Raw genomic sequence first — 57,671 nt, forward strand, 5'->3', positions numbered from 1 at the left:
AATTTTCGCTAATCACCAAATTTACAAATAGTTATAATTCATCGAACTCACGTTATATTATCACTTTCTTCTCTATCTCCTCTTTTTTTCAACGAAACTCCGAAATCCTCTATTGAATAATTATCATTACCAAAATCCCACCGATAGGCCACCTGCATGCCATTCAAATCCATCCGATAGACCTCGCGCTGGAAGGGACGGAAAAAGTACAAACCGTCCCCAAACTGATAAAATGCACGCGGAAATAAAAACATTGTACTGGGATTCCCATGCCAATATTCCCGCACACACTGTAGCGAATCCTTCGAAATCACACTAATCCCGCATTCCTCATCGGTTATCGGAAGCGTCCACGTCACAAAATAATCACCATAGTCCATCAAGGCCTGATAGTTTGACTTTCCCGGCAATTGCAGGCGTTCAAGAAAGCGGCCTTCGGCATCGTAAACAAACATCTCCCAGAAAGGTGACAACAGGCAGATGTTGCCGTTCCGCGAATCGTGTGCGACATCGTATACTTCCCGATATTCACCCACTCCTTCTCCCCGTCTGCCCACTTGTCTGACAAAACGCCCCTCCTCGTCGAAAAGGAACAAGGCATAGCGCTTGTGGTCGAACACTTCATAACGTCCGTTGACACATAACACCTTATCCGGAAAAACAAGCAGGCAGGAATCATTGGTTTCCAAAGGAATCACTTCCAAACGACCGAACAAATCCTTCATGGAAACCTCCTGCTGCTCCAATGAAACACGCAAAACGGGACAATCGTCATACGTTTTTTTGTCCAAACATGAACAAAAAAGCAACAGACAAAAACCTATACTTATTATATTTTTCATGTCATACAATTTTAATACATTTTTAGCAAGTTGATTCACAATCCGTTTGTTACCAATCCTCCCGTGAACCAACCTGCCTCATTTTACCGGTTTGTACTATGTCGTTACACTCCCTGATACTTTAACGCCAAGGTTCAGCAAGTGCAATAACAATTCTGATCGCCATTAAAATGACAATTACCCCAATTATCAAATTTATAATAGCATCTGCCTACTCCATCGCTGCACGTGCGCGAACAAGTAATGGTCACCTCCGGCAATTCATAACGCGCCAGTGCCTCCACATTCTCCAGCATCACGTCCGACATCATTTCCTTTGTCTGATTGGCATAAACACCATAACCTGCCATTGCGGCAACGGCTGCTACAAGGGCAACCTTCATCATATTCTTACGCATATTCATTACGTTTTAGATGGTTTACATTGATGGGATTTGTCTCACAAGCGCACCCCAGCGGGTGCCGGAAAGATACAAATCTCCTGAAAATCTTTCCGGGACAGCAGCAAACGTATTGCCACAAACATTTTTTATTCAGACCTTTGTTGTACAATCCTTATTCCTTCTCTTTTCTATCATCATTTCCTCTCTTCCGCCTCGCCCGTCACCGTCAGCTTCAGCTGTTCATCCTCCGCATTGCAGCGCACCGTCACCTCCTTGCGGAAATATCCCGGATTGTCCGCCTTGTAGGTCACACGCAATACCAGGTTCTCGCCCGGACGGGCCGGTTTCGCGTCGTACTCCACCTGCGTGCAGCCGCATGAGGCATAGGTGTCGAAAATCACCAGCGGATGCCGCCCCGTATTCCTCAGGACAAACTCCGCCGTCTGCTCCTCCTGCCAGTCAAAACGGCCCATGTCCGCTTCCGTACGGTCGGCCTCCACCGTAGTCTGTGCGCGAGGCGTTTCCTCCTCCCGGCTGGTTGTTTCTCCACGGATGATTTTCAGGTAGAGTTCCCTGATCTTCGGGTTGCGGACGGGATTGCCGACGGCCAGCACGCGATTGTCCTTGTCGAGTAGAAACGTCTGGAAAGTGGGGTCGGCAGGGAAATGATTCAATCGGTTCAGGCGCTTATCCCTGTCGATGCATACCGGATGCGTAAATCCCTCCATCCGAAGCGTACCCACAATATCCCGCATCTTTTCGGGAGAAAAGAAGAACAGAAAATCCACACCGGAGAATCCGCCATCTTCCATCAGCTCCTTCCAGCGGTCCAATTGCAACTTACAACTGAGGCAACCCACGGAATCCACGTAAGTCAATATCTTGTAATCCGCTTGCATCGGAAAATCAACCGTATCACGGGCCAACACCGTGAAAACCGGATTATCCGGAATTTGTATTTCCCGGTTCATCCAGTCTTGTAACAAATCGGTGTATTGTTTCTTCTGAGGATTCACGCAGGAGGACAAATAAAAAAAGCACAACAATACGTTCCAATAAGTAATTCGCATAGAAAGTTTCTTTCATCAAATATTTAAATTAAAAGATACTAATGTATCTTCGGGATCTCGAACAATACAATACCCGACTCCTTCTTTTTCATCAACAGCCAAACAAGTAATACGTTTACCTGACTTTAATAATTTCACTGGATTCCCTTCCCAATCCAAAACCATGACATTCCGATGTTTCCGATTTTCCTCATCCTGTACCAATATATATAGATATTTCTTACCTGCTACAATATCAACTGCCGCCAAATCCGAGCCTTCTCGCAAAGAGGCTGTAACACGCTTACCTTTCTGATAATCATATTCATATCGTCCCAATTGTTTCCGAAATTTCAATTCAGGCAAATTTGTTCCTATCCGCCCATAATCATAAATCTCCAATACAAAATAAGAGCATGAAGCAAATAGATGTCTTTCAGGATTAACTACAAAACGACTTTGGTGGAACATGGCTTTTGCTTCTACTGGAAAAGATTTCTCTTCCTCCCAAAAATCAGGATAATCCCCAAACTCCGTCACACTATCCAAGTGATTCGTATTTGCCAAAGCATATCTTTTTGCAAAAAAACCCGAAAAAGCCATATGATTCGGAGATAAAGGAACAAAACAATCCGCCTCCCCTTTCACACGACCATCTTGAACAAGTGGTACTACTCCATTTTCACCAATCGCAGAAAGCGGCGTATGGCTTAATATATGAAGAGGGCGACTCAGTACCCACAAATTATCGCCATCCGTTTGAAGTTCCAAAGGAGAAATCAAGTCATTAGGACCATCTCCTACTGAAACCAAATATCCCATCTTTTGATTTGTTTTCAAATTGTAAACATACACCAAAGAATCACCATGAAAATCATTAATCAATAACAGACTGTCCACTTTCAGCAATTGCATGGTTGAACCCAACAAATCTGGAAAAGCTATTTGTTCAAATGAGATTTTTTCCTCTATATCAATATCATATCCTATTGTATCTTCAACGGTACCAGATTTTCTATTGGTACACTGCACAAAAAACAAAATACATAGGAAAAAGAATGTCACATTTTTCATACATACAAATTTTTATACGTGATAAACAAAAGCGGGAAGCAATATCACAAATTTTATTTAACATTTAAAACAACACCTATCATTTTCCAAAGAAGGGAAAGAACTGAAATTTACCATCAGGAACTCAGTATCTTTCCCTCTTTTTCTATAACATGCTAAATGTCATCAGGTCCATTCTCGTCATAGTATGTAGTAGAACCTAGTGGATCATGTATCCATGCACAAAGATGTCTACCTCCAGGGCATTCTGTAGGACTAACTTCCCCTGTCGCCAGTGCCTCCACATTCTCCAACATCACGTCCGACATCATTTCCTTTGTCTGATGGGCATAAACACCATAACCTGCCATTGCGGCAACGGCTGCTACAAGGGCAACCTTCATCATATTCTTACGCATATTCATTACGTTTTAGATGGTTTACATTGATGGGATTTGTCTCACAAGCGCACCCCAGCGGGTGCCGGAAAGATACAAATCTCCTGAAAATCTTTCCGGGACAGCAGCAAACGTATTGCCGCAAACATTTTTTATTCGTATCTTTGAATAAGATAGGATGCGGCTCGGCATAGCCAAACTGTAAAAACTTTGCTTTTCGTTTGTCTCAGCTCTCGCCTTTCACTATCTTTGTCTTCAGACCTCCTTTCCGGGATGAGTTACGGAGCGGACGGCTTACAACATGCAACTATAAGATTGCCGCCCGCTCCTCTTCATTCCTTTATTTATATTACCTCTATATTCGTCTCTCCTTGCATACGACCAAGATACTATGCTAATAATCATTAAGTGTCGCTACTATATATACTTTCACAGGACTACTGGGGCAATCTACAGAACCATATCCAAAACAAGCAGGGGTTCCATCCCATTCATCAAATGACAAAGCTTCCAAATTCTCCAGCATCAGGCTGTCCAAACGTTCACGTTTTAAATTCATTCGAATGGAAACGGCTGCCGCTGCCAACATCAGAACCACAAATAAGATTTTCGTTTTCATATTTTCATTTTTTAATTAGCTCTGTAAAGATAGCAGAAAACGAAGATGCATTCAAATTTCAAGGCTGACAAAAACTGACAATCCAGAAAAACAGGTAAAGTCAGTTTTCGTCAGCCTGCGGACAGCACATCATTCAACCGGATTTTCTTCGATGGAATGGGGAATTATGAACCGATAGGCAAAATTTTCGTGTTCGATGGTACAGATTGAAATTTGGGACAAACAATGACGCAGCCTTTTAATGTTCTGATGCAATTTGTCCAAGGTGCCGGTTCCATCCGGCCACAACAAACGCAGGATCTCATCGTTGGGCAACCTGTGCTCCTTCGCATCCAGGAATCCTTGCAGCAATTTGGCAGACAAAGGCATCAGTTTTACAACGCTATCACCCTTTTTCAGCAGTCGAGAACCAGCCTCGAAATACACTCCTTCTTCCAGCTGACAGACAGGCGGACGGCTCTCGCAAACGACAGTCACAGAAATGGCTTTCTCTACGACCACAATCTTTTCTCTGACAAAAAGACGACGGCAAAGCCGATATATACAACCATGCACTAAAAACAGCAGAATGCACAAAGCGACCACGGCACCCAATGCAACTCTATCTCGCCAGGAAAGCATCATCCGCCAAGGGGTATGAAGATAGCCGGTAGCCCCCACCTCGCACCTGAGCCCCAAATAGAACGTGGTCAGGCTGTCCAGTCCTGAAACAGAAAGCGAATCGGCGGAATAGGCATACGAATCACGCTCCCACCAGTCGGTCACGGAGATACGGGTTTCTGCCGTTCCGGGGAATCCCATGGCTTCCAGCCGGCGGTTCCAGGAACGGTTCAACGAATCGGCATCCAGCGGAGATACGTGCAGCAGGTACGAACAAATTCCCTGCATCACAGACGAAGGTTCCACACGATTGGCATGCTTCGCATAGGGAATCCAAAAATCTTTTCGGCCATATTCACTTTCCAACTGCACCCGCACCGGTTCCTCATTGTGACCGGCAGAGTCGGCCGGCAGATTGTAGTTTCCAGAAAAATTCATATACACTCCCCCCGTATCCCTTTTCTGTATTTCCTCCATCAAAGCCGTACGAAAAGCCTCGCGTGCCAGCGGCCGCCACACTGACAGCCGCTTCTGACACAGCTGCCGGCCGGTAATCCCAGCCGCCAGCAAACCTATCAGCACACAGACTCCCAACCCTATCCAGTCGTCCTTCTCCATACACAGTTCTGTAAAGTGGCGTGTTTACGCCGCCTCTCCTTTCTTCTTCCGCCTTCCCGATCTCTTCTTCCGCGCCGGCAGCCACTTCCGCTTCAGGCTGAACACGGGCAAGTAGAAGAAGATACCAATCACGGACATCACCAGTCCGCCGATGGTGCCGGCCGCCAGCGGATACCAGAACGGGGCCTTCTCACCCACCATGAACGGCACGAAACCGAGGATAGTGGACACTACGGTCAGGAAGATGGGAATGATCTTCACGTTCCAGGCCTTGGTATAGGCACGCAGGGGCGAAAGGCGGGGGAAGGCGCGCCGGATGGCATTGTACTCGTTCAGGATGTAGATGCTGGCATTTACCGTGATGCCGCACAGCAGGACGAACGAGGCAAAACCGCCCTGGTCGAAGTTCAGCCCGAAGAGATAGAATGTGAGGAACACGCCGATGTAGGAAATGGGAATCACGAAGATGATGGCCAACGGCTGCTTCAGCGAGTCGAACAGGATGGCGGAGATGAAGAAGATGATGGAGATGACGATGAGCAGCAACAGATACTGCTTGTAGTCCTTCTTGCCCCAGTTCCAATAGGCATTCTCGTCCTCTACGGTATAGCCCATGGGGAGGCGGCGGCTCATCTCCTCCACATCCTTTTCGAGCAGCTTGCGGCCCTGCTCGGACGAGCCGATGTACTCATACTGCAGGCAGAGGCGGTACTGCTGGTTCTCCTTGGCCACCTGCTTCGGTGTCTGCCCCTTGGCCAGCACAGCCAGGTCGGACAGCTTATACTCCTTTCCGTTGACGGTAAATGGTACCGCCATCAGGCTCCACACGTCGTAGTCGCCGCTCTGGGTGGAGTTGAGACGCAGGTATTCCAGGTTGTTCTCATAAACCACGCTGCCCGCCACCTGGTTCCGCATGAAGACGGGACGCAGCACGGCAAAGAGGTCGTAGGCCGTCAGGCCCTCTTCGGCCATGCGGCGCTTGTCGAACTCGAGGAAGAACTCCGTGTAGTCGTCCTTCCACCACGAGAATTCCGAGTTGACGGTCACCTCCTTGATGCGGCGGTGGGTCAGCAACAGTTTCTTCATCTCCTCCGCCCAGTGGCTCAGCTCGTCGTAGTTGTAGCCGTACATCTTCACACGGAAGCTGCCGGCCGACTCGCGCACGTCGTTGCTGAATCCTTGGTCCTGAAGGCCGTAGACGCTCCAGCTGCCACCGCCCAGCGTGATGGACTTGCTGATGACGTCGGCCTTCAGCGTATAAGGAAAGCCCGTGTGGGCATACTCCTTCTTGAAGTAGACCTGGATGGCCGCACGGCGGGCGTTGTAGATCGACGTATGGAACTGGCGTATCTCCTTGAACCCGCTGAGGAAAGTCTCCATCCGCTTGATGAGCACATTCATCTGCTCCAGCGTGCTGCCGTTGGGCAGGGTGGCGTTGATGTAGAGCACCACCTCGCTCTCGTCGCGGTTGAAGTAACTGCCGTTGTATACCTTGTCCACAAACAGGCGCAAGGAACCGCCCAGCGCCTTGTCCACCACCGGCTTCACCTTCTCCTTATAGGTGGAACTGCCAAAAATATCGTTGTACCACTCTGCCCAGCGGCCCTTCTCCTCCGCCTTCTCGATCCGCTCGGGCAACATGAACACCGGCAGGCCGAAGCCGAGCAACAGCACTACGCACACAGCTACACGATGGCGGCACAGCCACACGATGAGCCAGCGGTAGAAACGGGTGAAGCGCACCGTCAGCCGCTTCATCCACAGCCGGGGATGGGCAGGCCTGCCGCGGCGGAGCCCTATCTTCTCGATCATAGGCGGCACGAAGAACAGGGCCACGAAGAGCGACACGCCCAGGTTGATGATGACCACGGCGGCAAAGTCCTGCAGGTTCAGGCGGATTTTCTCGTCGAGGAAGAAGATGATGACCAGTGCCCCCATGGTGGTGAGCGTGGCCGCCAGTACAGACATGAAGGCCTTCAGGTTGCGGCGGCGCAGAATGTGGTCGGTCATGACGATGATGTTGTCGATGACCAGATTCAGCGAGATGGTGATGCCCGCCAGCGAATAGAGCTGTATCTCCAGCCCCAGCATGTAGTAGAGGATGAAGGCCACGGCAATGTTCACGGCCAGACCGGTGACGATGAGGAAGAGGTAGCGCAGGTTGCGCGTGATGAGTGCCACGAACAACAGCAGGATGAGCACCGTCAGCCCCGTGCGGAAGTAGATGGTGTCCAGCTCCTTGCTGATATACTCGGTGGCATCGTAGCTGGTATGGATTTCAAAGCCTTCGGGCATGGCGGCACGCACCTCGTCCATCACCTTCCGGACGTCCTCGGCCAGCGTAAGCTGGTTGGCCGTCTCTACCGCGGTAACCGACAGATAGACGGAATTGAGTCCGTTGATGCGGTAGTACGACGTAGGCTCTTCCTCGACCCGCACTACCTTGACCAGCTTGTCCAGCGGCACGGTTTCGCCGGCCTGCGTGCGGACAAAGATCTCGGAAGGCACAAACTCGTCCGCCTCCCCGTCCGTGGCCCTCACCACCCGTATCCACTCTTTCTGCCCGCCGGAGTCGAACTCGCAGATACCCAGAAACTCGCGGCTGTACTGCTCGCTGATGGCGGTCTGGATGTCCTGCACGCCGATGCCCAGGGCCGTGAGGCGGTCGTTGTCATAGGTGATGCGCCACTCCATAGGGGTGGCACCGCTCAGTTCCACCTTGTAGACACCCTTCAGAGCCGCCAACAGCGGCTTGATTTTCTCCTCGCCATACTGCTGTATCACGATGGGCGTAGCGGGTGCGTTCAGGGTGAAGGTCATAAAGGGACGCGAGGCCTGCGCGTCCGACCGCTGGGCCGAGATGGTGGGATAGCTCACCCCGTCGGGCAGCTGCGACCACAACTGGCGGATCAGCGTGGACACCTCGAAGCGAGTGGCGTCCATGTCGGCATGCTTGTCCAGCTCAATGCGCAGGCTGCCGCTGCCGTTGTCCGATGTGGAATAGATGTTCTTGATGCCGACAACACGCGACAGCATGCCCTCGAGCTTGCTCGTCACTTCCGACTCGATGACGCGCGACGAATTGCCGGGCATCGAGAAAGATACCGTCAGACCGGGCATCGTGGTCGACGGCGACAGTTTGACAGGCAGCAGGGGCATCAGGGCCAGTCCCACCAGCGACAGGCAGACAAAGGTCACGATGAGTGTGAACGACGACCACGTCCTGGATTCTCCGGTTTTCTTCTTCATCCGCTATTCCTCCCCGCAGTATTTATAGATACGAATTGAAGTCGAAACGGTCGGAAAGCGAGAAGCCCGACTCGAAGTCGTGCAGCGTCAGCTTCCGTATCTTGTAGTAGCTGAGCCAATAGTTCTGCAGGGCCAGAATGTAGTTTTTCTGTGCCTCCTGCTGGCGGTTCAGGGCCAGGGTCAGGCTGCTGATGTCGGCCTTGCCGATGATGAAGCGGCGGCGCGTCTGGTCGTAGGCCAGTTCGGCCAGGTCGAGCGCCTCCTCGGCACTGGCTATCAGTTCCTGCTGCACGTTGAAGTCGCTTACCGTCATCAGCACGTCTTCCTCCAGGCTGATTTCCTCCTGGCGGGCGGCGATACGCACCACGTTCAGGTTGTTCCGGGCCATGTTGTACTTGCCCTTGCGCACGCCCCAGTCCACCAGCGGAATGGAAATCGAGAAGGCCACCAGATCCTGTTGCAGCAGGTTCCGGTAGGCGGCCACCAGATTGTCGGCCACCTGGTTGAAGCCCACACTGGCGTTGAAGCTGGCGTTGAACATCGACTCCTTCCGTGTGCGGTCCACCTGCTGCTCCGCCTCCAGCACATTCTGACGTTGCTCCAGGTAAGTGGGGTTGTTCTCCTTGGCCAGTGCCAGCGCACGGTCGGCCGACACCTCCATGAATTTCGGCCGCGACGGCAGGTCCAGCTCAATGTGGGTATTCTTGTCCAGATTCAGGTAGGTGGCCAGAGCCGACATGGCCCGTTTCAGCGAAATCTCGGCATTGCGCAGTGTGTTGCGTGCGTTCACCTTGTCCAGCTTCAGCGTCAGCAGGTCGGCCTGCGAGATGGCGGCAATCTTCTGCCGCTGCTGCCCGATGGCATACAGCGTGTCGGTCGTGGCCACGTTGTCCTCGGCCAGCTTGTAGTCGGCCTGCGCCATGGCCAGGCTGAAGAAATAGTTCACCGCCTCTTCGGACACGCTCTCGGTGTTGTAGAGGAACTGCCTTTTGGCTTTCTCGAACTTCAGCGGCTCAATCTTGCGGTCCCACTTGAAGGCATTGTAGCCCAGCAGGTCCTGCTGGTAACCGATGCGGATGGGCACCGTGGAGAACTGCGTTGACTTGCTGTCGCCGAAGTTACGCATATAGTCCAGTTCGGTATTCAGGTAGAACGTACCGCCCAGCAGGTCGAAGTTCTGCGACACACTCAGGCCCGCGTTGGCACTGAACATCTGCTGTTCGCGGTACACATCGACATCCTCCTGCGAGTCGTATCGCTGGGTGATGTAGCGGTAATACTGCGAGGGCGTCAGGTTCAGCGTCAGGCTCGGCAGGCGCGCCGCCTTGTAGGAACGGTATTCCCAGTAGCCGGACAGATACATGTTCTGGTAACGGAAGGCCGACAGCGAGCTGTCGTTGGCCATGGCAATGGTACGCTGGAGGCTGAGGCGCAGCGACCGCTGTGCCTGTACACCTGCCGCACAAAGGGCCAGCAGGAGACATATACTAATCTTTCGAAACATCATGCTTTCTATATATAAACCAATAAATCAAAGGGATGACAAACAGGCTGACCACCAGACCCACCATCATGGTGCCTATCATGGCGATGGACAGCGGACGCTGCAGCTCCGAACCCATGTCGGAGGTAAACAGCAGCGGAACCATGGCGAAGACCGTCGTGAGGGTGGTCATGATGATGGCTCTCAGACGGCGGTGGCCCGCCGTATGGATGGCCTCCAGCAGCGGCATGCCCTCGCGCCGCAGTTCGTTGATGCCGTCCAGCTTCAGGATGGAGTCGTTCACCACGATACCGCAGGACACGATGATGCCGATGGCCGACATCAGGTTCAGGCTGTGGCCCAGGGCCCAGAGCAGCACCAGTCCGAATGCGGTGTCAATGGGGATTTCGGCCAGCACGATCAGCGGCTGGAGGAAACTCTCGAACTGGGCACAGAGGATGAAGTACATCAGCAGGATGGAGATGAACAGGATGACGGTCAGCTCGCCCATCATCTTCTGGTTGGAGAAGAAACTGCCCGCAAAGCTCACGTCCCAGTTTTCCTCCCCGTTCACCACGTCCCTCACCTCTTCCACCAACCGGGAGGCGTCCTTCACGCCGTAGAAGCTGATGGGAATATACTCGCCGTTCCGCCCCGCCGTAATCTGCTTCAGGTCTTCGTCGGGCACCACCTTCACCAGCTCGCGCAGGGGGATGTAGTGTTTCTCGCCCGTCTTCGCGTCGGCCCGGGTCTCCACCAGCGTCTCGGCCAGCACACGGTTCACCGTCATCTCGCGCCCCGCAATGCCTATCGGCAGGTACTGCTGGTAGGAACGCAGCGTAGATACCTGGTTGTCCTGGAAGGCCGTGCGCAGCACGCGAGCCACCTCGTTGTAGTCCACGTTGTAGAGCAGCAGGCGGTCGCGGTCCACCACCAGGTTCATCTGGCTTCTGAAAGCCGTTCCCTCGGGAGCATATCCCGTGGCCCGGGCGATGTCGGCCTCCAGGGCCTTCAGCTCGCCGGGACGCGGCGTCACGCTCTTGTCGGCGGCCTGCAACTGCGCCACCACGTCGGCCTCGCCCGTCACAAACAGTTTCTCGAAGATGGTCATGGGCGGCGAGAAGGTCACCGTCGCCCCGGGATAGCGGGTGCGCATTTCCTCCTCGACCATCGCCTTCAGCGGCGCGATGCCCTCGGGCTTCTCCGTCTTGAAGTACAGTTCGGCTTCGGCGGCCGACAGTTCCTTGTCCGTGCCCAGCACATAGTCCTGCATGCCCACGTAGGCCGTATGCTCCACCACCAGACTGTCCGCCTTCCGCAGCAGGGCGTTCACGCGGCGGTTGTTCTCGTCCACATGGATGTTCTCGTTCCACTCCACGTCCACCACCAGCTCGTTCTGGTCAATCTCCGGCATGCGTTCCTTGTCTATCACCCAGAACATCAGCACGCACAGGGGCAGCGACAGCAGCGCGCCCGCCAGGCTGATGCCTTTGTGGGCAAACACCCAGTCGATGCCCGCGTCGTAGAACTTCACCAGCCACTCGTTATTCAGCAGGTTCTTGAAGCTGGCCGTAAACCAGTTCTTCTTGCGGATGCCCATCCGGTAGAACAGCACGTAGAGCACCGGTAGCAGCATGATGCCCGTAAAGTAGGACACCATCAGTCCCGAAGTGATGGAGAACGCCTCGTCCATGAAGATGGCGCCTGCGATGCCGCTCATGAACACCAGCGGCACAAACACCGCGATGGTCGTGAGCGAGGAACTGAGCATGGGCGTTATCATCTCCGACGTGCCCGCCACGGCCGCCCTCCGGAGCGAATAGCCCCGTTCGCGGTACTGCGACACGTTCTCGGTCACGATGATGGCGTTGTCTATCATCATACCCACGGCCAGTATCAGGCCCGAAAGCGAGATGACGTTGAGCGAAATGCGGCAGAGGTAGAAGAAGAAGAACGTGATGACCACCGACGTGATCATCGTGATGCCTATCACCAGCGGCGAGCGCACGTCGCCGATGAAGAACACCGCCACGACAAAGATGAACAGGAAGCCCAGCGTGAAGTTCTGCTGCAGGTTCGAGATGGTATAGTCCAGCAGCTCCGTCTGGTTGCGGCTGATGCTGAACTCGATGTCGGGATAGATACGGGCGAAGTAGTCGGTCGTCTCCTTCAGTTCCCGCTTCAGGTTGTCCATGTTCTCCTCGCTCTGCTTGATGATGGCCAGCGTCACGGCCCTCTTGCCTCCGGCCAGCGAACGTCCCATCTCGCCCCGGGTCACCAGTCTCACACTGCAGATATCCTTCAGCTGCATGACGCGCCCCCCGTGGTTGAAGTAGATGTTCTCCACGTCCTCGGGCGTGCGCAGCAGCGAGGCGATGCGGATGTTGTATTCATAGTAGCCGTCGCGCACCAGCATGCTCCCCGGCTCCACGTTGTTGGCCGACAGGATGCTTTCCAGGTCGGCAATGCCCATGTCGATGCTCTCCATGCGGTCCCTGTCGGGCACGATGCGCAGCATGCGCCCCGGCACGCCGGTCATGTCGGCCATGGCCACCTGCGGCAGCTGTTCGATGCGCCGTTTCACCACGTTCTCCGCCAGTTCGCACAGGTTCAGGAACGCCTGGTCGTGAGTGTCCGCATAGGGCACGTCGTCCTTCAGTGTCAGGTTCAGGTAGAACACGGGGATGTCCGTAGCACTGGCCTTGATGGCTTTGGGCCGCACGGCATCCTTGGGCAGGCTGTTCATGGCAGCGTCTATCTTCTCGTTCACCTCGATGAAAGCCAGGTCGGTGTTCGTCCCGAACTCGAAAGACAGGCGGATGATGCCCGACCCGTCGCGCGTCTCGCTCTTCAGTTCGCTCAGGCCCGACACCTGCATGAGCTGCCTCCGCACGGGTGCCACCATCGTGTTCTCCAGCTCGCGTGCCGAAGCGTTCTCGGCGCTCACCTGTATCGTAATCTGCGGGATGTCGATGTCCGGCAGCAGCGATATCGGAAGCGAGAAGTACGTCACCAGCCCGATGATGAAGCAAGCCGTAAAAGCCATCAGTACCGCAATCGGTCTATTTATCAGAAACTTTACCATAAAAATGAAGAATGAAGAAAAATGAGGAATGAAGAATGATGAATGAAAAATTAATTTTCAATTATCAATTCTCAATTATTAATTATTCTCAACCTTCACCGGTGCCTCGTGCGCCAGATTCACGTTTCCGGTTACAATCACCTGCGCCCCTTCTTCCATGCCGTCGCCCGTCACGGTGTATTCCGTCAGGTTTTCCAGTCCGGTCTGCACGTAGTTCCACATCGCCTTTCCGTTCTTCAGCGTGAATACCACCTGCTTGCCCGAGCGCATCACCACCGCCGTCTTGGGTATCACCAGCTGCCCCTGCACCGAACGCTTCACGCTGACGCGCACGTTCATGCCGTCGTACAGCCGGCTTCCGTCACGGCAGACGGCCTTCACCTTCACCATACCGTTCTCGTCGACCAGCGGGTTGATTTCGGACACACTGCCCGTCACGGCCGCCATCCCCGAAGCGTAGGGCGTGATGTCCACCCGGTCGCCCCGCCCTATCAGCGGCAGTTCGCTTTCCAGCACCGTGAACGACACCTCCATGCCTTCCGTGCCGATGACCCGGCAGAAAGCTCCCGACGCGTCGGGGCGGTTGAAGGCCTTGCCCGTCAGGTTGGCCACTACGCCGTTGAAGGGTGCCGTGAGCACCGCCTGTTCCAGCTCGTAGCGGGCCAGTTCGTAGTTGCTTCTGCTCTGTCCGTAGCCGCTCTTCACCTCGGCCAGCTTCTTCACCTCCTCCGGGATGTCCGCCATGCGTTCGATGGAGTACCCCTGACCTATCAACACGTCCTGCATCTCGAGTTCGGCCTGCCGGAGGCTGTTCTCGGCCTGCTCCAGCTTGTTCTTCAGCGTGAAGAGGTCCAATTCTGCCAGCTTCTGTCCGCGCCTGACGCAGTCGCCGTTCTTTACGTAGACGTGTGCCACCGGCTCCGATGTCACCCGGAAACTCAGGTCAGCCTGTTGCCGTGCCTCCACTTTCCCGTTGCTCACCAGCTCGTGGTCGAAGCTCTTCCGCTCCAGCGTCATCACCGTCACTGTGTTGTTTTCCTGAGGCAGCACTGTGGCCACCCCTTCTTCCTTGTCGGCAGCCTGTTCGCCGCTGCCCCCCGAGCATGCTGCCAGCAGCAGGGCCAGCCCCATGCACCACCGGGTATATTCCGGTTTCCGTTTTCTGTTTTTCATGATTCTCAATATGCTGTTATTCTCAATAGTTCGTAAAAGTATGCATTCCATCCCACACTGCCAAACATTTTATTATTTAATTTTCGTAGCATCACTTCAGTTGTTTCACCTCTTCCCTCATCTGCCGGATGGCCGTAGACATCACCTTCGGCTCCTTCGTCAGCACCACACGCTTCATCTCCTCCAGCTTGTCGGGATGCCGGTATTCGGGCAGGGCGTATAGCTTGGCCAGCAGGTAGTAGGGATAGATGCGGTTCGGCAGCCGGTGTACTGACCTCCGCAGCCACTGTTCCGCCCGTGCATAGTCGCCTTGCAAGCATGCATTCTTGCCGAGTATGTTCAGTATCATGGGGTCGTTGCTCCGCAGGGCCGCCTGCCGCAACAGTTTGTCGGCCTCCGCATACTTCCCCTGCCTGTGCAGACCGTGGCCATACTCAAAGAGAAAGCTGCCCCGTTCCTTCAGTAGGGGGAGCAGGGGGCGGTAGGCTTTCCCGGCCACGGCATAAGCCCCCGTCTGATACAGCATCCGTGCATGCACCCACTTCCGACAAGCCTGCTCCATCCGCAGGTCGCGCTCCAGCCTCATGCTTCCGTATAATCCCACCGCCAGGGCCACAGCAATCCATTCCCACCTATTCCCCCGCAAGAACGATGCCCCCAGCAAAACGACTCCCGTCACCGCCAAGGCCGGTATCCGCATCGGATAAGACGAGAAGGCAAACACCATCAGTGCCACAATGCCGCCACAAATGCCGTGACGCCCCAACCGTGTCCCCCGGTACAGGCAGAAGCCTGCCACTGCCAGCAGCAGTGCCAGCGCCGGCCACCCGTGTTCCACCGCCACCTGCAGATATTCATTGAAGGCATATTCCGGACTGCCCGCCACCCGTTCCTCCCACGGTTCGTAATCTTCTGTGGCAAAGTAAGCCTCCTGCGCCTCGCCGTAAGCGGCGGCAAAGTTACCAATGCCGTGTCCCGTCCAAGGGCGTTCCATAGCCGCACGTGCGCTCATCCGCCACAAGAACAGCCGTCCACGTGCCGAGTCCGGTTTCAGGGCGAACAGCAGTCCCGCCGCCAGTGCCAATACACAGAGCACCGTGCCTGTCACAACCAGCTTCTTCCAACAGCCGCCTTTCCACAACCGGCCATACACCGCGTGCCACAGCCCGGAAGCCCTTCCGCCAGCCGCCCATACCCACAGGCAACCCGCCGTTCCCGCCACCCAGGCCGAACGGCTCATGCCCGCAGGCAGCACACAGAGCACCAGCAGCCCCACCCCTCCGCTTATCCGGCGTTTCCAGCGCGCGTCTGCCGTGAAATACCCGTGCAGACACAACGGCAACACCATCGCCAGATAACCTGAATAGGGTCCCGGATTGAAGAAAGATCCGGTCAACGCATACAGCGAATGACCCGACATCGTAAATCCGAACACCTGCCTCAAACCCCACACCGCTTCCACTCCGCCCAATATCAGCAGTCCGTCCCTCACCACCTCCGCCGGTACAGGCAGACGGTCTTTCCATCCCCATGCCACCGCCGACAGGATGAGGGCGGAAGCCGCCAATGCCGCCCGGTCGAACCACACCCACTGGCTGACCGTCTCTCCCGAAGGCAAGTCGGCCGAAGTGACACATACCATGCCCAACGGCAGTGTCATGGCGCATAACAGTATCCATATACTGATGTGTTTCATTATACACTCGCTTTTCGTCCATCGCTCCGGACCTACCACTCAATCCGGTCATATTCCAGATATTCCCCTTTCTCTTCATTCAACAGGGGATTGTTCACGAACAACAGAAGCGCATCGGAAGTAGTGCTCCATCCGGTGAAGAGGTCATATCGCCCGGAAGGCAGTTCGCTTTCGCCCACCACAGAGAAACGGTTGTCAAACACGGTCAGGTAAAGTTTCTTCCTGGCCAGCATCTCTCCCAGGTTCTTGTTCGGGTCGAATTCCTGTCCGTCCACATGAAGGCGGATGTACATGTCCCGCCCGGGCAGGTACCTCACTTCATAGAAATGCGGATTTTCAACCCGATGTTTCTCGCAGTCCGCATACGTCTGCCAGTTGCATGCCTTCACCCGGTTTTGGGTGAAATTGCTGTTTGCCCCGAACACTCGTGTCTTTCCGCTTGCCCGGTCCATCACATACACATGAGACTCCACCGGATAGTTGTAAAGCACTTTATCCGGCATAAAGACCACATTGGGCTGCCCCATATATGGATATTCCCGGCTGCCCACGTTGGGTATCTCCGCAGGCAGTTCCAACGGATGGTTTATGGCAGGAAGGGTGTCCAAAAACACTTCGCGTATGCAGAAAGATTCGGGCGAAGCGGACTGGTCCTTTACACAGAAAAGCAATGAGCGCCTGCTTCCGTCATAGTACAGGTCGGCTGACGACATGGCATAGTTGTGTCCCATGACAATCATTTGTCCGTCAGCCAGTCCTTCCGTCAGCGAGACACTTCGCCGTATATTTCTATCACCATCGAGTAGCAAGGCCCTTTGTGATTCATCACATATCCAGATGGAGTCGGGCGAACATACATGCAGAGCTTGGAGACGCAACACGGCAGAGGGTCCCTCCTTTTTGAAAGGCAACTGCCTGAGCGTACCGTTACGCAAGTCATAGAGGTCCAATGCGTGCGCCCTGTAATTATAGGCATACAGCCAGTCGGTCGTGTCACGATAACAGACGGACAGATAATAGGACGGTAAATTCAGCACGTCTGTTTCCGGCACTTTTATGCCGGTTATTTTCAGCGTTTCAATCTCTCCATGCCTTTTTTCCGCCTGTTGCCTGCCTCCTGAAAGGCAGGAGGCAAGCAGAATACAACATGCGGACAGGCCGATGTACATCTTTTTTTTCATTTCAGCAATAAGATAAAAAACCACATTTTTCGTATTGATTGTTCGATGATGTTCGGCATTCATTCCACGGGGCATGAGCACAAGGAATTATTCGATAAGGAGTATCTGATTCTTCCCATGCTAATGCCTCAACATTTTCCAACATTACATCTGACATTTCATTACCTTTCGTTTGGTTTACATAAACTCCATAACCAGCAACAGTTACAATGGTTGCAAAGAAAGCAACCTTCTTAATTACTTTATTCATACTAATTACTTTTTTATACTTATATATAATTTTTAAATTGCAGGATTTGTTTTGCGCACATGTTATTCATGTGTCAGAAAGACACAAATCACATTAAAAATCCTTCCGAAATGGCTACAAACGTATTGTACCAAAAATATTTTTCTATTTTTACATTTACCTCCTTTTTATCGTTTCCTTATTCTATCTTTTTCCATACCCTGTCCCATCTCGTTTTCCCTGTCAGAGGGTCCGTCGAATTGCATATCCTGGCAGCCCGTCCCACAATGTACTCCTCGGGCAGCAGCCCCCAGTAGCGGGAGTCCTGCGAGTTCCATCCGTTGTCGCCCGCCACAAAGTAGTAGTTCTTCCTGAAACGGTAGGTACGCACCAGGCTGTCGCCCAGCAGGACACTGTCGTTCCTGTATACCAGCTTCTCCCCCTGTTCCCACTCAATCGGTTTCCTGTACAGTAGCACGTTCATCCGGTCCAGTGCCACTTCGCCACCCTTGCGGGGAATGTAAAGAGGACCGAAGTCCCGGATATTCCAGCCGGTCAGCGAGTCGAACGGGAAGGCCCGATAGGTGCCTTTCGGAAAATCCTCCGGAGCCGTGCGGCCTATCCGGAGCTGGCTTTCCACGTTGCCCAGAGGCCCGTCCACCCCGCTCACGCGGAACATTCCGCCGCAGATGGAGAGCGTGTCGCCCGGCAGACCGATACATCTCTTTATGTAATACTTCAGGATGTGCATCTCTATCCGGCTCCAGTCGTTGGGATGCGGGAAGTTGAATACCAGCACGTCGTTGCGCTTCACCTTCCGCAGGCCGGGCAGACGATAAATCGCAGTCTGTTCCTCGTCCAGCGTCTTGCCCACGTCGAACAGGCGAGCCCCCAACACCGGCTTCCACACCAGCACCCGGTCGCCTTCTTCCAGCGTAGGATACATCGACCGGCTCGGGATGCGGAACGTGGCATACAGGAAGACCAGCGCCAGCACATACAGCACAGCCAGCAGGATGAGCACCAGGCAGACATCCAGCAGCCGGTCCACTATTTTTCCTATTATCTTCTTCACGCTCATAACTTTCCGCTATACAAGAACCGTCCTCCCGCGACAATGCCCACCCGATGCCCGATGGCCCGCCGTAAAGGTGCATACCAGATCAGTGCCGGATCGGGCACGTTGTCGTAATACTTGGTCGTATCCGTCTCCACCGTGCACGGCAATACTTCGAACTGCTGTTTCTCCACATTCCAATATTGCAACAGACGCGGGTCGTCCTTGGCCGACTTCCACACCGTACATTCCACCTGCCTTCCCTTCTCGGGAACCAGAAAACGGAAGCCTCCGTCCCGCTCCGTCAGCAGGGGCGGGCAGATGAAACGCAGCGACGAACGCCCTTCGGCCGCAGCCACCATGAAGAAGTTCCTGCCCGCCACGTTGTCGAAGAAACAGCTGTCCCCCTCCCTGCGGCCCAGAGCCACCGGCACCCAGTCGAAGTAGTTGTACGTACACAGATACACCGGTCCGTCCGTTTTCCCGCCCGCCTTCACGGGAATACGGAGCGTGTATACCGGATTCTCCCCTTCCCGCGTCACGTCCTCCAGCAGCGGATTCTTCAGCCAGGTGACGTATCCGTCGTCGCCTTCAGCGGACAGCCGGGCCGGGTCCGGCTCGAAGTGCCGCCTGTACACCTTGGCGGGCTGCATGTACCAGCCGGTAGCCAGCCGGTGCGGATACTTGTCAGGCTGCATGTCGCCGGGGCTGAAGTCATGGAAACGCCCTTCGTACAACACCGCGCACCACACGTGCCCCCGGTCCATCCGCGTCCAGGTAGTCTGCTGGACGGCCACCGGAATGCCCGCCGCACGCATGGCGGCCACGGCACAATGGGCCAGCGCCTCGCACGTTCCGAGACCTGTCCGGAACGTCTCCTCCACCGTGGCCGGGAGCCGATTGTCCGTCTCGCCATACTTTATCTCCCCTTTCAGCCGTCCGTTCACGACCATGCACGCCTCGAAGGCGTTCTCCACCCCTGCCGAATCCAGCAGGGCCGTGTATCTCCCCATCAGTTCCGCCCGGAGCGAGGTAGGTTCCTCGTTCTCCGCCCGGTAGGGCAAGATGTAACGGCAGAAGTCTCCGAAGGAAACCTCCCGCGCCCACGGCTTCCGCCAGGCCTCGAAAGCCAGGTCGATGTTCCGTATCAGGTAGTCGGCCTTCACGTGCTCCACGTCATACTTCGGTCCGTGGCTGCCGCGTCCCCCTCCGTCCGTAAAGTTATAAGGCATGTTCTCTATCAGGAAGCGTGCCGCCTCCCGCTTCAGCGAGTCGCCCTCATAGTGGGCCAGCACCCGCTCCAGTTCCATACGGTTCTCCCCGGCACGTTCCAGGGCATAGGCAAGCCTCTTCCCGTCGTCCTTTGGCGAACAGGCAGAGAAGGCAGAAAGCAAAAGCAGCAGAAAGAAGTATTTCATCGGTTTCAGCATAGACAAACTGTATAAATAAAGAATCCGAAAATATAGGAGACAACCTGTTATTTCAGCGAATATCGGAAGATTAACGGATTGTCATCCTCTTTGATGGTGGATAAATCATTCCGCAACGCAGCCGCAGCATCATTTTCACTTTTTTCCATCAGTTTCCGCAAACCTGAGAGCATATGGACGGGATATATGAAGAACACTTCATCGTCTTCACCATATACCGGCAAATAATTGGGCAAAGGAATGTTGAATGACGAATTCATAATCATGTCATAATACACAATTTTATTCTCTTGCTTGCCCAGGGCATATACCCCGAACAGATTTGTTCTGAAAAGCATGTTGTTCTCGCCCTCCTTCAGGTCCGTTACCGTATATACGTATTCATGGTCCCGGCACAGCTTATTCAATTCCTTGCAGTCCAGCAAAGTGCCTGAGGGCTGTTCGGGAAAGGCCAGTTTACCCCAATCTACAGAAAATTCCGTCTTCACTCCACTGTCCGAAAGACTATAAATACGATTGTCAAAACGACGTGTATAGTAAATGGCATTTCCCGTTTTTGTCAAAGACATACCTCGGTTATTGCAATAAGGGGCGATTTCATCCATCGCAGGCAATAGGGTACGTACATCCTCTGTTTTCTTGTCAATCACAGTCAGTGAATATTCCTGTTGCCGGTTGTTCACGTAAGGCGAGTTGCTGATGTAGATATTTTTTTCATCCACCGCTATTCCATCGTAATATGCATCCAGGTGCATGCTTCTGTCGAAGGTACCGTCCAGATTATAAAAATGTATAGCAGAAGGCTGCACAAGCATCAGCAACTGATTGGCATCCGCATCTACTATCACATCCCGCAATGCCACATATTCGCCTGCGCCGTTTCCGATTCGTCCTATTGTATGCAAGAATTTACCCTCGCCGTCAAAGGCCAGAATACTGTTGATCTGTTTGTCAAGCACATAGTAGTTGCCTTTATACTTTACGATTTTTTCTATACGGCCCAACAAGAATTCTGAAGTCGATTCAAAAGAAAACAGCGAAAATTTTTCAAACAATGCCGTATCCGCTACAGATTTTACATGTCCGACATACGAGATACATTCTCCAGCTGGCATCTGTTGAATATCCTTTTTACAAGCATACAACGATAGGACTAAAGCTGAGCCCAACAGATATTTTGTAATAATATTCATAGGTCTTGGAATTTAATTATTGATATACGATATTACTGGTTAATCCCGAACTGCATTTAACAGCTCCTATTCCATGACATTCCGTCAACGTAGTATAAAGAAATGCCGTAATTAGTTTTATCCATTTCATTGTACATCTTTTTTCAATATCAGTTTTTTATGATAATGAGGAATGAGCAGGAATGCCGATACCCCTAACCTCAGGCAGTTCCCACTCATTCCTTTCTTATTATCATTTCCTTTCTTCCGCCTCGCCCGTCACTATCAGCTTCAGCAATTCCTGTTCCGCATTGCTGCGTACCAGCACCGACTTGCGGAAGTATCCCGGATTGTCCGCCTTGTAGGTCACCCGCACTACTAAGTTGTCGCCCGGCAAGACAGGTTTCCCGTCATACTCCGCCTGCGTGCAGCCGCACGAGGTGTGGGTGTCGAGAATCACCAGGGGACTATCACCCGTGTTCTTCAGGACGAACTCCGCCGTCTGCTCCTCCCGCCAGTCAAAGCGACCCATGTCCGCTTCCGTCCGGTCGACCTCCATTGTAGTCTGCGTACGGGACGTTTCCTCCTCCTGACTGACGTTCTCTCCCCGGATGATTTTCAGGTACAGTTCCTTGACCTTCGGGTTGTGGACGGGGTTACCGACAGCCAACACCCGGTTGTCTTTGTCAAGCAGGAGCGTTTGAAAAGTGGGGTCGGCAGGAAAATGATTCAACCGGTTCAAGCGGTTATCCCTGTCGATACACACCGGATGCGTAAACCCCTCGGCCCGAAGCGTGCCTACAATGTCTCGCATCTTTTCGGGAGAAAAGAAGAACAGAAAATCCACACCGGAGAATCCGCCATCTTCCATCAGCTCCTTCCAGCGGTCCAATTGCAACTTACAACTGAGGCAACCCACGGAATCCACGTAAGTCAATATCTTGTAATCCTCTTGCATCGGAAAATCAACCGTATCACGGGCCAGCACCGTGAAAACCGGATTATCCGGAATTTGTATTTCCCGATCCATCCATTCTTGTAACAAATCGGTGTATTGTTTCTTCCGGGATTCTGTACAAGAACACAAGATTAAAAACATAAGTATCCAAATAGGACAAGCAAACTTCATAAAATCAGAAGAATTCATTCAAATCCAGATAAGCAAATTGATATTCATCATTCAAACACATTATCAGACGGTTGTTATCTTTGTCATAACACAAATCCATAATTTTACGCCCCACATCCAATGTCTTCAAATAATCACCGTCCTTACTGAAAGCCAAAAGGACTGTAGGAGTCGCATCTTCTGAAAAATTATCGTTTCCCGAATAGGAAGCGATTATTTTGTCACGACAAAATACGACATTGCCATAATGACGCACTTTGTTGGACATCTTGCTGTTCCAAGCCGGCCCATAGACATTGCATTTCAAATTACCTTCCATATCACAAACAGTCATCAAATCATGATACAGATAGCATTCCACATATTCATTCAAATCTGGAGATACAGCCATACAGATGCGTTTCCGCTCAATATCCGGATGCTCATAAGGCATCGGCTCAAATGTGCCATCCGCCATATTCCAACGGGCTACACATTGTTCAAAAGAAGAACGCCCCGGAACGATAGTCAAAGCCAATGACAAGGTATCACTCATATAATAGTAACGGTCGGGAAACTGCTTCATCGTAATTTCAGCCTTGACCTTCGGTTGATAATCGGAACGGGACAACACACTGTCGAGTTCATAAGAAAAGATTTTCATCTTACCATGGTCCGTAACATAGAAAGTCCTATTTTTTTCATCAATACCAATATGCCCCATAACCGTAATTTCTCCCGGCCCTTGACCTATATTTGCAACACTCGTCAGATACTGGAAGGTGTTTTTATCAAAAATACGTACCAAACGGTCAGACGACTTATAATCCCCTATTATCAAATAGTCGCCCATTACAAAAAGACGGGCATACGAACCTATCAGAACGTCATCCATCCGAATCTCTTTTACTTTGGAATTCACATCGACTATGTTCTTACGTTTTCCTTGATATTTTTCTGTGATAGCTTCCGTAGAACATGACATACACAGAATAAGTAACAAGAAACCACTTAATACATGTTTCATAAGAAATTGCAATTTGAAAGTCTGTCCAAATTCTATCTCTACATTTTCAAATCATTTCCCAAAAGATTTTGCTTTCAATCGGAATGCAACGAAGTACATAGAATAGAAAGAGACAAAACACAATAGGAAATATACAAAAAAATAAAGAAAGATATTTGAACAGACTCAAGCACGGAAAAAGATTTGTAGCAAAAGTAATTATCAAATTCTCAGCAAAATTGATTTTCCTTGTTTACTATTTCATTTTCCTTACTCGTTTTTTACCACATTACTTATCATTACCACATTACTTATCATTCCAATCCTTTTCTTTGTAAGTTGGAAACCAATAATGGCAGAGGCAACCATCACCGTCAGAAAGACACCCATTAGGGCACATGGGGTCATATTCGTCGGTCGCCAACGCCTCCACATTCTCCAGCATCACGTCCGACATCATTTCTTTTGATTGATTGGCATAAACGCCATAACCTGCCATTGCGGCAACGGCTGCTACAAGAGCAACCTTCATAATATTCTTATACATATTTATTATTTTTTATAATTTATATTAATGGGATTTGTTTGTAAACGCACCTTATCGGGTGCCGGAAAGATACAAATCTCCTGAAAATCTTTCCGAGACAGCGACAAACGTATTGCCGCAAACAAATTAATTCGTATCTTCGCCAAAAAACTCCTTCTTTTAAGCTGGTTTATGGAATGAGCGGGGATGTCTCTCTCTAATATCCGGCATTTACCCCTCATTCCTTTTTTACTTGAAAATCTTATCGGCACTGTTCGACAATCCAGTCCACCTTCTCGCCGTTCGGGCAATCCAACGAACCATATCCTATACAGATTACTCCCTGCTCATATTCCCCATCGGCCAGTGCTTCCACATTTTCGAGAAGCAAGGGATCCGTCCCGCTGTCCTGAGACTGCACACTAAAACCATAAACAACTGCCGCAAGGGCCAATCCGGCCCACAAAAATTTTGTCTTTTTACTTTTCATTTCTGTAATTTTATTGATTAGCTGAACGAAGGTAGGCAAACAGCAGATAATAAACTGAAGAAATGACTCAAAATTCCTCAACGGACACCTCAAAAAATCTCAAAACGCTATTTATCAGAGTAATAGAAGAAAAGAAAATAACAATCAGGGCCTTATTCCAAAGAATCAGGAAAGGACAATTTGTACCCCTGTCCGTACCATTTTATCACTTCGCCAAGACTGGTCGACGGCGAAGAAACGTCCGGAAACAGCCGGAAACAGCATAACAACGCTTTTTGACCGTCACGTCAGGGTTCCGTCTTTCTTGGGCCTGCACAACTTATAGGCAGTACTCATGTCCTGAATATCCACTTCGCTACACGCGTGTAGCTCCCTGCGCAAACGGGAAATGACAGAATGGAGGGAATGGTCAGTACAATTGCCGTCAGGCCACAACCGTTCCATGATATCCGTTTTGGGCACCTGATTCTTCTCCGCTTGGGCAAACAAACGGAACAAGCAGGCCAGCTGGGGATTCAGTTTCCTGCTCCCCTTCTCTCCTTTCACCCAATTATTGTCCAGACGAAACGTCAAGCCCAGCACAACCAACTTTTCCCCCGGCAAGGATATCCAGGAAGGAAACAGTCTATGCCCGCAGATTCTGAGCACACGGGAAACCCATCGGGAATGGATAACAGCCATCACAAGACCTGCCGCAACAGAAAACCATAAAAACAGCAGCCCCCACTCGCCCGCGGTGAGCATGCGGTGCCACACATAACGGGCAAAGCCCGTGACCTCCACCTCGCTCCGCATCCCCAGGTAGCAGGAAAACAGGCTGTCCGCATCCGCCAGATGCGCCGTATCGCCGGCATAGGAAAACTTCTCCTTTTCGGAAAAATCGGTCACACCCACACGGAGCGACAAGCGGAAGCCGGAACCGGGCACCGACTTCTGCCATGCATGCAGCAAGGTATCGGCGCTCAAAGGCGAACGCAACAGGATGTAAGACTGCGCAATCCGATATTCCGGCAACGCTTCGAGGTTGTTCGACCGGCGATGAGGCGGTATCGCATACGCCCGCTTCCCTACCTCCGAAAACCTGAGCACCACCGTGTCCTTCACCGATTCCTCCCTGGACAACACCCGCTGCGGCCGGTTGGACCACATCGGCCGTTTCAGGTCCTCCCGCTTGACGAGTTCCTGTTCCAAGACCTCCGTACACGCCTGCCGGGCTGTCTTCTGAAAAGAAGACACATGGGCATCGTAATAATACTTGCCTGCCAAGAAGGCAGAAACAATCCCAAACAGAATGGCCATGCTTCCATTGATCAATTCAACAGTTTTCGTCCTTTTCATATTCCCCAAAATCATTTATTGTCGCAAAGATAATCAGAACATTTCATACAACACGGCGGAAAACGGTAAAAATCGAGCAGAAACGTTTGGAAAGTGGGGTCGGCAGGAAAATGGTTCAACCGGTTCAGGCTGTTATCCCTGTCGATACACACCAGATGTAATTCAATCGTTCAAATTTATATTTTTAACAACCCATTTCCCGTTTCTTTTTCCGTTTTCCCGTTCCAACAAGCCACGCTCTATCAGAAAGGGAGTCATCCGCTTGACGGTTCGGGGTGATTTGCCGATATGTATGGCTATTTCATTCTGAGTGGCTTCGGGATGGTCTTTAAGGAATTTCAGTAAGGCACTTTGGAGTGCTGCGACATGCAATGCCCGGTTATGCAACTCGTTTTTCTCACCAAACAACAAGTTCCTGAAAAACAGTTCCAAGAATGCTGTCGTGGCGGATATTCCTTTTGAATAATTGTTGTGTATGTTCCGTTGCAACTCCTTTAACTCCTGATTCGCGTATAAAATAAAATGCGAACAATATAAATTATTGCAGATTATATGATACGACCTCAAATACTTCCTCGTTTATATCTGTATCCCAGCCGTTTCGTATGATAAATATTTTGTGTGCACATTCATCTATATAGAATTGCCCCGACACATTATCAACGAAGCGATAGGACTTTATTAAATTACCATTCCAATCCGTTTGAACCAACATCTTTTCTGTTTTTTCCGCCATCGGATTAACAGCCACACGCAACAAATAACAATACTTTTCAGTAGGGAAACACCGGATAAAACCTGAATAGCCATTCTCCAATGCCAACATTCTAGTATTTTTATTCACATCAGGAATACATTTTTCAGAGAATTTGAATGTATTGATATGTCTTCCTTCCAAATCATAGACATGAATCAAATCAAAAAAATACATCCCTACTATAATACGATTTTGTTGCTCGTTCAAAGCGACTATTGGTGCAAAAGTATAGTTATAGTCGGATACGGATTCATTCAAGGTGAAGGGGCATTTCACTTCCAATATTTTTCCTGTGCGCCTATTGTAGACAAAGAACATTTTTCCGTCAATGGAATCAATCTTCCTGCCCGCAATATAATTTTCAGACAGATTCGTTTCACTGCTCGTAGAAATGGAATCCGGATACGGAATATATTCTTTCAAGACAATACTGTCAACGGCATTTTTTTCTATCTCCACTATTTTTTTCAGATTCCCTTCATCCAACAGGACTCTATCATTATCTGCTGATAAAATGAAATTAGGATTCATCAAATCATCAGCTCCATGCCCTACCGGTCCTAAAGACTTAATTTTTTGCTTTGTCTCAATATTATAAACATCGATGCATGTGTCCGCCTTCACGTAGATTACAAAAAGCAATGAATCAGCCAGTCTTACACTTGTCGGATATTTGTCATCGAATTTTAAAAGAGTTTCAGAAGATTGTAAAACGGTCGATTCCGACAAATCTACTAAATCAAAGTCATCAACAACAGATGTACACGAAACGACAAAAGCAAATAGAACGAAAGAAAGTATTATTTTCATATATTGTTATATTGATTAATCATGCGAATCAGGAGTTAAAGGAGTGGTAACTACAACATTCATCTGTCAATGGCCAGCCGGTACTCCATCACGGGGTTGTCGCTGTTGGCGTCCGTAGCCAGCAGCACACCCCGCTCCTCGTCAACCGCGATGCCGGAAACGGGACGGTCGAGCACGTAGCGGCACAGGGGTTCGCCCTTCAGACTGAACACATAGAGGTAGCGGCCGCCGTCGGGCAGCTCCTCACCCCGCTGCATGCTGAGGGCCATCTCCTTGAACGAAGTGCCCTGGAACACGGCATAGACGGCCTTGTCCGTCACCTGCAAGTCGGTGAAGCCCATGATGCCCGTGGGAATGCCGTAGCCCTGATGCACGCGGAACTGCGGCTCGCCACCGGGACCCACGAGCACCGTATGCGTGCTGTCGTTCAGATGCCACAGCTCGACCACCTCGCCCAGCTGGGTGACGGCAGCCAGCACGCCGTTGCGGGGATTGTAGTCGATGAAGCTGCGCCAGGCCTGGGCCAGGGCGGGACGGGCGTCGCGCAAGGCTCCTTCGTTAACCGTAGGGATGGAGCCGAAGCGGCGCAACAGCCGGCCGTCGCGCCCCACAATGCAGAAGCGGCTGTCGCCCGAATAGTCGGGGATGAAGAAGGAGGAAGTGCCCACCGGCACAAAGTCGAGCGCACGCAGCAGTTCCTTGTCCAGGCCGACGGAACTGCAACGCACAGGCGAAGCGTCCGACGGACCGAAAGCAAAGCGGGCCAGTTCGGACTTGTTGGAGTCGAGGGCATAGAGCGTGTCGCCCACCCAGCGGATGTTTTCCAGAGAAAGCTGTTCCTCGGGCCCCTCGCCGCGTCTGCCGAAGGAGGCCTGATGGCGGAAACCGGGAAGGCCGAAGGCATGGAGGAAACTGTCGCTGCCGTGGAGATCCATCACCACGGCACGCCCGGCGTGCACACGGATGCGGAAGGGATAACGGATGAGGGCCGTGTCGGCCGATACCGGGGTACCTTTCAGCTCTACCGTCTGCGGGAAGTCCTGGTAAGAGGAAAGGGTTTCACTCGGAGCGGGTACACCGCAAGAGGCAACCGCCGCCAGTGCGACGACACCGCACGTCCAACACACGGCCTTCGCCAGGAAGGCACCCATCGGGCCTTTGTGCGACTTGTCCGAAGCCGCGGCCGCATAGCCGGCGTTCCACGGACGGAACGGCCGGCAAGAAACTTGCTTTTCTGTTTTCATGGTCTTGTCTGTTCTTCTCTGTAATTGTTTCTCAATTCATACCTGCTTTACTTCCGATGCCGGCCTCTCTTTCCGGGCCGACCGGCAAGGTTACTGCAAAAATACGAAAAAATAAACAAACAAACCAATAAAAAGACATGACATTTTTTACAATCCGTACAGATGGTCACGCAACGGGGCTTCCGCCCTCCTGCCGCTTCATCTCCAGCAGCACACCGAACGTCAGCGGAAGGGCCAACAGGAAGGTGCAGAGGTCTGACACGGCCTGACACATCTCCACCCCCTGAAGCCCGAAGAAACGGGGCAGGATGAAGATGAACGGTACAAAGAACAGGCCCTGACGGGCAGACGAGAGGATGGTGGCACGCACGGGCTTGCGGATGGTCTGCAACATCATGTTACTGATGATGACGAACGTGCCCAGCGGATAGGTGACAAGCTGCCAGCGCAGGGCCGAAGCACCTGTGGCCACCACAGCGGGGTCGCCCTTACGGAACAGCTCCACCACCTCTTCGGCAAAGCCGAAACCCAAAACGGCACAACAGGTAAGGAAGACGAAGCCCACGCGGACGCAGAACCAGAAGCCCCGACGCACACGGCTGTAGAGGCCTGCACCGTAACAGAAACCGCAAAGGGGCTGGAAGCCCTGCCCGAAACCGATCAGGAAGGAGTTGATGAACATGCCGATGCGCGACACGATGGACATGCCTGCAATGGCGGCGTCGCCATAGGCTCCGGCAGCCAGATTGAGCAGGATGGTGGAGAGGCTGGCCAGTCCCTGACGGGCAAGCGAGGGCGTGCCGCCGCCGACAATCTCCCTGATGAAGGCCCGCGAAGGCGTGAAGTTGCGGTAGCGGATGGGAATGTTGCCGCCCTTCGTGGCCATGTAGAGCAGCAGCGTGAAGCTGCACACCTGGCTGACAACTGTGGCCAGCGCGGCACCTGCCACGCCCATATCGCAGACGAAGATGAACAGCGGGTCGAGGGCTACGTTGAGGACGGCTCCGCTCACAATGCCCACCATGGCATAGGCGGCGTTCCCCTGGAAACGCATCTGATTGTTCAGCACCAGCGACGAAGCCATGAAGGGCGTACCTGTGAGGATGATGCCCAGGTAGCGTTCCGTGTAAGGCAGGATGGTGGGCGTGGAGCCCAATGCCAGCGACAACGGCGTGAGGAACACCAGCCCCAGCACCGCCAGCACGCAGCCCGTAAAGAAAGCCATGAAGAAGCCCGTGGCCGCCATCTTCTCCGCATTGGCCGCGTCACGGGCACCCAGACGGCGCGAAATGTAGTTGCCCGACCCGTGACCGAAGAAGAAACCGACTGCCTGGATGATGGACATCAGCGAGAACACGATGCCCACCGCCGCCGTGGACTGCGTATCGATTTTGCCGACAAAATACGTGTCGGCCATGTTGTAGAAGGCCGTCACCAGCATACTGATGATGGTAGGGACGGCCAGGCGGGTAATGACGCCCGCGATGGGGGCAGTAGTCAGCTGCTCGTAGTTTTCTTTGGCTGTGTGATGGTGTATCAGCATGGCATCAATATTGTTTTATCCGTTGGGAAGCAAGTCCGTGTCCCGAATGACGTCCAGCAGCTCGCCGATGCTGCGGACGGCAGCCGTGGTACCGTCCGCACGGTGGAGCACGAAAGTGCCGTCGCCCCGCAGGTCGCCTGTCTCGATACAGACGGCAGACTCCACATTGCGCCCGGCCAGGATGCCGTTGCGCTGCAGGGCCTTGCGCACCATGGCATAGCGCTGTCCGTGTCCGGCCAAGCGGATTTGCGAAGTGTATTCGTTGTCCACGCGGAAGAGGCCCGTCTCCAGGTCGAACACAATGCCCTTGCGGGCGAAGAAACGGCTCAGGCTGCCGTCCAGCGACAGGTCTTCGGGCGTGCCGATGGTCACCCCGCTCGCCTTGTCCATCAGCCAGATCTTGTCGGCTATCTGGAGGGCCAGCTCCAGGTCGTGGGTAGAGAGGAAGATAGTCTTGCCCGTGCGCCGGCTCAGGCGGTGGAGCAGCTGCATCATCTCCACCTTGCTGGGAAAGTCGAGAAAGGCCGTCGGCTCGTCCAGGTAGATGACGGGCGTCTCCTGCGCCAGGGCCTTGGCTATCATCACCTTCTGGCGCTCGCCGTCGCTCAGGGTGTCCACCATGCGGTCGGCCAGGTGTGCGATGCCCACCAGGGCGATGGAACGGGCCACCACCTCCTTGTCTGCCTTCGACAGGGTTCCCCAGAAGCCGGTGTAGGGGCTGCGTCCCAGACCCACCAGCTCCGTGGCGGTCATGTTGCGGATGTCGCATTTCTCCGTCAGCACCACGCTCAGCACGCGCGACAGCTGCTTGTCCGTGTAGGCGTCAATCTCCTTGCCCTGCACGTAGATGTTTCCGTCCAGCTTGGGCTGGAAGGCCGAGAGCGTGCGCAGCAGGGTGGACTTCCCCACTCCGTTGGCTCCCAAAAGGCAGGTCAGCTCACCGCCGCAGATGTCGGCCGAGATGCCTGCCGCCACCGTCTTCACGCTGTGCTTCGAGGCATAGCCGATGGAGAGGTTTTCGATATGGATGGTTGGTTGGTTCAAGCGGTCTTTTGTTTTATAGGGTTCATATTCGGTTATTCGTCTATCTCACTCTTCCTGCGTCTGAACAGCACCGAGGCCACGACCGGCGCACCGATGAGCGCCGTCACCGAGTTCACCGGCAGGGCACCTTCGAAGCCCGGCATGCGGGCGATGAGGTTGCATACCAGAGCCAGGGCGGCACCCGTCAGCAGCGTGGCAGGCATCAGCACACGGTGGTCCGACGAACGGAAGATGGCGCGGCACAGATGGGGCACGGCCAGACCCAGGAACATGATGGGGCCGCAGTAGGCCGTCACAATGGCCACCAGCACGCCCGAGCAGAGAATGACCAGCAGGCGGGCCCGCCGGATGTTCAGTCCCAGGTTGCGCGCATAGCCGTTGCCCAGCAACAGCAGGTTCATGGTCTTGATGAGCAGGAACGACAGCGGCAGCAGCACGGCCATGATGCCCACGAACAGCAGCATCTGGTCGCCCGATACGCGGGCGAAGCTGCCCAGCCCCCAGATGACGTAGGCGCGGATATCCTCTTCGACGCTGAAGAACTTCAGCACACCGATGACGGCGTTGGCCACGTAGCCTATCATGACGCCGATGATGAGCAACGTCACGTTGCCGCGCACCTTCATCGACACGTAGACGATGAGCGCCATCACCGACATGGCGCCCACAATGGCGGCCAGCGACAATGCCACTTCGCCCAGATAGCCCAGACGGCTCAGGGCCACACCTCCGACAGCACCGGACAGCAGCACTACCATCGCTACGCCCAGGCTGGCACCCGAGCTGACGCCCAGCACCGAAGGGTCGGCCAGCGGATTGCGGAACACCGTCTGCATCTGCAGGCCGCTGACCGACAGGCCCGCTCCCGCCACCAGCGCCGTCAGGGCTTGGGGCACACGCGACTTCCACACGATGTTCTGCCACACCACCGGCTCGTCCGTCCCGCCCGCCAGGATGCGGCACACCGAGCGCAGGGGGATGTCAACCGAGCCCAGCAGCAGGTTCAGCAGGAAGAACAGGGCGATGAGCACGGTCATCAGCAGCATCAGGGGGAGTATGGGGCGATGGTTCATGGCACTTATTTCAGTCGTTCGTAATACGTAGGTTCATATTGGGGCAGCAGGTCGGGATGGAAGGCGTGTATCAGGTCCTTCAGCACCACGTCGGGCTGCATGGGCATGCTCTCGTAGAAGGGCGTGGTGCGCATGTTGCAATAGACCACCGCCCGCTCGCGGAAGGCGCGGAAGTCGGCATAACGCGCGTCGGTAGCCTTCAGGGCGTCGTAGGAGAAGGTGCCTTCGTAGCTGTTGACGATGCGCCAGAAGTCGGCCTCGTCGGCCCGGCTGTAGACGGTCTCGAAGTCCAGCGTCACACCGCCCGAACGGGGATCGTCCTTCAGGAAATAATCGGCCCCGGCATCGCGAAACAGCTGGGCCAGGAAACTTCTGCCGCCTACGGCATACCAGTTGCCTCCACGCAGTTCGCCGCTGAACACCACGGGGCGCTTCTCCACACCCGCAACCAGGCGGCAAAGCTCCTTGTAGCGGGCCTCGATGGCGGCAAAGCGTTCGTTGGCTTCGCGTTCGCGCCCGATGAACAGGCCCACCAGCTTCACCCACTCCGCCTGCCCCAGAGGCGTCATCTCCTTGTAGCCCAGATGGGGAACCAGGGGAATGTCCGTGTCGCGCAGGGCGTCGTAGCCGCCGCGCTTGAAGGGGGAGATGAAAATGACATCGGGCTCCACGCTCATCACCACCTCAGAGTCGAAGTTACCTTCGATACCTATCTTCACCGTGCGGCCCTCGGCCAGCTGGCGGTTCATAGTGGCGTCGAAGAGGTGGCGTGTGCTGGTGATGCCCGTCACCAGCGGACAGGCGTCCAGAGCAATGAAATTGGACAGCTGGAGCGACGTCATGCAGATGACACTGCGCACGGGTATCTCTATCGGAGTATAGTCGCGGGGGAGGTCGGCCGGATGCGTACCTCGGGGCACAAGGGCAAAGTGATAGCCCGGCGCCTCGGGGTTCTGCGGGTCGCGCACGTCCAGCAGGCGCACGCCGTCGGCACGATAGTCTATGGTGTAGCCCTCGGCATAAGTGGGAGTCACCCGTGACAAGGAGTCGGTCGGAGCAATGGCGGCGCTGTCGGCCTGCGTTCCGCCGTCGGCCGAAGGCTTCGACGACCGGGAGCCACAGGAGCCCGCACAGCAGGTGGCGGCCAGCAGCAGGCCGGCCAGGAAAAGTCTGTTCATCGGTAAGTCATTTTAAAATCAGGCGCAAAGTTAACCGAAACGGCGGAATATCGCAACTTGCGTGTGTGAAAGTTCCCTATCGGTACGGCGGAACATGAATCCCGAAGCAAATGCGGGATGACCTTGATTTTCATTTAAGCTGGGCAAACCGTCTGTTTAAGCTGGACAAACCAGCCGTTTAAGCTGGGCAAACCGACCGTTTAGGCTGGGCAAACCACACGTTCAAGCTGGGCAAACCGACCGTTCAAGCTGGGCAAACACGTACTTTTTCTTTCGCTTTCCCGAAATATAATGATACCCCAAAAAAGAACTCCGGAGGTTCAGCCCTTACCCTTTTCTTTGGGCAGAGGGTATATCAAAATAGAGGTATCTGAGACTCTCCTCCTTCCGGAAGGAGGAGTACCCGATAGGGGGAGGTGGTAGGTGAATACAGAATGCGTTGAATGATAACTTTTCGCGAAAACCTACCACCCCGCCCTTTGGGCACCCCTCCTTCCAGAAGGAGAGGAGTTAAAATAGTCTCACTTCATTAGAACACACCCTCACAATTACGCTCACGCTCAACGCTCACCCGGCGCTCCCTGTCGAGCGAAAACAGTCTCAGAGCCACTTTTACAACTTTCCATCGTACTCCGGCAGCCCACTTTCCATCACCCGTCTGAGCGGATAAATGTCCCACACCCTTCCGGCCATCCCCCTCTCCTGCAGCAGGCACGTCAGGATGTCGAAGACGACATTGTCAAACTGAAATTGTCCCACTCTCATCTTTTCATTATTTTCGGACAAATACAGCTCCTTACCACAACGGTTCTCTCTCGAGGGGGCGCTCGAGGGTGAGCGTTGAGCGTTGAGCGCTTTCGGCTCAGCCAAAAGCAACGATTTATTTTGTACAACTCACTGATATTCAACCAATAACACCTTCCGAATTCACATCGCATCCGGTATGGAGTCTGCCAATCCTACCACCGGCGTTTTTTCCCAAATTTCCAGTTTGTCCAACGAAATTATTTTACAGAAGATTCATCCTGCTCCAGAAGCCGCCCGTAACGGTGTCCTTTGACAAAGCCGCAGACAGGTCCCGTGTAAGGCGGGGAAGGAAAACTCATCCGGATAGGAAACCGCTTTGTCTGCCGCCAAAAAAAGGTTTCCTGCGCCTCCGTTCCGCATTTCTTTTTGTACTTTTGCCCCCGCAAACCCCTAAACGAAAGAAAAACCTATGAACCACTCTCCCATTCTGTTCATTTCCCTGGGCCCCGGCGACCCGGAACTCATCACACTGAAGGGCTGGAAGGCCCTGCAGGCGGCCGACATCGTGTTCTGCCCCGAGACGGCGGGACGCGACGGACAACGCACTTCGCGCGCGGCCGACATCGTACGCCAGCTCGACGTCGACGACAACCATATCCGCCGCTTCCTGCTGCCCATGAGCAAACGGCGCGAGGCGGCGCTCGAGGCCTACGACGGCGTCTATGCCCAGGCTCGGGCCTTGCAGGACGAGGGAATGCGCGTGTGCATCGTGGCCGAAGGCGATGCGGGCTTCTACTCGTCCGTGCACTACGTCTTCGAGCGGTTGCAGGCCGACGGGCGGGCTGTGGAACACGTGGCGGGTATCCCTGCCTTTATCGCCGCAGGCGCCCTGGCGGGGCTGCACACGGCCAGCCAGGAGCAGCGGCTCACGGTGCTGCCCGGCACGGCGACTGCACAGGAGCTGGAGCGGCTGGTGGGCGACGGCGGCACGGTGGTGGTGATGAAGCTGTCGCAGTGTGCCGACGAGGTACAACGCTGCATCAGACTGCATCCTGAATACACGTACCACTACTTCGAGAACGTGGGTACGCCAGCAGAGTTCTACACGTGCGACGCGGCGACGGTGGTATCGCGCCATTTCCCCTACTTCTCACTGATGATTGTGCAGCGACAGTGAAACCGGCAAGGATGCTTTCAACAAGTGTTAACGTATCTTGCCGGAGTTAAAACAGATTGTTCCAAAAGTACGTTTTAGCATCCAAAACAGTATAATCAATCAAAAAAATCTGTTGAAAAGCACATTTCTGCCGAATTGTTTTTAATTTTGCATGGCAAGTGGATAGAAGATATGCCCTACCCATCCTTGCATAGAAAAAAGGAGTTTACTAATAGAATATAGATAAATAATTAGCTTATGTCACAAATTGTCGGACATATTTCACAGGTCATCGGACCTGTAGTTGACGTTTATTTTGAGGGTTCGGATGTTGAGACCGTTCTGCCTGCCATCCACGACGCCCTCGAAATAAAAAGGAACAATGGCAAAAGCCTGATTGTGGAAGTGCAACAGCACATTGGTGAAAATACCGTACGTACGGTAGCCATGGACAGTACAGACGGCCTGCAACGAGGCATGAAGGTACGTCCCTTGGGCGGCCCCATCACCATGCCGGTAGGCGACCAGATCAAGGGCCGTCTGCTGAACGTTGTAGGTGAATCGATTGACGGCATGCGCGAACTGGACCGTACAGGTGCTTATCCCATCCACCGCGAACCACCCAAATTCGAAGACCTGACCACCACCCAGGAGGTGCTTTATACCGGCATCAAGGTAATCGATTTGCTGGAGCCATATAGCAAAGGTGGAAAAATCGGTCTGTTTGGTGGCGCCGGCGTAGGCAAAACGGTACTTATCCAGGAACTGATCAACAACATTGCCAAAAAACAACACGGTTTTTCCGTATTCGCCGGTGTAGGCGAACGTACACGCGAAGGAAACGACCTGCTGCGTGAAATGATTGAATCGGGTGTTATCCGCTATGGCGACGAATTCAAGAAAAGTATGGAGGAAGGCAATTGGGATCTGTCGAAAGTAGATTATGACGAAGTGGCCAAATCGCAGGTTTCCCTGATATTCGGACAGATGAACGAGCCCCCCGGAGCACGTCAGTCTGTAGCCCTTTCCGGATTGACGGTAGCGGAATCTTTCCGCGACATGGGTTCCGAGACAGACGGTCCGCGCGACATATTGTTCTTTATCGACAACATATTCCGCTTTACGCAGGCCGGCTCCGAAGTTTCAGCTTTGTTGGGACGTATGCCGTCGGCTGTAGGTTACCAACCGACGCTGGCTACAGAAATGGGTGCCATGCAGGAACGAATCACATCGACCCGTAACGGCTCCATCACTTCCGTCCAGGCCGTATACGTACCGGCCGATGACCTGACCGACCCGGCTCCGGCCACTACCTTCACCCACCTGGATGCCACGACAGTACTCAGCCGTAAGATTACGGAATTGGGCATCTATCCGGCCGTAGATCCGCTGGAATCCACTTCGCGTATCCTCGACCCGCACATCGTGGGTGAAGAGCATTACCAGGTAGCCCAACGGGTCAAACAGATTTTGCAACGCAACAAGGAACTGCAGGATATCATCTCCATATTGGGAATGGAAGAGCTGTCGGACGAAGACCGTACATTGGTCAACCGCGCACGACGCGTCCAGCGTTTCCTGTCACAGCCGTTTGCCGTAGCCGAACAATTTACCGGAGTTCCAGGTACGATGGTCAGCATCGAAGATACCATCAAGGGATTCCGCATGATTCTGGACGGCGAGGTAGACTATCTGCCCGAACCGGCTTTCCTGAACGTGGGTACAATCGAGGAAGCCATCGAAAAAGGCAAGAAGCTGCTGGAACAGGCCAAACAATAATGTATTGCGGCAAAAGGAGAACAACCTGCAAGGCCGCAGTAAACCAACAATCAAATGAGTGCAATGAAGAATTTACAGTTGACTATCGTATCACCGGAAAAGAAACTCTTCGAGGGTGAGGTGAAGCAAGTCACCTTACCGGGTATATTGGGTTCCTTTACAATCCTGCCGCAACATGCGCCCATCGTGTCCTCGCTGACACGCGGGAAACTTTCGTATGTGCCGGCAGACGGAACGGTACAGAATCTGGATATAATGGGAGGATTTATGGAAATGAATGACAACAACGTATCTGTCTGCATCAACTGATAAAGTAACGGTTACATTGAAAAAACGAATGACGACGTGAGCAAGACAAAACGCAATTATCTGATACAAACAGCTATGCTGACCTTGCTGTTGGGAGTGGCAGGAGGATGGATTTACTTCAAAATAAATCCGCATCACTATTTTGACGGATATCCGCTGATACCATGCTACTTCTTCCTGTTCGGGTGGCTGATGATCAACATAGTGGAGTGGAGCCGGAAAAAAATGCCCGGCAAATTGCTGCAGATTTATATGTTGCTCCGCGTAATGCGGATGCTCGCTTCGTTCATCCTGATGGTACTTTATTGCGTGATAGTCCGTGAGGAAGCGCAATCCTTCCTGCTGACATTCATTGCCAACTATCTGATATATTTAACGTATGACTCCTGGTTCTTCTTTACATTCGAAGTAAACAAGAAGTCGCAAAAAGAACACAGAAAATGAAACGATTGTGTAAAATATGGACTGGATTATGCGTCATGGCAGTACTCCTGACGGTATGTTCTGTCCCCGCATCGGCCGCCGATTCTTCTACGGGACAAGCGGAAGAAGAAAAAGTGGACATCAAGGAGATTGTATTCGGACATATCGGAGATGCATACGAATGGCACATCACCTCATGGGGAGACACTCACCTCACCATTCCCCTGCCGGTCATCGTCTACAGCCGGACAAGCGGATGGCACGTCTTTTCGTCGGCCCGCCTGGAAGAGAACGGAGGAAGTTACGAAGGACTGTCCATCGCTCCGGCAGGCAGCCCCTACGAAGGCAAGCTGGTTGAGCATGACAGCGCCGGCAACGAAATCCGGCCTTTTGACCTTTCGATCACGAAAGTGGTACTTGCCCTGCTGATCAACAGCCTGTTGCTGGTAGCCATCATTCTCGGAGTGGCCCGGTGGTACAAGAGACACCCCAAAGAAGGTGCTGCCCCCGGCGGCTTTGTCGGCCTGATGGAGATGCTCATCATGATGGTCCATGATGATATCATCAAAAGCTGTGTAGGTCCCAATTACAAGAAATTTGCCCCCTACCTGCTGACGGCCTTCTTCTTCATCTTCATCAACAACCTGATGGGACTGGTGCCTTTCTTTCCCGGAGGTGCCAATGTAACAGGAAACATTGCTGTGACGATGGTATTGGCATTCTGCACTTTCCTGGCCGTCAACCTGTTCGGCACCAAAACATATTGGAAAGACATTTTCTGGCCCGATGTGCCCTGGTGGCTGAAGGTGCCTGTCCCCATGATGCCTTTCATCGAATTCTTCGGAATCCTGACCAAGCCTTTCGCCCTGATGATCCGTCTGTTTGCCAATATGCTGGCTGGCCATGTGGCAATGCTGGTACTGACCGGACTGATTTTCATCTCGGCCAGCATGGGTCCTGCACTGAACGGCACACTGACGGTAACCTCTGTCCTGTTCAACCTGTTCATGAATGCGCTCGAACTGCTGGTGGCCTTTATACAGGCCTATGTATTCACCATGCTTTCGGCTGTATTCATCGGTTTGGCCCAGGAAGACCATTCCCATAAAGAAGAAAACAAATTGGAAGAAAAACAATTGATAAAATAACCCTTTAAAATTTAGAAAGTTATGTTACTATCTGTATTATTGCAAGCTGCTGCGGCAGGTATTGGAGTTACAAAATTGGGAGCCGCCCTGGGTGCCGGCCTCGCTGTGATTGGTGCCGGTGTAGGTATCGGTAGAATCGGTGGTTCGGCTATGGAAGCCATCGCCCGCCAGCCGGAAGCCGCAGGCGATATCCGTATGAGTATGATTATCGCTGCAGCCCTGATCGAAGGTGTGGCCCTGCTGGCTGTAGTCGTATGTCTGTTGGTATTCCTCATCTGATTTTGTAAAACCTATCAATCTGCATCGGGCATCACCGCCCTGCGTGACAGGATGCCCGTACAGATTGTCAAATAACGAAAGAATTATGTCATTGTTATTACCCGACAGTGGTCTGCTGTTCTGGATGGTCCTTTCCTTCGGCATCGTCTTTGCCATTCTGGCCAAGTATGGTTTTCCCATCATCACCCGGATGGTGGAAGAGCGGAAAGCCTACATCGACCAGTCGATGAAGGTTGCCCGGGAAGCCAACGCCCAACTTGCCCGCCTGAAAGAGGAAAGCGACGCCTTGGTAGCTTCGGCCAGCAAAGAACAGGGACGCATCTTGCGGGAGGCGATGCAGGAACGTGACAAGATAATCGCCGACGCGCGCAAGCAGGCCGAAATGGCAGCGCAAAAGGAGCTGGACGAAGTACGGATGCAGATCCAACAGGAAAAGGAAGAGGCTATCCGTGACATCCGCCGGCAAGTGGCTGTTCTATCTGTAGACATTGCCGAAAAGGTGCTTCGGAAGAATCTGGACGAGAAGCACGAACAGATGGACATGATAGAGCGCATGCTTGACGAGATGCTGTCCGCACCCAAAAAGAACTAAGAAGATAAATCAAAAATAAGATGGATATAGGAATTGTTTCCATGCGATATGCAAAAGCATTGATCGACTATGCCTACAACAGTGGCAAGGAAGATGTGATGTACAGAGAATTCAGCACACTGGCCCGAAGCTTCGAGAAACATCCCGAACTGCGAGCCGCTCTGCTGAACCCCATTCTCTCTGCAGATGACAAGTTCAAGCTTGTCTGTACGGCAGCAACCGGCGAACAACCGGCCAGCGACGAATTCAAGCGCTCTGTCGCCTTGATACAGAAAAACAGGCGTGAAGGGCTCCTGCAATACATCAGCCTGTCGTTCCAGACACTGTATCGCAGAAAGAAGCATATCGGTACCGCCAAACTGACAACCGCCATACCGGTCAGCCAGGAAGTGGAGGAACGCATCCGCCAGACCGCCTCTTCCCTTCTGCACGCACACATGGAACTGCAGACAGAAGTCAATCCTGAGATTGAAGGTGGATTTGTCTTCGACATCAACGATTATCGGCTGGACGCCAGCATAGCTACCCAGCTCAAGAAAGTGAAACAGCAGTTCATAGACAAGAACCGGCGAATCGTATAACCTTTCCCTGTTCGGACTGAGGGACTGCAGGTTTCGGAGTTTGTAAATAAAGTAATCTGTAAAATAGCAAAACAAATGTTGTCTGAAAATATAAAAGTAAGCGAAGTATCCGACGTCTTGCGCAAACAGCTCGAAGGCATTGATACCCGCGTCCAGCTGGACGAAATCGGTACGGTGCTTCAGGTAAGCGACGGTGTGGCCCGCATCTACGGACTGCACAACGCCGAAGCCAATGAGCTGCTTGAGTTTGACAACGGCATCAAAGCCATCGTAATGAACCTGGAAGAAGACAATGTAGGTGCCGTGCTACTGGGACCTACCGACAAAATCAAGGAAGGGTTCACCGTGAAGCGTACCAAGCGCATCGCTTCCATTATGGTGGGCGAAGGTATGCTGGGGCGTGTCATCGACCCGCTGGGCGTACCACTCGACGGCAAAGGTCTGATAGGCGGCGAGCTCTGTGAAATGCCGCTGGAGCGCAAAGCCCCCGGCGTCATCTTCAGGCAGCCGGTCAACCAACCGTTGCAGACGGGCCTGAAGGCAGTAGACGCCATGATTCCTATCGGCCGCGGACAACGTGAGCTGATTATCGGCGACCGCCAGACAGGAAAAACAGCTATTGCCATCGATACCATCATCAACCAGCGGGCCAACTACGAAGCGGGCGATCCCGTGTACTGTATCTACGTAGCCATCGGTCAGAAAGGTTCTACCGTTGCCACCATCGTCAATACCCTGCGCCAGTATGGTGCCATGGACTATACCATCGTCGTGGCCGCAACGGCCGGCGATCCTGCCGCCCTGCAATACTACGCACCGTTTGCCGGTGCAGCCATCGGCGAATACTTCCGCGATACCGGCCGTCATGCGCTGGTCGTTTACGACGACTTGTCCAAACAGGCCGTGGCCTATCGTGAGGTATCCTTGATTCTGCGCCGTCCTTCCGGACGTGAAGCCTATCCGGGCGATATCTTCTACCTGCACTCCCGCCTGCTGGAGCGTGCCGCCAAGATTATCAACCAGCCCGAAGTGGCTGCCCAGATGAACGACCTGCCCGACAGCCTGAAGGGAAAAGTCAAAGGCGGCGGTTCGCTGACAGCCCTGCCCATCATCGAGACACAGGCCGGCGACGTTTCGGCGTATATCCCGACCAACGTTATCTCCATTACCGACGGCCAGATATTCCTTGACAGCAACCTCTTCAACCAGGGCAACCGCCCCGCCATCGATGTGGGTATCTCGGTAAGCCGTGTGGGCGGTAATGCCCAGATCAAGGCCATGAAGAAGGTGGCCGGTACGCTGAAGATAGACCAGGCCCAATACCGCGAACTGGAAGCTTTCTCCAAATTCAGCGGCGATATGGACCCCGTTACGGCGCTCACCATCGACAAAGGACAGAAGAACACGCGGCTCCTCGTACAGCCCCAGTACAGCCCGATGCCGGTCGAAAAGCAGGTTGCCATCCTCTACTGCGGCACACACGGACTGCTGAAAAACGTTCCGCTGGCCAAAGTGAGCGACTTTGAACGCAGTTTCCTCGATTCACTCGAAATGAGCCACCGGGAAGACGTGCTCGATGTGCTCAAGAAAGGTGTCATCGACGACGATGTATGCAGGAAATTGGAGGAGACAGCCGAAATGGTAGCCCGTCAATTCTCATAAACAGACGGATTTCGGGTTATATCCGTACAGACCGGTACAGGTCTTGCGGTTATAACCCGGAATCCCCGATATATCATTCATAATCATTCAGAAATGGCTTCACTCAAAGAGGTAAAAAATAGAATCAATTCTGTAAAAAGTACCCGTCAGATCACTTCGGCCATGAAGATGGTGGCTTCTGCAAAGCTTCACAAGGCGCAGGGACAGATTGAAAACATGTATCCCTACCAGCAGAAACTGAACGAAATCCTGACGAACTTTTTGGGAACCGACATTACAGTGGAATCTCCCTATACCGAAGTACGCCCCGTAACGAAAGTTGCCGTCGTCGTCTTTTCGTCCAACAGTTCGCTGTGCGGTGCCTTCAACTCCAACGTGGTGAAAATGCTCGAACATACGCTGGAAGAATACAGCACGCTCGGCAAAGAAAACATTCTCCTCTACCCGGTGGGCAAAAAAGTGGAAGAAGCCGTCAGAAAACTGGGATATACCCCGCAAGGCAGTTATCAGGATATGGCCGACAAACCGTCCTATACCGAGGCTTACCAGCTGGCCGAACAGCTGATGGCACTGTATGCCGGGAAGGCTGTAGACCGCGTCGTACTGATTTACCACCACTTCAAGTCCATGGGATCGCAGGTGCTGACAAAGGAAAACTACCTTCCCCTCGATCTGGAACAAATGGCCATGCAGGTGGCCATGCACCCCGACAAGAAGGAAATGGCTTCCTACAACAATGACTACATTGTCGAACCGTCGGTCGGCGAACTGATAGCCGAACTGCTTCCCAAGGTGCTGTGCCAAAAGGTGTTCACCGTATTGCAGGATTCCAATGCATCCGAACATGCCGCCCGAATGCTGGCCATGCAGGCTGCGACAGACAATGCCAATGAACTGATTCAGGACCTGACACTGCAATACAACAAGAGCCGACAGCAGGCCATCACAAACGAACTGCTCGATATTATCGGCGGTAGCCTGAGGTAAAAAAATACTAATAATCCCCGAAAGGCAGGCTATTTACAGGAAAATAGCTTATCTTTGCCGCCATAGTAATCTGAAAAAGTGTAGAAAACATGAAGAGAGCATTTTTGTATATGTTATTTGCCGTGTTGGGCATGGGATATGCCATGGCACAGGCTGAAATCAAGTTCGACAAGACCACGGCCAACCTGGGTACATTCCCCGAGGAGAAACCGGTAGTAAGCTGTGTCTTCACATTCACCAACATCGGCGACGCTCCGCTGGTCATCCACCAGGCTGTAGCTTCCTGTGGTTGCACCGTTCCCGAATATACCCAGGAGCCTGTGCTTCCCGGCAAGAAGGGTACCATCAAGGTGACCTATAACGGTACCGGCAAATATCCCGGCCACTTCAAGAAGTCCATAACAGTGCGTACCAATGCCAAAACCGAGCTGATGCGCCTGTTTATCGAAGGAGACATGACGCCGAAAGCCGAAAAATAAAGGAACGACATACAACATCATAACCGAAGAGGTTGTCTTATAATAGAGAAGTACTAATACAATGTCATTCTGAACGTAGTGAAGAATCTTGAAAACAGTTGTTTGTGTATTGAGATCCTTCACTTTGTTCAGGATGACATTGTGTTTTGATAATACCCTTCTATTTTGAGACAACTTTTTTCTTTTTATCAGAATGCTCCCCGAAAATCTCTTTACCGCACAGCCTGCATCTGCCGCACCGCATTTATAGCACTGATTATTTTGACACCTCCCGTTTTTTTGCTTTCTTTGACCTCACAAAAAACAAGGAGTATATGGCCTATTCATTTAATCAAAAAACAATATCAAACATTCTACTATGAAACAGGAAGAAGAACAAGTGACCGGTTTGCCGGAAAACGCATTCCGCGAACTGAAACCGGGCGAAACGTACAACCCGCTGATGAGTCCGGACAAGAAGTATCCCGAAGTAAACGTATGGTCGGTGTCGTGGGGCATCTGCATGGCTGTCCTCTTTTCGGCCGCAGCTGCCTATCTGGGCCTGAAGGTGGGCCAGGTGTTCGAAGCCGCCATCCCCATCGCCATCATTGCCGTCGGCGTCTCGAGTGCCGCCAAGCGCAAGCATGCCCTGGGCGAGAACGTCATCATCCAGTCCATCGGCGCCAGCTCGGGCGTCATCGTAGCCGGTGCCATCTTCACTCTCCCTGCCCTCTACATTCTGCAGGAAAGCTATCCCGAGGAAGTGACCGTGACCTTTGCCCAGGTATTCATCAGCTCCCTGCTGGGTGGCGTGCTGGGCATCCTGTTCCTCATCCCCTTCCGCAAATACTTTGTCAGCGACATGCACGGCAAGTATCCCTTCCCCGAAGCGACGGCCACCACGCAGGTGCTCGTGTCGGGCGAGAAGGGCGGCAACCAGGCCAAGCCGCTGCTGGCAGCCGGCCTGATAGGCGGTCTGTATGACTTCATCGTGGCCACCTTCGGCTGGTGGAACGAGAACTTCACCACCCGCTTCTGCTCGTGGGGCGAGATGCTGGCCGAGAAGACCAAGCTGGTGTTCAAGGTGAACGTGGGCGCCGCCGTGCTGGGTCTGGGCTACATCGTCGGCCTGAAGTATGCCGCCATCATCTGTTTCGGCTCGCTGGCCGTGTGGTGGCTCATCATCCCCGGCATGTCCATCTTCTGGGGCGACGCCGTGCTGAACCAGTGGAATCCTGAAATCACCCAGACCGTGGGCCAGATGTCAGCCGAACAGATATTCACCTACTACGCCAAGAGCATCGGTATCGGCGGTATTGCCATGGCGGGCATCATCGGCATCATCAAGTCGTGGGGCATCATCAAGAGCGCCGTCGGTCTGGCTGCCAAGGAAATGGGCGGCAAGTCGAAGGCCGAAGCCAACGTCATCCGCACGCAGCGCGACCTCTCGATGAAGTTCATCGCCATCGGTTCACTCATCACGCTGGTGCTGGTGTTCCTCTTCTTCTACTTCGACGTGATGCAGGGCAACCTGCTGCACACCGTCGTAGCCATCCTGCTCGTGGCAGGCATCGCCTTCCTCTTCACCACCGTAGCAGCCAATGCCATTGCCATCGTGGGTACGAACCCCGTATCGGGCATGACGCTGATGACGCTCATCCTGGCTTCGGTAGTTATGGTAGCCGTCGGCCTGAAAGGCCCGGGCGGCATGGTGGCTGCACTGGTGATGGGCGGCGTGGTCTGCACGGCCCTGTCGATGGCAGGCGGCTTCATCACCGACCTCAAGATAGGCTACTGGCTGGGAACGACTCCCGTGAAGCAGGAGGCCTGGAAGTTCCTGGGCACCATCGTATCGGCAGCCACGGTAGGCGGTGTGATGATTATCCTGAACAAGACTTACGGCTTCACCAGCGGCCAGCTGGCTGCCCCGCAGGCCAACGCCATGGCAGCTGTCATCGAACCGCTGATGAACGGTGTGGCCGCTCCCTGGCTGCTCTACGGCATCGGTGCCGTGCTGGCCATCGTGCTCACCCTGCTCAAGGTGCCCGCACTGGCCTTCGCCCTGGGTATGTTCATCCCGCTCGAACTGAACATTCCGCTGCTCGTGGGCGGTGCCATCAACTGGTACGTGACAACCCGCAGCAAGGATGCCAAGGTCAATGCCGAACGCGGCGAGAAAGGCACGCTGCTGGCTTCGGGCTTCATCGCCGGCGGTGCACTGATGGGTGTAGTCAGCGCAGGCATGCGCTTCGGCGGTATCAACCTGGTCAACGATGGCTGGATTGCCAATCCGTGGTCGCAGATTGTGGCACTCGTGGCCTATGCCGTCCTGATATTCTACTTCATCAAGGCATCCATGAAAACCAAATAGTGAAACAGCCATGAAGACAATCATTTTCTCTGTCTTATTATCTGTAGCAACCATGTTATCAGCTCAAAATACAATGGAACTTCCGCTCTGGCCCGCCGGAGCACCCAACAGCAACGGCCTGAGCGGAGCGGAAGAAATGCTGGACGGCGGCAGGGTGTCTCATGTGAGCACTCCCTCCGTCACCGTCTACAAAGCCGAAAAGCCCAACGGCATGGCCATCATCATGTGTCCCGGAGGCGGCTATGCTCTTCTGGCCATGAATCACGAAGGCCACGACATGGCTCCCTGGCTCAACGCACAAGGCATCACTTACATCGTATTGAAGTACCGCATGCCCAACGGCCACTACGAAGTGCCGCTGAGCGACGCCGAACAGGCCATCCGCCTCGTGCGCCGGCATGCCAAGGAATGGAACATCCGTCCGGACCGCATCGGCATCATGGGCGCTTCGGCCGGAGGCCATCTGGCAGCCTCGCTGGCCACGCTCTACAGCAGCGAGGAGACGCGCCCCGACTTCCAGATACTGCTCTATCCTGTCATCTCCATGCAGACGGGCGTGACGCATGGCGGTTCGCGCCAGAACCTGCTGGGCAAAGAGCCATCGCAGGAACTGACGGAAAAGTTTACACTGGAGAAACAAGTAAACGAACGCACCCCGCAGGCCTTCCTTGTGCTCTCGGCCGACGACCGCTCGGTTCCGCCCGCCAACGGCATTCACTATTTCGAAGCCCTGCTCCAGCACCAGGTGCCGGCCACGCTGCACGTCTACCCTACGGGCGGCCACGGTTGGGGCTTCCGCGACGCCTTCCCCTACAAGCGCCAGTGGACGGGCGAACTGGAGAAATGGCTGCGTGAAGGACTTAAATTCGACTGACAATGAAATCGGCTATCCGCATACTGCTGCTCATGGCAGCCCTGCTACCCCTGACAGCCGGCGCCCAGGCGCCCGGCTGTCAGTCTGTTTTGGACCATGCCCTCACCTACCTGGGCAAGCCCTATGTGGCCCACACATTGGAAGTGAACGACGAAGAACAGCTGGTGGTCAACCTGGAAGAAGTGGACTGCACCACGTTCGTGGAATACGTGCTGGCGCAGTCGCTGGCCGACACCCGCGGCGGGAAGATGGAAGACTACCTGAAGCGCATCCGCTACCGTGACGGACGCATTGACGGCTACACCTCGCGCCTGCACTACATTGCCGAATGGATAGAGAGCGGCGTGCAGAACGGCTTCATCGAGGACGTCACAGCCCGGTGCAGCCCCGACACCATGCTCCTGCAACTCTCTTTCATGTCCACCCATCCCGACGCCTACCGCCACCTGAAGCAGTCGCCCGAGAATGTAGAAAAGATGAAAGCGGTCGAGAAAAAGCTTTTCGGCCGATTCGTCCACTACCTGCCCAAGGAGAAAATCACCGACGAAGGCCCTGCCTGGATTAAGGACGGCGACATCTTCTGCATCACCACCGGCATCGCCGGACTGGACGTGGTTCACCTCGGCTTTGCCTGCCATCGCGACGGGCAACTGAAGCTGCTCCACGCCTCTTCCAGCCGCAAGCAGGTAGTCCTGTCCGAAGGGTCGTTCGCCCAAATGTTCCCACTGAACAAAAGCTGGACGGGCGTACGGGTACTTCGGATGACACCCCATGAAAAGTAAGAGGCCTTCATCTTATACTATATTTGTAAAATAAAACAACCAAATATCAGCATAAATGTCACCCGTTGTGTACTCTCGACACAACAATCCCTCTCTGGAAGGTTTCAAACATAGAGGGGGTATGTTTGAAACATTCGACCCCTATGTTTGAAACATACCCCCTTTAGGGTTGAAACCATCCTTCACCGCACAAAAAACGGGCCCGTCAGGCCCGTTTTTATTTTGTAAGCTTATATTATCATCAGAACGGCACTGGTCCGTCCGTTCCTACTCCACCGAACGGATTGAAGTCCGCCTCGGTGGGCGGCGGAGGTGTGGACGGGCTGCCTATCGGCGCATTCATGCGCGAGCCGAAGGTAGCGCCGCCGCCATCGCTGGGAGGCGGAATGACGAGGTCGTCCTCGGGATTCTGGAAGCGGGTGTACTGCCCGATGAACTTCAGGCGCACGTCACCCACCGCACCGTTACGGTGCTTGGCGATGATGATTTCGGCCATGCCGCGCAGGTCGGTACCATCGGCCGAGGTATAAATCTTGTAGTATTCGGGACGGTGGATGAAGCAGACCATATCGGCATCCTGCTCGATGGCACCGGACTCACGCAGGTCACTCAGCTGCGGACGCTTGCCCTCCTCGCCTTCGCGGTTCTCTACACCACGGTTCAACTGCGACAGGGCGATGATGGGGATGTTCAGCTCCTTGGCCAGTCCCTTGAGCGAACGCGAGATGGTGCTCACCTCTTCCTGACGGCTGCCGAAGGACATGCCGCTGGCGTTCATCAGCTGCAGGTAGTCGATGATGATGAGCTTCACGCCATGTTCGCGCACCAGTCGGCGGGCCTTGGTACGCAGTTCGAAGACGGAGAGCGAAGGCGTGTCGTCCACGTAGAGCGGGGCGTCTATCAGGTCGCGCAGCTTGTAGTCCAGCTGCTGCCACTCGTAGTCGGCCAGCTGACCGCTCTTGATCTTCTCGCTCGGTATCTCGCAGACGTTCGATATCAGACGGTTCACCAGCTGCACGTTGCTCATTTCGAGCGAGAACAGGGCCACGGGGTTGTGATAGTTCACGGCAATGTTCTTGGCCATGGACAGCACGAAGGCCGTCTTACCCATGGCCGGACGGGCAGCGATGATGATGAGGTCGGAGTTCTGCCAGCCCGAGGTCATCTTGTCCAGCTTCGTGAAGCCGCTCTCCAGTCCGCTCAGACCGTCGGTACGCGCGGCTGCCTTCTGTATCAGCTGGTAGGCCTCGGAGATGACGGGGTTGATCTGCGTGTAGTCCTTCTTCATGTTCTGCTGCGAGATTTCGAAGAGCTTTCCTTCGGCCTCCTGCATCAGGTCGTCCACGTCGAGCGTCTCGTCGAACGCCTTCGTCTGTATGTTGCTGGTAAAGGTGATGAGCTCGCGCGCCAGCGCCTTCTGCGCGATGATGCGGGCGTGATACTCGATGTGGGCCGACGAAGCCACCTTGCTACTGAGCTGTGCCAGGTAGAAGGGGCCGCCCACCTCTTCCAGTTCGCCCCGCTTGGAGAGCTGTTCCTTCACGGTGAGGATGTCCACCGGCTTCTGGTTGACGGCCAGGTCGGTGATGGCGGCGTAGATGAGCTGATGGCGGTGTTCGTAGAACGACTCCGGCCTCAGAATCTCGCTTACCAGCGAATAGGCATCCTTCTCTATCATCAGTGCGCCCAGTACGGCCTCCTCCAGTTCGGGAGCCTGGGGCTGAATGCGTCCGTAGTCGGTCACCGGCTGCGGCGTCTTGCTGCGCGACGTGCGTATGTTTCGTTTCTGTTCTGCCACGGTCTTGAAATATAGCGGTTTAATATTCGTTACCTCTCCCATCGGCGGGAAAGGGAAAACAAAGATAGTGTAAACTGAGCGCACTACAAAAAGATAGGCTTGCTTATTTTTTTGCAACGCTGAAGTGCGGTCCGACAGCCCCTCCCTCCATCCACTGCTTTTTGTGAAACGATTTTGCGGCGATTCGGCGGTTTATTGCTACATTTGTACACGCAACATCTTAATAAGAAACAAATATGATAACCTTTCCGAACGCCAAAATAAACCTGGGGCTGAACATCACGGAGAAACGCCCCGACGGATACCACAACCTGGAAACCATCTTCTATCCCATCCCGCTGGAGGATGCGCTGGAAGTCTGCCCCCGCGAGGAAGGTGAGGGCAAGTATTCGCTCTCGCAGAGCGGGCTGGCCATCGAAGGAGACCCAGACAAGAATCTGGTGGTGAAAGCCTACAAGCTGCTGGACGAAGCCTGTGGCCTGCCCCCCGCAGACATCTATCTGTACAAGCACATTCCTTCGGGCGCCGGACTGGGGGGCGGTTCGGCCGACGCGGCTTTCATGCTGAAGCTGCTGAATGACACTTACAATCTGAAACTGACGGACGACCAGCTGGAGGAATATGCTGCACGGCTGGGAGCGGACTGTGCATTCTTCGTCCGCAACCGCCCCACGTATGCCGAGGGAATCGGGAATATCTTCTCGCCCGTAGAACTCTCGCTGGCGGGCTGGCAGCTGTTGCTGGTAAAGCCGGATATATTTGTTTCCACCCGCGATGCCTTCGCCCGCATCTGTCCACGCCGTCCGCAACGCAATCTGAAGGACATCATCGGCCAGCCGGTAGAAAGCTGGAAGGACTGCATGGTGAACGACTTCGAAGAAAGTGTGTTCCCGCAATTCCCAGCCATCGGCGACATCAAGACAGAACTCTATCGTCGAGGGGCTGTCTATGCTTCGATGAGCGGTTCGGGCTCGTCGGTCTATGGGCTGTTCGCTCCCGGCACATCCCTACCCGATGCCGACTTCGGCACAGGCAGCCAGGTGTTCCGCCTGACGCTGAAGTGAAATAAAAAAGATGGCACGCAGATGACACTGATAAGAACGGATTTTCACAGACTTATTATATAATCTGCGGTCATCTGTCAAATCTGCGTCATCTGCGTGCCAATCAGTCGGCAGGCAGATATCTCCTTATTAATATACCTCTACCTTGGCAGCCAGCGCCTTCGTCTTGTCGCGCAAGGCATCGAGATCACTGCCCAGCGGTGCATAGCAGAGCACAACTCCCATACGGCGGTTGACGCGTGTGGTAGGCTTTCCGAAGATACGCAGGTAGGTATCCTCGGCTTCGGTCACAACCTCCATGCCGCGATAGTTGGGACGCTCCTGGCTGGCAATGGGCGAAAGGATGACCGCACTGGCTCCCATACGCTCCTGCTTGATGTTGGGTATGGGCAATCCCAGAACCGCACGCAGGTGCAGTTCGAATTCGTTCAGATTCTGTGTTCCGGCCAGTGTCACCATGCCCGTGTCGTGCGGACGGGGCGAAAGCTCGGAGAAGTAAACACCGTTCTCGTGGCTCAGGAAGAACTCCACACCCCACAGACCGGCACCGGTCAGGGCACGTGTCACCTTCTCGGCCATCTCCTGCGCCTCCTTCAGATGAGCGGGGTCAATGTAGGCCGGCTGGATGCTCTCGCGGTAGTCTCCCCCCTTCTGCACATGACCGATGGGCGGGCAGAACAGCGTAGGACCGTTCTTCTGCGTAACGGTCAGCAGGGTAATCTCGCTGTCGAACTTGATGAATTCCTCGATGATGAGTTCCTTGATATCGCCACGGCTTCCGTTGCAACCATATTCCCAGGCATGTTCCAGCTCGTCGGCGCTCTTCACCAACGATTGTCCCTTACCGGAAGATGACATCAACGGCTTCACCACGCAGGGGAAACCGATCTTGGCTGCGGCTTCCTTCAGCTCGTCGAGCGACTTGGCATAGAAATACTTCGCCGTCTTCAGACCCAGTTCCTTGGCAGCCAGGTCGCGGATGGCCTTGCGGTTCATTGTGAAGTTCACCGCCCGTGCACTGGGGACTACCTGAATACCTTCTTTTTCGAAATCATAAAGACGTTCGGTACGGATGGCTTCAATTTCAGGCACGATGATATCCGGCTGGTGTTTGCGTACTACACGTTCCAGCGCATCACCGTCGAGCATGCTGAACACTTCGCACTCGTCTGCCACCTGCATGGCAGGAGCTCCGGCATACGAATCGCAGGCAATGATGTATTGCCCCTTACGCTGGGCAGCAATGACGAATTCCTTCCCCAGCTCACCGGAACCCAATAACAAAATTTTCTTCATTGTAATATCTGTCTTCTATAAATTATATAACTCCCACAAAATTACTGATGCTGTTCCCTCAACAGGTCGTTGACAGTCTTCACAGGATTGAAGGTACTCAACGGCACTTCCACAAATACCGTGTTCCAGTCGCTCATCGCACCATTCCACAAGCCGGGCAGTTCGAGCGCCTTCAGTTCCTTACCGTTCTTCGACTTACAGGATATGAAACCTGTAGCCTTGTCTACATAGTTCACCAGATTAAATTTATGCCCTTTGTAGTCGCGTACGGCACAGACAAGGTCAACCGGATTGAAGTGGGTGCCCTTCTCGAACATTTCCTTTTTCGCAGGGTCTTTCATGTCTATCTGCGAACTTTCCAGAATTTGCAGGGAAATCGTTCCGTCACTGTTATAGGCCAGGAACGGTCCGCCCCCCGGTTCACCTACATTCTTCACCATACCGCATACGCGCATCGGACGGTTCAGTTTCTTTTTCAAATAGATGGCCAGCTCGGAGTCTTCGAGATTCTTGACTTCAGGATTCTTGCAATGAAGGTCCTTCTGCAGGAACTGGAGGATTTCCAGCACCTGGTCATGCGTATACTTCCCGGTATCCAGCAATTGCAGGTAAGCAAAAACTTTCTGTTGCAGGGCTACCAATACACCGGCTATCAGCTTCTTGTACAAGACGGTATCTCCCTTCAGCTTGTCGGGTACCACGTTGTCGATGTTCTTGATGAAAATGATATCGGCATCCAGATCATTCAGGTTCTCGATAAGGGCACCATGACCACCCGGACGGAAAAGAAGTTTGCCATTGTCACGGAACGGCTTGTTGTCCATATCGGCAGCAATGGTATCCGTACTGGCTTTCTGTTCGGAAAAGCTGACATTGTAGTCCACTCCATATTTCTTGGCATAAGCAGCCGCCTTCTCGTCGACCAGTGCCTTGAACAGAGCGCGGTGTTCGGGCGATACGGTAAAGTGTACATTTACCTTGCCGTTCTTGTTGGCTGCATAGAGTGCGCCTTCCACGAGATGTTCTTCTACCGGCGTGCGACTACCGTCTTCGTACTTATGGAACTTCAGCAAACCTTTGGGCAGAGCACCATAATTCAAGCCGGCTGCTTCCAGCAGAGCTGACACGACTGCCTTATAACTGCCCTCTCCAATGAGTGCGGCAATATTCTTACCTGTCGTCTTCAGGCATGCCTCGTCCAAATCGGCATAAAAGGCAAACTTGTCAATCTTTTCAAAGAAAGTTTTCTCAAAAGACGTCTGTGGTGCATCATAATCAGCTCCCAGAAACTCGAACAGATTCTTGAACATGCGGCTCGCAGCTCCCGAAGCGGGAACAAACTTAACCACAACCTTGTCGGTCTGCATATAGGCATCCCACGCATCCAGATACTTTTTCTGCACATCGGCAGCAGGCGCCATAATACCATTCTCTACGGAAGCAGCTGCATGCAACTTCAAATAAGGGAAGCCTTTTTCAAAACATGCCAGCTGTTCGGCAATTTGTTGTTCGGAAATACCTTTTTTGGCAAGCATTTCCTTGTCTTGTGGTGTCATCATAATATCTATAGTATTATAAAATTAGTTTTCACATCTCTATTTTTAATGCCCAAAAATACAAAAAAACTGCAAGAGGAATAAGAAAAAGAAGAAAAATATGCACACGAAAACCTTCAGGCCTGACAATCTGTCCAAACAGTGTCTTTCAATCCCTGAACAGAGAAAGCAAATCTCTGTCAGAAAGGATAACCCACAGCAAAATGGAAAGCGAAATCCCGACTGAAATCCGGATGGATGATGGGGTAACGGTTTTTGCCGCTCTCATAAACCGGATTGATGGCTTTCATACCTCCATCGAAACGAAGTACAAAGAAATCGAGGTCCAGACGCAATCCCAGTCCATAGGCCACAGCAATCTGCTTGTAAAAACGATTGAACTTGAACTGTCCTCCGGGTTGGCTCTCATAGTCACGCAAAGTCCAGATGTTACCGGCATCAATAAAGACGGCTCCACGGAATTTCCAGAACAGACGGGTGCGATACTCCACACTCGCATCCAGCTTGATATCTCCAGACTGGTTCAGGAAGTTGTTGGCATCGCCCTGATAGGAACCGGGGCCCAGTTCGCGGACCGACCACCCACGGACACTGTTGGCACCTCCCGAGAAATAGCGTTTTTCGAAGGGCACTACACTGGCATTGCCATAGGGCACGGCAATACCTCCACCGACATGAAAAGCCAGTGAGTTGCGATGGTCTATCACGATATTTTTGGCATAATCGAAATCTCCCTTTACATATTGGGCGAACGGAATATTCAGCAGGGTATATTCACCGGCTTCGTTTTTCTTCATCCCGGTCAGCTTGGCCAGGCCGTATAGAATGTTACCAGCCGACTCTACGTTGACACGGATGGAGTAAGAATTTCCAATCAGGGTGTTGTTGGTCAGGGCCTGCCCTGCGCTGTTATAGGTATAGGTATAGCCCGTACGCACAATGAAGCGGTCTTCATAGTTGTATGCCAAAATTTCATTCCCCTCCTTATCAAGATAAGTTTCTTTAAAAGTCGGATCAATCCAGGGCATATACAGATAATTGATGTCCAGCAGGTCAATGCGATGCTGTGAACGCTGCCGCTGAATGCCCCATCGGTAACTCCAGCTACCCGAAGCGACAATACGGGTAAACTCGGGACGCATCTGATAATTGTATTGCAGACCAAACTCAGTAGTAGCCCTGATCCTCCGTCTGAAGTCATTGTCCAGGAAAAGAAACATGAACCGCGGAAAGTTCAAAGTCGCTTCAGCACCCAGTTCCGTATAGTTTTCCTGACTGTATCCGCTATTCAACGGAGAAATGGCTTCGTATGCACCACGCAAACGTAAAGTCAGGGCTTCCGAACCTTTGAACAAATTGCGATGCTGGAAAGATACGGCAGCCGCAGCACCCAAATCGCCAGCCGAGTTGGTTCCTTCCAGCTCGAAAGATACAGACTGATGCTTGCTCTTGGTCAACATGACGTATGCACTCAGGCTCGCACTGTCGGGATGGGTCTCAAAAAAACGGATATTGGTATATTTCAAGGCTTGCAGACGTCCGAAACTGGAGTAAGTGTTTTGTACCTGCTGCTCGTTATACAAGCTGCCGCGAACAATGCGCAGATTATTCATCAGAACTTTGGGACGCAGATAAAGCCGGTCTTTGTAATAGATAGGGAAACCATTGTAATGCAACGAGTCGTTCACATCGATATTATTCAGAGCCGAAGACTGCAAGACGTTATAGTCTGTAATAAAGCCTATTTTATCTACAGTATATTGCCGATGCTGTTCCTCCCGTCCCCGCTGCCTGAACAGCGACAGATGAAGGGTCAAATCGACCAAATACGTATTCTTCACCGTATCGGCCGTATAGGACAAATAGTCCTTGTTGAACTTGTAATATCCGTTTTCCAGAAGCAAGTCCGTAATGCGCTGCCGTTCCGCATCCAGCCGGTTGACATCCAACACCATTCCCTCGGACAGCAATGTCCGGGCGGAGTCTTTCTGCATATAGCCCCAGATCAGGGTATCAGGAATGTCATAACGGATATCACGTACAATATAAGGTTTGCCCGTATGTACCTTATACACCAATTTCATCTTTTTTTTCTTCACGTAGCGAAGGGGCTCGACTGTAGCACCCAGATACCCCATATTCCGCACGGCCTTGGTCATCTCATCGCGGGTGTGGGAAGTTTCCTCCTCCTGATAGATGACCGGTGCATCGCCCAACTTGCGCAACAAGCGGTTGATCCAACGGGTTGAATCAGCTCCCGACCAGTTGTAGACATACAGCTGTGTCTTGAAAAGACTGAACCATTTGGAATTAGGTCCCTGACGTACATAGAGGGAAAGGTCGGAAGGTTTCACATCCTTATTGTCTGTCTGTATCTTCACGTCGTCCAACAAGTAAGAGCCGTCGGGGACGTACTTGGTCGAAGAACAAGACGCCACCAACAACAGGACGAGGGCAAACAATATGCTGTAAAGACCTTTCTTCATATCGGGATGTGCACTAAACAGCCACAAAGATACGTAATTTTTCAGTTCACACAGACCAACTGACCGCAAAGAGTTTTTGATTATATGAAAATATTGACGTACTTTTGCAGGAAAAGCAATCCCATGCCTATATGACACTGAGCAAGAATAAAATCAAGTACATCCGTTCACTGGAACTGAAAAAGAACCGGAAAGCCGAAGGTGTTTTCCTGGCCGAAGGACACAAACTGGTAGGCGACCTGTTGGGGCACTTTCCCTGCCTGTTGCTGGCAGCCACTCCCGAATGGTTTGCATCCGGCAAGCACTCTTCACAACTGCCCGCTGATGAAATCGTGGAAGTAAGCGAAGAGGAGCTGGCGCGTGCCAGCCTGCTGAAAACGCCCCAACAGGTATTGGCCGTCTTCAGACAACCCGTCTATCCAACCGATACCTCCGTCATCGGCCGTTCCCTTTGCCTGGCACTGGATGGCGTACAAGACCCCGGCAACCTGGGTACCATTGTCCGGCTGGCCGACTGGTTCGGCATCGAAGATATCTTCTGCTCACCCAACACCGCCGACATATACAACCCCAAGGCCATGCAGGCCACCATGGGAGGTATCGCCCACGTGAAACTGCACTATACGCCCCTGCCCGACCTCATCCAAACATTGGGTGCGGATATTCCCGTCTATGGTACATTCCTAGACGGTAAAAACATGTATGGCGAAACCTTGTCTACCCATGGACTGATTGTAATGGGTAACGAAGGAAACGGTATCAGCCCGGAGGTAAGCCGCCTGATAAACCGCAGATTGTATATTCCCAATTTTCCTGCCGGACGCGAAACAGCCGAATCGCTCAACGTTGCCATTGCTACCGCAATAGTCTGTGCTGAGTTCCGGCGACAGGCACCATCGTTGTAAAGTCAAAAGGAAAGAGCAGGACCGGCATCCTATCGGCCAGCCTGCCGACAACATCGGCAGGCACCTTGTCGAGCAGGTTCTTCTTTCGGAACGAAAGGCCGCGTGCTTCTTCCTCGGAAGCGACGATTGCAATAACCCCCGGTTGCCATTCCGTATTTTCAATTTCAGAAGAAAGGGGGAACAAGGCACTGATACGTCCTTCCCTTATCTCTACCACATACTGCTTCAGGAAACCGTAATCCGGCAGATATACATAGTGGGCCGCATAGCGTATCATGGACGGATTCTCTTTTCTGATTTATCCAACTTCAGCTGACTGTTCTGCACAGGGCGTACTACGGACGGCTTCTGAAGCTTCGGTTTCTGTTCGCCGGCAGCAGAAGAGGAAGGTCTGGGACGTACACGGACAGCACCCGTACTACCCGATGTCTCTGTGGCAGCAGGTTTCTTCGTTACCGTATCGGCAGCCGGAACGGTTTCAACCTTCTTTCCCGAAACCGGAGCCAAAGTATCTTTCACCGCCACCTTCATCGTATCCGTACAATGATAGCGCATCAACGATATCCGGCTGAGCAACAACGGACGCTGTTCCTTCTGCTCCGGATAATAAACGAAACCTGTCACTTCCCTGATAGCCCCCAATGTATCGCCCTGCAAAGACAGCGTATGTTCACCAGCCTTCAGTATCCTGAGCATATCCCCTACAATACTGTCATTCTTATAATGAATCTGCAGGGCCATAACGGGAGCCGACAAGCTGTCATAATCCGCTCCCTGAAAGGCGAAACGAACATTCCAGCGCAATGTATCTCTATCCTGGAAATTGCTGTCGGAAGGCAGCGTAAACGTGATTTTGTTGTCCATCGGCATGCCCGACAACTGATACAACCGCTGCCATGCCCACACGTCAATGCTGTCTCCTGCCTTCGAAGTTCTCGGTTTATTGTCGCGCAAGGCAATCAAGGCTTCCAGACTTTCTTTCTC

Annotated in this window: 52 protein-coding genes (1 of these 52 running past the window's edge); 16 read left to right on the forward strand and 36 right to left on the reverse strand. The window is 53.1% G+C overall.

Annotated elements, in window-relative coordinates:
- Positions 1–47 precede the first annotated feature (47 nt).
- The 30 genes from RDO88_RS04300 to RDO88_RS04445 all read right to left on the reverse strand — a co-directional run bounded on the left by RDO88_RS04300 (position 48) and on the right by RDO88_RS04445 (position 34,304).
- Positions 48–758 (reverse strand): 6-bladed beta-propeller, encoded by a 711-nt coding sequence (locus RDO88_RS04300; RefSeq protein WP_307758203.1) that lies wholly within the window; start codon positions 756–758, stop codon positions 48–50.
- A 218-nt stretch (positions 759–976) separates the two neighbouring features.
- The gene (locus RDO88_RS04305; protein ID WP_307758204.1) at positions 977–1,240 is read right to left on the reverse strand and encodes an NVEALA domain-containing protein; all 264 of its coding nucleotides are present in this window, start codon (positions 1,238–1,240) and stop codon (positions 977–979) included.
- A gap of 179 nt (positions 1,241–1,419) precedes the next feature.
- Entirely contained in the window at positions 1,420–2,295 is an 876-nt protein-coding gene (locus tag RDO88_RS04310) for a DUF1573 domain-containing protein (protein WP_307758205.1), read from the reverse strand.
- Positions 2,296–2,310: 15 nt separating this feature from the next.
- Positions 2,311–3,348 (reverse strand): BF3164 family lipoprotein, encoded by a 1,038-nt coding sequence (locus RDO88_RS04315; protein ID WP_307758206.1) that lies wholly within the window; start codon positions 3,346–3,348, stop codon positions 2,311–2,313.
- A 155-nt stretch (positions 3,349–3,503) separates the two neighbouring features.
- Complete coding sequence (locus RDO88_RS04320; RefSeq protein ID WP_307758207.1) at positions 3,504–3,746, reverse strand: NVEALA domain-containing protein; 243 nt, start codon at positions 3,744–3,746, stop codon at positions 3,504–3,506.
- 373 nt (positions 3,747–4,119) lie between these two features.
- Positions 4,120–4,344 (reverse strand): NVEALA domain-containing protein, encoded by a 225-nt coding sequence (locus RDO88_RS04325; protein WP_307758208.1) that lies wholly within the window; start codon positions 4,342–4,344, stop codon positions 4,120–4,122.
- 129 nt (positions 4,345–4,473) lie between these two features.
- Positions 4,474–5,562, reverse strand: coding sequence for a helix-turn-helix domain-containing protein (locus RDO88_RS04330; protein WP_307758209.1), 1,089 nt, complete (start codon positions 5,560–5,562; stop codon positions 4,474–4,476).
- 24 nt (positions 5,563–5,586) lie between these two features.
- Complete coding sequence (locus RDO88_RS04335) at positions 5,587–8,811, reverse strand: efflux RND transporter permease subunit (RefSeq protein WP_307758210.1); 3,225 nt, start codon at positions 8,809–8,811, stop codon at positions 5,587–5,589.
- Positions 8,812–8,833: 22 nt separating this feature from the next.
- The gene (locus RDO88_RS04340) at positions 8,834–10,318 is read right to left on the reverse strand and encodes a TolC family protein (protein WP_307758211.1); all 1,485 of its coding nucleotides are present in this window, start codon (positions 10,316–10,318) and stop codon (positions 8,834–8,836) included.
- Entirely contained in the window at positions 10,299–13,379 is a 3,081-nt protein-coding gene (locus RDO88_RS04345) for an efflux RND transporter permease subunit (protein WP_307758212.1), read from the reverse strand. Before RDO88_RS04345 ends, RDO88_RS04340 begins: the two co-directional genes overlap by 20 nt.
- 78 nt (positions 13,380–13,457) lie before the next feature.
- Positions 13,458–14,552, reverse strand: a complete 1,095-nt coding sequence (locus RDO88_RS04350; RefSeq protein WP_374043897.1) for an efflux RND transporter periplasmic adaptor subunit — start codon at positions 14,550–14,552, stop codon at positions 13,458–13,460.
- A 91-nt stretch (positions 14,553–14,643) separates the two neighbouring features.
- Positions 14,644–16,248, reverse strand: coding sequence for an O-antigen ligase family protein (locus RDO88_RS04355; RefSeq protein ID WP_307758213.1), 1,605 nt, complete (start codon positions 16,246–16,248; stop codon positions 14,644–14,646).
- A gap of 32 nt (positions 16,249–16,280) precedes the next feature.
- Positions 16,281–17,429, reverse strand: coding sequence for a DUF4221 family protein (locus tag RDO88_RS04360; protein ID WP_307758214.1), 1,149 nt, complete (start codon positions 17,427–17,429; stop codon positions 16,281–16,283).
- Position 17,430: 1 nt separating this feature from the next.
- Positions 17,431–17,679 (reverse strand): NVEALA domain-containing protein, encoded by a 249-nt coding sequence (locus tag RDO88_RS04365; protein ID WP_307758215.1) that lies wholly within the window; start codon positions 17,677–17,679, stop codon positions 17,431–17,433.
- Positions 17,680–17,857: 178 nt separating this feature from the next.
- A complete protein-coding gene (gene lepB / locus RDO88_RS04370) occupies positions 17,858–18,739 on the reverse strand; it encodes a signal peptidase I (protein ID WP_374043898.1) in 882 nt (293 codons plus the stop codon).
- The gene (locus RDO88_RS04375) at positions 18,736–20,133 is read right to left on the reverse strand and encodes a transglutaminase domain-containing protein (protein ID WP_307758217.1); all 1,398 of its coding nucleotides are present in this window, start codon (positions 20,131–20,133) and stop codon (positions 18,736–18,738) included. The genes lepB and RDO88_RS04375 overlap by 4 nt, the downstream gene beginning before the upstream one ends.
- A 59-nt stretch (positions 20,134–20,192) precedes the next feature.
- Complete coding sequence (locus RDO88_RS04380; RefSeq protein WP_307758218.1) at positions 20,193–21,338, reverse strand: 6-bladed beta-propeller; 1,146 nt, start codon at positions 21,336–21,338, stop codon at positions 20,193–20,195.
- Between the two features lie 232 nt (positions 21,339–21,570).
- Positions 21,571–22,362 (reverse strand): DUF1573 domain-containing protein, encoded by a 792-nt coding sequence (locus tag RDO88_RS04385; RefSeq protein ID WP_307758219.1) that lies wholly within the window; start codon positions 22,360–22,362, stop codon positions 21,571–21,573.
- 88 nt (positions 22,363–22,450) lie between these two features.
- Positions 22,451–23,452, reverse strand: coding sequence for a 6-bladed beta-propeller (locus RDO88_RS04390; protein ID WP_307758220.1), 1,002 nt, complete (start codon positions 23,450–23,452; stop codon positions 22,451–22,453).
- 286 nt (positions 23,453–23,738) lie between these two features.
- Positions 23,739–23,978 (reverse strand): NVEALA domain-containing protein, encoded by a 240-nt coding sequence (locus RDO88_RS04395; protein WP_307758221.1) that lies wholly within the window; start codon positions 23,976–23,978, stop codon positions 23,739–23,741.
- A 241-nt stretch (positions 23,979–24,219) separates the two neighbouring features.
- A complete protein-coding gene (locus RDO88_RS04400; protein WP_307758222.1) occupies positions 24,220–24,447 on the reverse strand; it encodes an NVEALA domain-containing protein in 228 nt (75 codons plus the stop codon).
- A 282-nt stretch (positions 24,448–24,729) separates the two neighbouring features.
- Positions 24,730–25,785, reverse strand: a complete 1,056-nt coding sequence (locus tag RDO88_RS04405; RefSeq protein ID WP_307758223.1) for a winged helix-turn-helix domain-containing protein — start codon at positions 25,783–25,785, stop codon at positions 24,730–24,732.
- 162 nt (positions 25,786–25,947) lie between these two features.
- Entirely contained in the window at positions 25,948–26,352 is a 405-nt protein-coding gene (locus RDO88_RS04410) for a winged helix-turn-helix transcriptional regulator (protein ID WP_307758224.1), read from the reverse strand.
- Entirely contained in the window at positions 26,324–27,352 is a 1,029-nt protein-coding gene (locus RDO88_RS04415) for a BF3164 family lipoprotein (protein ID WP_307758225.1), read from the reverse strand. The genes RDO88_RS04410 and RDO88_RS04415 overlap by 29 nt, the downstream gene beginning before the upstream one ends.
- Before the next feature lie 59 nt (positions 27,353–27,411).
- Positions 27,412–28,596 carry a BF3164 family lipoprotein gene (locus tag RDO88_RS04420; RefSeq protein WP_307758226.1) on the reverse strand — a complete coding sequence of 395 codons (1,185 nt, stop codon included), beginning with the start codon at positions 28,594–28,596 and terminating at the stop codon, positions 27,412–27,414.
- Between the two features lie 166 nt (positions 28,597–28,762).
- On the reverse strand, positions 28,763–30,139 hold the full coding sequence (locus tag RDO88_RS04425; RefSeq protein WP_307758227.1) for an MATE family efflux transporter: 1,377 nt from the start codon (positions 30,137–30,139) through the stop codon (positions 28,763–28,765).
- A gap of 15 nt (positions 30,140–30,154) precedes the next feature.
- Complete coding sequence (locus RDO88_RS04430) at positions 30,155–31,183, reverse strand: ATP-binding cassette domain-containing protein (RefSeq protein WP_307758228.1); 1,029 nt, start codon at positions 31,181–31,183, stop codon at positions 30,155–30,157.
- A 32-nt stretch (positions 31,184–31,215) separates the two neighbouring features.
- The gene (locus tag RDO88_RS04435; RefSeq protein ID WP_307758229.1) at positions 31,216–32,256 is read right to left on the reverse strand and encodes an iron chelate uptake ABC transporter family permease subunit; all 1,041 of its coding nucleotides are present in this window, start codon (positions 32,254–32,256) and stop codon (positions 31,216–31,218) included.
- A 5-nt stretch (positions 32,257–32,261) separates the two neighbouring features.
- Positions 32,262–33,434, reverse strand: coding sequence for an ABC transporter substrate-binding protein (locus tag RDO88_RS04440; protein WP_307758230.1), 1,173 nt, complete (start codon positions 33,432–33,434; stop codon positions 32,262–32,264).
- A 612-nt stretch (positions 33,435–34,046) separates the two neighbouring features.
- Positions 34,047–34,304 (reverse strand): hypothetical protein, encoded by a 258-nt coding sequence (locus RDO88_RS04445; RefSeq protein ID WP_307758231.1) that lies wholly within the window; start codon positions 34,302–34,304, stop codon positions 34,047–34,049.
- Between the two features lie 346 nt (positions 34,305–34,650).
- On the opposite strand from RDO88_RS04445, the gene RDO88_RS04450 reads away from it, so the two are divergent.
- The 14 genes from RDO88_RS04450 to RDO88_RS04515 all read left to right on the forward strand — a co-directional run bounded on the left by RDO88_RS04450 (position 34,651) and on the right by RDO88_RS04515 (position 47,582).
- Positions 34,651–35,358 carry an SAM-dependent methyltransferase gene (locus RDO88_RS04450; protein ID WP_307758232.1) on the forward strand — a complete coding sequence of 236 codons (708 nt, stop codon included), beginning with the start codon at positions 34,651–34,653 and terminating at the stop codon, positions 35,356–35,358.
- Positions 35,359–35,595: 237 nt separating this feature from the next.
- Positions 35,596–37,116 carry a F0F1 ATP synthase subunit beta gene (atpD, locus tag RDO88_RS04455; RefSeq protein WP_307758233.1) on the forward strand — a complete coding sequence of 507 codons (1,521 nt, stop codon included), beginning with the start codon at positions 35,596–35,598 and terminating at the stop codon, positions 37,114–37,116.
- 63 nt (positions 37,117–37,179) lie between these two features.
- Entirely contained in the window at positions 37,180–37,425 is a 246-nt protein-coding gene (gene atpC, locus RDO88_RS04460) for an ATP synthase F1 subunit epsilon (protein WP_307758234.1), read from the forward strand.
- A gap of 36 nt (positions 37,426–37,461) precedes the next feature.
- Positions 37,462–37,869 carry a hypothetical protein gene (locus RDO88_RS04465; protein WP_307758235.1) on the forward strand — a complete coding sequence of 136 codons (408 nt, stop codon included), beginning with the start codon at positions 37,462–37,464 and terminating at the stop codon, positions 37,867–37,869.
- Positions 37,866–38,996, forward strand: coding sequence for a F0F1 ATP synthase subunit A (atpB, locus tag RDO88_RS04470; protein WP_307758236.1), 1,131 nt, complete (start codon positions 37,866–37,868; stop codon positions 38,994–38,996). The genes RDO88_RS04465 and atpB overlap by 4 nt, the downstream gene beginning before the upstream one ends.
- A gap of 21 nt (positions 38,997–39,017) precedes the next feature.
- Positions 39,018–39,275: an ATP synthase F0 subunit C gene (gene atpE, locus RDO88_RS04475; protein WP_307758237.1), complete on the forward strand. Its 258-nt coding sequence runs from the start codon at positions 39,018–39,020 to the stop codon at positions 39,273–39,275.
- A gap of 85 nt (positions 39,276–39,360) precedes the next feature.
- Positions 39,361–39,867, forward strand: coding sequence for a F0F1 ATP synthase subunit B (gene atpF / locus RDO88_RS04480; protein WP_307758238.1), 507 nt, complete (start codon positions 39,361–39,363; stop codon positions 39,865–39,867).
- A gap of 20 nt (positions 39,868–39,887) precedes the next feature.
- Positions 39,888–40,448 carry a F0F1 ATP synthase subunit delta gene (locus RDO88_RS04485; protein ID WP_307758239.1) on the forward strand — a complete coding sequence of 187 codons (561 nt, stop codon included), beginning with the start codon at positions 39,888–39,890 and terminating at the stop codon, positions 40,446–40,448.
- 78 nt (positions 40,449–40,526) lie between these two features.
- Positions 40,527–42,110, forward strand: coding sequence for a F0F1 ATP synthase subunit alpha (gene atpA / locus RDO88_RS04490; protein WP_307758345.1), 1,584 nt, complete (start codon positions 40,527–40,529; stop codon positions 42,108–42,110).
- A gap of 93 nt (positions 42,111–42,203) precedes the next feature.
- Positions 42,204–43,097, forward strand: coding sequence for a F0F1 ATP synthase subunit gamma (locus tag RDO88_RS04495; protein WP_307758240.1), 894 nt, complete (start codon positions 42,204–42,206; stop codon positions 43,095–43,097).
- 89 nt (positions 43,098–43,186) lie between these two features.
- Entirely contained in the window at positions 43,187–43,576 is a 390-nt protein-coding gene (locus tag RDO88_RS04500) for a DUF1573 domain-containing protein (RefSeq protein ID WP_307758241.1), read from the forward strand.
- A gap of 358 nt (positions 43,577–43,934) precedes the next feature.
- A complete protein-coding gene (locus RDO88_RS04505; RefSeq protein WP_307758242.1) occupies positions 43,935–45,926 on the forward strand; it encodes an OPT family oligopeptide transporter in 1,992 nt (663 codons plus the stop codon).
- A 10-nt stretch (positions 45,927–45,936) separates the two neighbouring features.
- Positions 45,937–46,800, forward strand: a complete 864-nt coding sequence (locus tag RDO88_RS04510; protein WP_307758243.1) for an alpha/beta hydrolase fold domain-containing protein — start codon at positions 45,937–45,939, stop codon at positions 46,798–46,800.
- 2 nt (positions 46,801–46,802) lie between these two features.
- Positions 46,803–47,582 (forward strand): N-acetylmuramoyl-L-alanine amidase-like domain-containing protein, encoded by a 780-nt coding sequence (locus RDO88_RS04515; RefSeq protein ID WP_307758244.1) that lies wholly within the window; start codon positions 46,803–46,805, stop codon positions 47,580–47,582.
- Between the two features lie 241 nt (positions 47,583–47,823).
- Here RDO88_RS04515 and dnaB read toward each other — a convergent pair whose 3' ends face one another.
- Positions 47,824–49,380 carry a replicative DNA helicase gene (dnaB, locus tag RDO88_RS04520; protein WP_307758245.1) on the reverse strand — a complete coding sequence of 519 codons (1,557 nt, stop codon included), beginning with the start codon at positions 49,378–49,380 and terminating at the stop codon, positions 47,824–47,826.
- A gap of 236 nt (positions 49,381–49,616) precedes the next feature.
- Between dnaB and ispE the strand changes: the two genes are divergently transcribed.
- The gene (gene ispE / locus RDO88_RS04525) at positions 49,617–50,444 is read left to right on the forward strand and encodes a 4-(cytidine 5'-diphospho)-2-C-methyl-D-erythritol kinase (RefSeq protein WP_307758246.1); all 828 of its coding nucleotides are present in this window, start codon (positions 49,617–49,619) and stop codon (positions 50,442–50,444) included.
- 129 nt (positions 50,445–50,573) lie between these two features.
- Here ispE and purT read toward each other — a convergent pair whose 3' ends face one another.
- The 3 genes from purT to RDO88_RS04540 form a co-directional block, all read right to left on the reverse strand.
- The gene (purT, locus tag RDO88_RS04530) at positions 50,574–51,740 is read right to left on the reverse strand and encodes a formate-dependent phosphoribosylglycinamide formyltransferase (protein WP_307758247.1); all 1,167 of its coding nucleotides are present in this window, start codon (positions 51,738–51,740) and stop codon (positions 50,574–50,576) included.
- A 41-nt stretch (positions 51,741–51,781) separates the two neighbouring features.
- Entirely contained in the window at positions 51,782–53,299 is a 1,518-nt protein-coding gene (locus RDO88_RS04535) for a DUF4301 family protein (RefSeq protein WP_307758248.1), read from the reverse strand.
- 176 nt (positions 53,300–53,475) lie between these two features.
- Complete coding sequence (locus tag RDO88_RS04540) at positions 53,476–55,782, reverse strand: BamA/TamA family outer membrane protein (protein ID WP_307758249.1); 2,307 nt, start codon at positions 55,780–55,782, stop codon at positions 53,476–53,478.
- A 131-nt stretch (positions 55,783–55,913) separates the two neighbouring features.
- Here RDO88_RS04540 and RDO88_RS04545 point away from each other — a divergent pair, with 131 nt between their 5' ends.
- Positions 55,914–56,687, forward strand: a complete 774-nt coding sequence (locus tag RDO88_RS04545; RefSeq protein WP_307758250.1) for a TrmH family RNA methyltransferase — start codon at positions 55,914–55,916, stop codon at positions 56,685–56,687.
- Here RDO88_RS04545 and RDO88_RS04550 read toward each other — a convergent pair.
- Entirely contained in the window at positions 56,638–56,964 is a 327-nt protein-coding gene (locus RDO88_RS04550; protein WP_307758251.1) for a hypothetical protein, read from the reverse strand. The genes RDO88_RS04545 and RDO88_RS04550 overlap by 50 nt on opposite strands.
- Positions 56,961–57,671: the 3' portion of a DUF4296 domain-containing protein gene (locus RDO88_RS04555; RefSeq protein ID WP_307758252.1), read on the reverse strand. The gene runs 321 nt beyond the window's last position; only the last 711 of its 1,032 coding nucleotides appear in the window; the start codon falls outside the window, past its right edge; it ends in the stop codon at positions 56,961–56,963. The genes RDO88_RS04550 and RDO88_RS04555 overlap by 4 nt, the downstream gene beginning before the upstream one ends.

This window comes from uncultured Mediterranea sp., assembly GCF_902493215.1.
Taxonomy (GTDB): Bacteria; Bacteroidota; Bacteroidia; order Bacteroidales; family Bacteroidaceae; genus Bacteroides.

What these genes read in the sequence shown, in the direction of transcription:
- RDO88_RS04305 (WP_307758204.1), bottom strand. Translation starts at nt 1,240, where the DNA reads ATGCGTAAGAATATGATGAAGGTTGCCCTTGTAGCAGCCGTTGCCGCA.
- RDO88_RS04310 (WP_307758205.1), bottom strand. Translation starts at nt 2,295, where the DNA reads ATGCGAATTACTTATTGGAACGTATTGTTGTGCTTTTTTTATTTGTCC.
- RDO88_RS04315 (WP_307758206.1), bottom strand. Translation starts at nt 3,348, where the DNA reads ATGAAAAATGTGACATTCTTTTTCCTATGTATTTTGTTTTTTGTGCAG.
- RDO88_RS04320 (WP_307758207.1), bottom strand. Translation starts at nt 3,746, where the DNA reads ATGCGTAAGAATATGATGAAGGTTGCCCTTGTAGCAGCCGTTGCCGCA.
- RDO88_RS04325 (WP_307758208.1), bottom strand. Translation starts at nt 4,344, where the DNA reads ATGAAAACGAAAATCTTATTTGTGGTTCTGATGTTGGCAGCGGCAGCC.
- RDO88_RS04330 (WP_307758209.1), bottom strand. Translation starts at nt 5,562, where the DNA reads ATGGAGAAGGACGACTGGATAGGGTTGGGAGTCTGTGTGCTGATAGGT.
- RDO88_RS04335 (WP_307758210.1), bottom strand. Translation starts at nt 8,811, where the DNA reads ATGAAGAAGAAAACCGGAGAATCCAGGACGTGGTCGTCGTTCACACTC.
- RDO88_RS04340 (WP_307758211.1), bottom strand. Translation starts at nt 10,318, where the DNA reads ATGATGTTTCGAAAGATTAGTATATGTCTCCTGCTGGCCCTTTGTGCG.
- RDO88_RS04345 (WP_307758212.1), bottom strand. Translation starts at nt 13,379, where the DNA reads ATGGTAAAGTTTCTGATAAATAGACCGATTGCGGTACTGATGGCTTTT.
- RDO88_RS04350 (WP_374043897.1), bottom strand. Translation starts at nt 14,552, where the DNA reads ATGAAAAACAGAAAACGGAAACCGGAATATACCCGGTGGTGCATGGGG.
- RDO88_RS04355 (WP_307758213.1), bottom strand. Translation starts at nt 16,248, where the DNA reads ATGAAACACATCAGTATATGGATACTGTTATGCGCCATGACACTGCCG.
- RDO88_RS04360 (WP_307758214.1), bottom strand. Translation starts at nt 17,429, where the DNA reads ATGAAAAAAAAGATGTACATCGGCCTGTCCGCATGTTGTATTCTGCTT.
- RDO88_RS04365 (WP_307758215.1), bottom strand. Translation starts at nt 17,679, where the DNA reads ATGAATAAAGTAATTAAGAAGGTTGCTTTCTTTGCAACCATTGTAACT.
- lepB (WP_374043898.1), bottom strand. Translation starts at nt 18,739, where the DNA reads ATGAGCGTGAAGAAGATAATAGGAAAAATAGTGGACCGGCTGCTGGAT.
- RDO88_RS04375 (WP_307758217.1), bottom strand. Translation starts at nt 20,133, where the DNA reads ATGAAATACTTCTTTCTGCTGCTTTTGCTTTCTGCCTTCTCTGCCTGT.
- RDO88_RS04380 (WP_307758218.1), bottom strand. Translation starts at nt 21,338, where the DNA reads ATGAATATTATTACAAAATATCTGTTGGGCTCAGCTTTAGTCCTATCG.
- RDO88_RS04390 (WP_307758220.1), bottom strand. Translation starts at nt 23,452, where the DNA reads ATGAAACATGTATTAAGTGGTTTCTTGTTACTTATTCTGTGTATGTCA.
- RDO88_RS04395 (WP_307758221.1), bottom strand. Translation starts at nt 23,978, where the DNA reads ATGTATAAGAATATTATGAAGGTTGCTCTTGTAGCAGCCGTTGCCGCA.
- RDO88_RS04400 (WP_307758222.1), bottom strand. Translation starts at nt 24,447, where the DNA reads ATGAAAAGTAAAAAGACAAAATTTTTGTGGGCCGGATTGGCCCTTGCG.
- RDO88_RS04405 (WP_307758223.1), bottom strand. Translation starts at nt 25,785, where the DNA reads ATGAAAAGGACGAAAACTGTTGAATTGATCAATGGAAGCATGGCCATT.
- RDO88_RS04415 (WP_307758225.1), bottom strand. Translation starts at nt 27,352, where the DNA reads ATGAAAATAATACTTTCTTTCGTTCTATTTGCTTTTGTCGTTTCGTGT.
- RDO88_RS04420 (WP_307758226.1), bottom strand. Translation starts at nt 28,596, where the DNA reads ATGAAAACAGAAAAGCAAGTTTCTTGCCGGCCGTTCCGTCCGTGGAAC.
- RDO88_RS04425 (WP_307758227.1), bottom strand. Translation starts at nt 30,139, where the DNA reads ATGCTGATACACCATCACACAGCCAAAGAAAACTACGAGCAGCTGACT.
- RDO88_RS04435 (WP_307758229.1), bottom strand. Translation starts at nt 32,256, where the DNA reads ATGAACCATCGCCCCATACTCCCCCTGATGCTGCTGATGACCGTGCTC.
- RDO88_RS04440 (WP_307758230.1), bottom strand. Translation starts at nt 33,434, where the DNA reads ATGAACAGACTTTTCCTGGCCGGCCTGCTGCTGGCCGCCACCTGCTGT.
- RDO88_RS04450 (WP_307758232.1), top strand. Translation starts at nt 34,651, where the DNA reads ATGAACCACTCTCCCATTCTGTTCATTTCCCTGGGCCCCGGCGACCCG.
- atpD (WP_307758233.1), top strand. Translation starts at nt 35,596, where the DNA reads ATGTCACAAATTGTCGGACATATTTCACAGGTCATCGGACCTGTAGTT.
- atpC (WP_307758234.1), top strand. Translation starts at nt 37,180, where the DNA reads ATGAAGAATTTACAGTTGACTATCGTATCACCGGAAAAGAAACTCTTC.
- atpB (WP_307758236.1), top strand. Translation starts at nt 37,866, where the DNA reads ATGAAACGATTGTGTAAAATATGGACTGGATTATGCGTCATGGCAGTA.
- atpE (WP_307758237.1), top strand. Translation starts at nt 39,018, where the DNA reads ATGTTACTATCTGTATTATTGCAAGCTGCTGCGGCAGGTATTGGAGTT.
- atpF (WP_307758238.1), top strand. Translation starts at nt 39,361, where the DNA reads ATGTCATTGTTATTACCCGACAGTGGTCTGCTGTTCTGGATGGTCCTT.
- RDO88_RS04485 (WP_307758239.1), top strand. Translation starts at nt 39,888, where the DNA reads ATGGATATAGGAATTGTTTCCATGCGATATGCAAAAGCATTGATCGAC.
- RDO88_RS04495 (WP_307758240.1), top strand. Translation starts at nt 42,204, where the DNA reads ATGGCTTCACTCAAAGAGGTAAAAAATAGAATCAATTCTGTAAAAAGT.
- RDO88_RS04500 (WP_307758241.1), top strand. Translation starts at nt 43,187, where the DNA reads ATGAAGAGAGCATTTTTGTATATGTTATTTGCCGTGTTGGGCATGGGA.
- RDO88_RS04505 (WP_307758242.1), top strand. Translation starts at nt 43,935, where the DNA reads ATGAAACAGGAAGAAGAACAAGTGACCGGTTTGCCGGAAAACGCATTC.
- RDO88_RS04510 (WP_307758243.1), top strand. Translation starts at nt 45,937, where the DNA reads ATGAAGACAATCATTTTCTCTGTCTTATTATCTGTAGCAACCATGTTA.
- RDO88_RS04515 (WP_307758244.1), top strand. Translation starts at nt 46,803, where the DNA reads ATGAAATCGGCTATCCGCATACTGCTGCTCATGGCAGCCCTGCTACCC.
- ispE (WP_307758246.1), top strand. Translation starts at nt 49,617, where the DNA reads ATGATAACCTTTCCGAACGCCAAAATAAACCTGGGGCTGAACATCACG.
- purT (WP_307758247.1), bottom strand. Translation starts at nt 51,740, where the DNA reads ATGAAGAAAATTTTGTTATTGGGTTCCGGTGAGCTGGGGAAGGAATTC.
- RDO88_RS04535 (WP_307758248.1), bottom strand. Translation starts at nt 53,299, where the DNA reads ATGATGACACCACAAGACAAGGAAATGCTTGCCAAAAAAGGTATTTCC.
- RDO88_RS04540 (WP_307758249.1), bottom strand. Translation starts at nt 55,782, where the DNA reads ATGAAGAAAGGTCTTTACAGCATATTGTTTGCCCTCGTCCTGTTGTTG.
- RDO88_RS04545 (WP_307758250.1), top strand. Translation starts at nt 55,914, where the DNA reads ATGACACTGAGCAAGAATAAAATCAAGTACATCCGTTCACTGGAACTG.
- RDO88_RS04550 (WP_307758251.1), bottom strand. Translation starts at nt 56,964, where the DNA reads ATGATACGCTATGCGGCCCACTATGTATATCTGCCGGATTACGGTTTC.